This is a genomic window from Streptomyces graminofaciens, from assembly GCF_030294945.1.
Classification (GTDB): Bacteria; Actinomycetota; Actinomycetes; order Streptomycetales; family Streptomycetaceae; genus Streptomyces; species Streptomyces graminofaciens.
Genome location: NZ_AP018448.1, coordinates 5,515,974 through 5,572,743, shown reverse-complemented (window position 1 = coordinate 5,572,743; position 56,770 = coordinate 5,515,974). Strand labels below are relative to the sequence as shown.

General features: G+C 70.1%; 55 protein-coding genes and 1 tRNA gene (2 of these 56 only partly in view). 41 read left to right on the top strand and 15 right to left on the bottom strand.

Annotated elements, in window-relative coordinates; translation table 11 throughout:
* From SGFS_RS23855 to SGFS_RS23845, 3 genes are all read left to right on the top strand, one after another.
* A protein-coding gene (locus SGFS_RS23855) for a HelD family protein (RefSeq protein ID WP_286253193.1) crosses the window boundary here: on the top strand, positions 1-890 show its end. The gene continues 1,408 nt to the left of window position 1, outside the view; the window shows 890 of its 2,298 coding nt (coding positions 1,409-2,298); the start codon falls outside the window, past its left edge; its stop codon occupies positions 888-890.
* A 377-nt stretch (positions 891-1,267) separates the two neighbouring features.
* Positions 1,268-2,680 carry an NAD-dependent malic enzyme gene (locus SGFS_RS23850; protein WP_286253191.1) on the top strand — a complete coding sequence of 471 codons (1,413 nt, stop codon included), beginning with the start codon at positions 1,268-1,270 and terminating at the stop codon, positions 2,678-2,680.
* A gap of 309 nt (positions 2,681-2,989) precedes the next feature.
* Positions 2,990-3,271: an HU family DNA-binding protein gene (locus SGFS_RS23845; RefSeq protein WP_286253190.1), complete on the top strand. Its 282-nt coding sequence runs from the start codon at positions 2,990-2,992 to the stop codon at positions 3,269-3,271.
* Between the two features lie 202 nt (positions 3,272-3,473).
* On the opposite strand, the gene murA is transcribed toward SGFS_RS23845, so the two are convergent.
* Positions 3,474-4,820, bottom strand: a complete 1,347-nt coding sequence (gene murA, locus SGFS_RS23840) for a UDP-N-acetylglucosamine 1-carboxyvinyltransferase (RefSeq protein WP_286253189.1) — start codon at positions 4,818-4,820, stop codon at positions 3,474-3,476.
* 310 nt (positions 4,821-5,130) lie between these two features.
* On the opposite strand from murA, the gene SGFS_RS23835 reads away from it, so the two are divergent.
* The 10 genes from SGFS_RS23835 (at position 5,131) to SGFS_RS23790 (ending at position 17,137) form a co-directional block, all read left to right on the top strand.
* Positions 5,131-5,703, top strand: a complete 573-nt coding sequence (locus SGFS_RS23835) for a YqgE/AlgH family protein (RefSeq protein WP_286253188.1) — start codon at positions 5,131-5,133, stop codon at positions 5,701-5,703.
* A 29-nt stretch (positions 5,704-5,732) separates the two neighbouring features.
* On the top strand, positions 5,733-6,020 hold the full coding sequence (locus SGFS_RS23830; RefSeq protein ID WP_286253187.1) for a DUF3039 domain-containing protein: 288 nt from the start codon (positions 5,733-5,735) through the stop codon (positions 6,018-6,020).
* 349 nt (positions 6,021-6,369) lie between these two features.
* Complete coding sequence (locus SGFS_RS23825; protein WP_286253186.1) at positions 6,370-7,671, top strand: extracellular solute-binding protein; 1,302 nt, start codon at positions 6,370-6,372, stop codon at positions 7,669-7,671.
* A 4-nt stretch (positions 7,672-7,675) separates the two neighbouring features.
* Positions 7,676-8,635 carry a carbohydrate ABC transporter permease gene (locus tag SGFS_RS23820; RefSeq protein ID WP_286253185.1) on the top strand — a complete coding sequence of 320 codons (960 nt, stop codon included), beginning with the start codon at positions 7,676-7,678 and terminating at the stop codon, positions 8,633-8,635.
* A 107-nt stretch (positions 8,636-8,742) separates the two neighbouring features.
* Entirely contained in the window at positions 8,743-9,549 is an 807-nt protein-coding gene (locus SGFS_RS23815; protein WP_286253183.1) for a carbohydrate ABC transporter permease, read from the top strand.
* A 1-nt stretch (position 9,550) separates the two neighbouring features.
* The gene (locus SGFS_RS23810) at positions 9,551-11,203 is read left to right on the top strand and encodes a beta-N-acetylhexosaminidase (protein ID WP_286253182.1); all 1,653 of its coding nucleotides are present in this window, start codon (positions 9,551-9,553) and stop codon (positions 11,201-11,203) included.
* 279 nt (positions 11,204-11,482) lie between these two features.
* Positions 11,483-12,376, top strand: a complete 894-nt coding sequence (locus SGFS_RS23805) for an FAD binding domain-containing protein (protein WP_286253181.1) — start codon at positions 11,483-11,485, stop codon at positions 12,374-12,376.
* Positions 12,373-14,097 (top strand): 2Fe-2S iron-sulfur cluster-binding protein, encoded by a 1,725-nt coding sequence (locus SGFS_RS23800; protein ID WP_286253180.1) that lies wholly within the window; start codon positions 12,373-12,375, stop codon positions 14,095-14,097. The genes SGFS_RS23805 and SGFS_RS23800 overlap by 4 nt, the downstream gene beginning before the upstream one ends.
* Positions 14,094-16,409, top strand: coding sequence for a xanthine dehydrogenase family protein molybdopterin-binding subunit (locus SGFS_RS23795; RefSeq protein ID WP_286253179.1), 2,316 nt, complete (start codon positions 14,094-14,096; stop codon positions 16,407-16,409). The genes SGFS_RS23800 and SGFS_RS23795 overlap by 4 nt, the downstream gene beginning before the upstream one ends.
* A 164-nt stretch (positions 16,410-16,573) precedes the next feature.
* Positions 16,574-17,137, top strand: coding sequence for an SUKH-4 family immunity protein (locus tag SGFS_RS23790; RefSeq protein WP_286253177.1), 564 nt, complete (start codon positions 16,574-16,576; stop codon positions 17,135-17,137).
* Positions 17,138-17,388: 251 nt separating this feature from the next.
* Here SGFS_RS23790 and SGFS_RS23785 read toward each other — a convergent pair whose 3' ends face one another.
* Both SGFS_RS23785 and SGFS_RS23780 read right to left on the bottom strand, forming a co-directional pair.
* The gene (locus tag SGFS_RS23785) at positions 17,389-17,949 is read right to left on the bottom strand and encodes a GNAT family N-acetyltransferase (protein WP_286253176.1); all 561 of its coding nucleotides are present in this window, start codon (positions 17,947-17,949) and stop codon (positions 17,389-17,391) included.
* Positions 17,950-17,989: 40 nt separating this feature from the next.
* Positions 17,990-18,748 carry a GntR family transcriptional regulator gene (locus SGFS_RS23780; RefSeq protein ID WP_286253174.1) on the bottom strand — a complete coding sequence of 253 codons (759 nt, stop codon included), beginning with the start codon at positions 18,746-18,748 and terminating at the stop codon, positions 17,990-17,992.
* Positions 18,749-19,199: 451 nt separating this feature from the next.
* Between SGFS_RS23780 and SGFS_RS23775 the strand changes: the two genes are divergently transcribed.
* The 13 genes from SGFS_RS23775 to SGFS_RS23715 all read left to right on the top strand — a co-directional run bounded on the left by SGFS_RS23775 (position 19,200) and on the right by SGFS_RS23715 (position 29,272).
* Positions 19,200-19,466: a DUF6284 family protein gene (locus tag SGFS_RS23775; RefSeq protein ID WP_286253171.1), complete on the top strand. Its 267-nt coding sequence runs from the start codon at positions 19,200-19,202 to the stop codon at positions 19,464-19,466.
* Positions 19,463-19,912, top strand: a complete 450-nt coding sequence (locus tag SGFS_RS23770; RefSeq protein ID WP_286253170.1) for a Pycsar system effector family protein — start codon at positions 19,463-19,465, stop codon at positions 19,910-19,912. Before SGFS_RS23775 ends, SGFS_RS23770 begins: the two co-directional genes overlap by 4 nt.
* Before the next feature lie 56 nt (positions 19,913-19,968).
* Positions 19,969-21,021: a conjugal transfer protein gene (locus SGFS_RS23765; RefSeq protein ID WP_434028210.1), complete on the top strand. Its 1,053-nt coding sequence runs from the start codon at positions 19,969-19,971 to the stop codon at positions 21,019-21,021.
* Positions 21,021-21,407: an RRQRL motif-containing zinc-binding protein gene (locus SGFS_RS23760; RefSeq protein ID WP_286253167.1), complete on the top strand. Its 387-nt coding sequence runs from the start codon at positions 21,021-21,023 to the stop codon at positions 21,405-21,407. The genes SGFS_RS23765 and SGFS_RS23760 overlap by 1 nt, the downstream gene beginning before the upstream one ends.
* A gap of 2 nt (positions 21,408-21,409) precedes the next feature.
* Positions 21,410-21,727 (top strand): hypothetical protein, encoded by a 318-nt coding sequence (locus SGFS_RS23755; RefSeq protein ID WP_286253165.1) that lies wholly within the window; start codon positions 21,410-21,412, stop codon positions 21,725-21,727.
* Between the two features lie 101 nt (positions 21,728-21,828).
* Positions 21,829-23,946 carry an FtsK/SpoIIIE domain-containing protein gene (locus SGFS_RS23750; RefSeq protein WP_286253162.1) on the top strand — a complete coding sequence of 706 codons (2,118 nt, stop codon included), beginning with the start codon at positions 21,829-21,831 and terminating at the stop codon, positions 23,944-23,946.
* A 205-nt stretch (positions 23,947-24,151) separates the two neighbouring features.
* Entirely contained in the window at positions 24,152-24,463 is a 312-nt protein-coding gene (locus tag SGFS_RS23745) for a hypothetical protein (protein ID WP_286253161.1), read from the top strand.
* A gap of 90 nt (positions 24,464-24,553) precedes the next feature.
* Positions 24,554-25,465, top strand: a complete 912-nt coding sequence (locus tag SGFS_RS23740; protein WP_286253159.1) for a bifunctional DNA primase/polymerase — start codon at positions 24,554-24,556, stop codon at positions 25,463-25,465.
* Positions 25,462-25,818 carry a hypothetical protein gene (locus SGFS_RS23735; protein ID WP_286253157.1) on the top strand — a complete coding sequence of 119 codons (357 nt, stop codon included), beginning with the start codon at positions 25,462-25,464 and terminating at the stop codon, positions 25,816-25,818. Before SGFS_RS23740 ends, SGFS_RS23735 begins: the two co-directional genes overlap by 4 nt.
* Positions 25,815-26,918, top strand: coding sequence for a DUF3631 domain-containing protein (locus tag SGFS_RS23730; protein WP_286253156.1), 1,104 nt, complete (start codon positions 25,815-25,817; stop codon positions 26,916-26,918). Before SGFS_RS23735 ends, SGFS_RS23730 begins: the two co-directional genes overlap by 4 nt.
* Positions 26,919-27,161: 243 nt before the next feature.
* Positions 27,162-27,410 (top strand): helix-turn-helix domain-containing protein, encoded by a 249-nt coding sequence (locus SGFS_RS23725; RefSeq protein WP_286253154.1) that lies wholly within the window; start codon positions 27,162-27,164, stop codon positions 27,408-27,410.
* Between the two features lie 9 nt (positions 27,411-27,419).
* Entirely contained in the window at positions 27,420-28,700 is a 1,281-nt protein-coding gene (locus tag SGFS_RS23720; RefSeq protein ID WP_286253152.1) for a tyrosine-type recombinase/integrase, read from the top strand.
* A gap of 71 nt (positions 28,701-28,771) precedes the next feature.
* Positions 28,772-29,272 (top strand): hypothetical protein, encoded by a 501-nt coding sequence (locus SGFS_RS23715; protein WP_286253150.1) that lies wholly within the window; start codon positions 28,772-28,774, stop codon positions 29,270-29,272.
* 130 nt (positions 29,273-29,402) lie between these two features.
* On the opposite strand, the gene SGFS_RS23710 is transcribed toward SGFS_RS23715, so the two are convergent.
* A tRNA-Cys gene (locus SGFS_RS23710) sits at positions 29,403-29,474 on the bottom strand.
* A gap of 266 nt (positions 29,475-29,740) precedes the next feature.
* Here SGFS_RS23710 and SGFS_RS23705 point away from each other — a divergent pair.
* The 5 genes from SGFS_RS23705 (at position 29,741) to SGFS_RS23685 (ending at position 35,730) form a co-directional block, all read left to right on the top strand.
* Entirely contained in the window at positions 29,741-31,210 is a 1,470-nt protein-coding gene (locus SGFS_RS23705) for an MFS transporter (protein WP_286253148.1), read from the top strand.
* A gap of 47 nt (positions 31,211-31,257) precedes the next feature.
* Entirely contained in the window at positions 31,258-31,623 is a 366-nt protein-coding gene (locus SGFS_RS23700) for a hypothetical protein (protein WP_286253146.1), read from the top strand.
* A gap of 144 nt (positions 31,624-31,767) precedes the next feature.
* The gene (locus SGFS_RS23695; protein ID WP_286253145.1) at positions 31,768-33,567 is read left to right on the top strand and encodes a DEAD/DEAH box helicase; all 1,800 of its coding nucleotides are present in this window, start codon (positions 31,768-31,770) and stop codon (positions 33,565-33,567) included.
* Between the two features lie 433 nt (positions 33,568-34,000).
* Positions 34,001-34,642, top strand: coding sequence for an IclR family transcriptional regulator (locus SGFS_RS23690; protein WP_286253143.1), 642 nt, complete (start codon positions 34,001-34,003; stop codon positions 34,640-34,642).
* A gap of 287 nt (positions 34,643-34,929) precedes the next feature.
* Positions 34,930-35,730 (top strand): S16 family serine protease, encoded by an 801-nt coding sequence (locus tag SGFS_RS23685; RefSeq protein WP_286253141.1) that lies wholly within the window; start codon positions 34,930-34,932, stop codon positions 35,728-35,730.
* On the opposite strand, the gene SGFS_RS23680 is transcribed toward SGFS_RS23685, so the two are convergent.
* The 7 genes from SGFS_RS23680 to SGFS_RS23650 form a co-directional block, all read right to left on the bottom strand.
* The gene (locus tag SGFS_RS23680; protein WP_286253139.1) at positions 35,727-35,936 is read right to left on the bottom strand and encodes a hypothetical protein; all 210 of its coding nucleotides are present in this window, start codon (positions 35,934-35,936) and stop codon (positions 35,727-35,729) included. The genes SGFS_RS23685 and SGFS_RS23680 overlap by 4 nt on opposite strands.
* 69 nt (positions 35,937-36,005) lie before the next feature.
* Entirely contained in the window at positions 36,006-36,611 is a 606-nt protein-coding gene (locus SGFS_RS23675) for an ArsR/SmtB family transcription factor (RefSeq protein ID WP_286253138.1), read from the bottom strand.
* A gap of 81 nt (positions 36,612-36,692) precedes the next feature.
* Entirely contained in the window at positions 36,693-37,580 is an 888-nt protein-coding gene (locus SGFS_RS23670) for a glycine betaine ABC transporter substrate-binding protein (protein ID WP_286260031.1), read from the bottom strand.
* 86 nt (positions 37,581-37,666) lie between these two features.
* A complete protein-coding gene (locus SGFS_RS23665) occupies positions 37,667-38,455 on the bottom strand; it encodes an ABC transporter permease (protein ID WP_286260030.1) in 789 nt (262 codons plus the stop codon).
* Between the two features lie 161 nt (positions 38,456-38,616).
* Complete coding sequence (locus SGFS_RS23660) at positions 38,617-39,849, bottom strand: ABC transporter ATP-binding protein (RefSeq protein WP_286253137.1); 1,233 nt, start codon at positions 39,847-39,849, stop codon at positions 38,617-38,619.
* Between the two features lie 82 nt (positions 39,850-39,931).
* Positions 39,932-40,579 (bottom strand): ABC transporter permease, encoded by a 648-nt coding sequence (locus tag SGFS_RS23655; protein ID WP_286253136.1) that lies wholly within the window; start codon positions 40,577-40,579, stop codon positions 39,932-39,934.
* Between the two features lie 27 nt (positions 40,580-40,606).
* A complete protein-coding gene (locus SGFS_RS23650) occupies positions 40,607-41,086 on the bottom strand; it encodes an Lrp/AsnC family transcriptional regulator (protein WP_286253133.1) in 480 nt (159 codons plus the stop codon).
* Positions 41,087-41,209: 123 nt separating this feature from the next.
* Between SGFS_RS23650 and hppD the strand changes: the two genes are divergently transcribed.
* Together hppD and SGFS_RS23640 are read left to right on the top strand one after the other, a co-directional pair.
* Complete coding sequence (hppD, locus tag SGFS_RS23645) at positions 41,210-42,355, top strand: 4-hydroxyphenylpyruvate dioxygenase (RefSeq protein ID WP_286253132.1); 1,146 nt, start codon at positions 41,210-41,212, stop codon at positions 42,353-42,355.
* A gap of 219 nt (positions 42,356-42,574) precedes the next feature.
* Entirely contained in the window at positions 42,575-43,981 is a 1,407-nt protein-coding gene (locus tag SGFS_RS23640; protein WP_286253131.1) for an FAD-binding oxidoreductase, read from the top strand.
* Positions 43,982-44,000: 19 nt separating this feature from the next.
* Here SGFS_RS23640 and SGFS_RS23635 read toward each other — a convergent pair whose 3' ends face one another.
* Positions 44,001-44,477 carry an SsgA family sporulation/cell division regulator gene (locus SGFS_RS23635; RefSeq protein WP_286253129.1) on the bottom strand — a complete coding sequence of 159 codons (477 nt, stop codon included), beginning with the start codon at positions 44,475-44,477 and terminating at the stop codon, positions 44,001-44,003.
* 333 nt (positions 44,478-44,810) lie between these two features.
* Between SGFS_RS23635 and SGFS_RS23630 the strand changes: the two genes are divergently transcribed.
* On the top strand, positions 44,811-46,508 hold the full coding sequence (locus SGFS_RS23630) for an RDD family protein (RefSeq protein WP_286253128.1): 1,698 nt from the start codon (positions 44,811-44,813) through the stop codon (positions 46,506-46,508).
* A gap of 191 nt (positions 46,509-46,699) precedes the next feature.
* Positions 46,700-47,368: an RDD family protein gene (locus tag SGFS_RS23625; protein WP_286253126.1), complete on the top strand. Its 669-nt coding sequence runs from the start codon at positions 46,700-46,702 to the stop codon at positions 47,366-47,368.
* A 105-nt stretch (positions 47,369-47,473) separates the two neighbouring features.
* Here the strand turns inward: SGFS_RS23625 and SGFS_RS23620 are convergent, their stop codons facing one another.
* Complete coding sequence (locus SGFS_RS23620) at positions 47,474-47,764, bottom strand: hypothetical protein (RefSeq protein WP_286253124.1); 291 nt, start codon at positions 47,762-47,764, stop codon at positions 47,474-47,476.
* Between the two features lie 455 nt (positions 47,765-48,219).
* Between SGFS_RS23620 and SGFS_RS23615 the strand changes: the two genes are divergently transcribed.
* Both SGFS_RS23615 and SGFS_RS23610 read left to right on the top strand, forming a co-directional pair.
* Entirely contained in the window at positions 48,220-50,574 is a 2,355-nt protein-coding gene (locus SGFS_RS23615; RefSeq protein ID WP_286253123.1) for an immune inhibitor A domain-containing protein, read from the top strand.
* Positions 50,575-50,697: 123 nt separating this feature from the next.
* The gene (locus SGFS_RS23610) at positions 50,698-51,102 is read left to right on the top strand and encodes a hypothetical protein (RefSeq protein WP_286253121.1); all 405 of its coding nucleotides are present in this window, start codon (positions 50,698-50,700) and stop codon (positions 51,100-51,102) included.
* Positions 51,103-51,301: 199 nt separating this feature from the next.
* Here the strand turns inward: SGFS_RS23610 and SGFS_RS23605 are convergent, their stop codons facing one another.
* Together SGFS_RS23605 and SGFS_RS23600 are read right to left on the bottom strand one after the other, a co-directional pair.
* Positions 51,302-51,889, bottom strand: coding sequence for a nicotinamidase (locus tag SGFS_RS23605; RefSeq protein WP_286253119.1), 588 nt, complete (start codon positions 51,887-51,889; stop codon positions 51,302-51,304).
* A gap of 262 nt (positions 51,890-52,151) precedes the next feature.
* Entirely contained in the window at positions 52,152-53,480 is a 1,329-nt protein-coding gene (locus SGFS_RS23600; protein WP_286253117.1) for a nicotinate phosphoribosyltransferase, read from the bottom strand.
* 75 nt (positions 53,481-53,555) lie between these two features.
* Between SGFS_RS23600 and clpS the strand changes: the two genes are divergently transcribed.
* The 4 genes from clpS to SGFS_RS23580 form a co-directional block, all read left to right on the top strand.
* Entirely contained in the window at positions 53,556-53,873 is a 318-nt protein-coding gene (clpS, locus tag SGFS_RS23595) for an ATP-dependent Clp protease adapter ClpS (protein ID WP_286253116.1), read from the top strand.
* A gap of 11 nt (positions 53,874-53,884) precedes the next feature.
* Positions 53,885-54,487: a DUF2017 domain-containing protein gene (locus tag SGFS_RS23590; RefSeq protein WP_286253115.1), complete on the top strand. Its 603-nt coding sequence runs from the start codon at positions 53,885-53,887 to the stop codon at positions 54,485-54,487.
* Between the two features lie 506 nt (positions 54,488-54,993).
* A complete protein-coding gene (locus SGFS_RS23585) occupies positions 54,994-56,439 on the top strand; it encodes an amino acid permease (RefSeq protein WP_286253114.1) in 1,446 nt (481 codons plus the stop codon).
* A 76-nt stretch (positions 56,440-56,515) separates the two neighbouring features.
* A protein-coding gene (locus SGFS_RS23580) for a M67 family metallopeptidase (protein ID WP_286253113.1) crosses the window boundary here: on the top strand, positions 56,516-56,770 show its 5' portion. It continues 168 nt past the right edge of the window; only the first 255 of its 423 coding nucleotides appear in the window; its start codon is at positions 56,516-56,518; the stop codon falls past the right edge of the window.

The following is a 56,770-nucleotide window of genomic DNA, read 5'->3' as shown; positions in this document are numbered from 1 at the left end:
GCGAGGTCCGCCGCGTCGCCCGCGCCCTGAAGCGGGACGGCCTCTCGGTCCACGACATCGCCATGCTCGACGAACTCCAGGCCATCCTCGGCCTGCCGGCCCGCCCCCGGAAGAAGCGCGATCTGGACCCGCTGGACCAGCTCACGGGCCTGGAGGAGCTCATGCCCGTACGCGAGGAGACCCGGCGCGAGCGCGCCGAGCGGCTGGCCGAGGAACGGACCGAGTACGCGCACGTCATCGTCGACGAGGCGCAGGACCTGACCCCGATGCAGTGGCGCATGGTCGGCCGCCGCGGCCGGCACGCCACCTGGACGGTCGTGGGGGACCCGGCGCAGTCGTCCTGGTCGGACCCCGACGAGGCGGCCGAGGCCCGCGACGAGGCCCTCGGCACCCGTCCCCGCCGCCGCTTCACCCTCACGGTCAACTACCGCAACCCCGCCGAGATCGCCGAACTGGCGGCCAAGGTGCTCGCGCTCGCCATGCCCGGTTCGGAGTCCCCGTCCGCCGTCCGCTCCACGGGCGTCGAACCCCGCTTCGTGCCCGCCGCCCGCGAGTCCCTGTCCCGCACGGTCAGATCGGAGGCCGCCCGCCTCCTGGACCTCGTCGACGGCACGGTCGGTGTCGTCGTCGCCATGAACCGCCGCGAGGAGGCCGCCCGCTGGCTCGCCGGCCTCGGCGACCGCGTCGTCGCCCTCGGCAGCCTGGAGGCCAAGGGCCTGGAGTACGACGCCACGGTGGTCGTCTCCCCGGCGGAGATCGCGGACGAGTCCCCGGCCGGTCTGCGCGTGCTGTACGTGGCGCTGACGCGGGCGACCCAGCAGCTGACGGTCGTGTCGGGGGAGCGGGACGAGCCCGACGCGTCGGGCGTCCCGGACCTGCTGCGGGACTGATTCGGTACTCGGTCGGCGACGGGCCCGCACCCGCGAATGCCCCACCCGCCCCCCGAGTTCTTTCGCGCAAGTCGAAACAGATCCCGTACGGGAATGGCCTTATGGGATCTGTTTGTTAGCCTTGCTGTGGCACCGGCTCGATCCAAGCCCCCGGGCCCAACCTTCGTCGCTACGAGCGACCACTTGCCGCGAGGCGAGCATGGCGGGTCGGTGCCACTGAACGTAGAAGAGGTCCACGTCATCTGTGACGTGGACCTCTTTTCGTTGAGAACAAAACGTTCGCAATCCCCTGCGGCTACCGCCTACTCGGCGGTAGGTGCGACGATCGGACGGCAAAACGCAGCAACGGCAGTAGCTGAAAGCAGAGGAAGTCGGCCATGGCAACGGCGCCCAGCGTCTCCTACTCGATGACGGTCCGGCTGGAGGTGCCCGCGAGCGGAACCGCGGTCTCTCAGCTCACCGGAGCCGTCGAGTCCCACGGAGGCTCGGTGACCGGCCTCGACGTGACCGCATCCGGCCACGAGAAGCTCCGCATCGACGTCACCATCGCCGCCACCTCCACCGCGCACGCCGACGAGATCGTCGAGCAGCTGCGCCACATCGAGGGCGTGACGCTCGGCAAGGTCTCCGACCGTACGTTCCTGATGCACCTCGGCGGCAAGATCGAGATGGCGTCCAAGCACCCCATCCGCAACCGTGACGACCTCTCGATGATCTACACGCCGGGTGTGGCCCGCGTCTGTATGGCGATCGCCGAGAACCCCGAGGACGCCCGCCGCCTCACCATCAAGCGCAACTCCGTTGCGGTCGTGACGGACGGCTCCGCCGTGCTGGGCCTCGGCAACATCGGCCCCAAGGCCGCGCTGCCCGTCATGGAGGGCAAGGCGGCCCTCTTCAAGCGTTTCGCCGGCATCGACGCCTGGCCGCTCTGCCTGGACACCCAGGACACCGACGCCATCGTCGAGATCGTCAAGGCGATCGCCCCCGGCTTCGCGGGCATCAACCTCGAGGACATCTCCGCGCCCCGCTGTTTCGAGATCGAGGCCCGCCTGCGCGAGGCCCTCGACATCCCCGTCTTCCACGACGACCAGCACGGCACCGCGATCGTCGTCCTCGCCGCCCTCACGAACGCCCTGCGCGTCGCGAACAAGGGGATCGGCGACATCCGCGTCGTCATGTCCGGCGCGGGCGCGGCCGGTACGGCCATCCTGAAGCTGCTCATCGCCGCGGGCGTGAAGAACGCCGTCGTCGCCGACATCCACGGTGTCGTGCACGCCGACCGTGCCGACCTGGTCGACGCCGCCGCCGACTCGCCGCTGCGCTGGATCGCCGACAACACCAACCCCGAGGGCCTCACGGGCACGCTCAAGGAGGCCGTGCGCGACGCCGACGTGTTCATCGGTGTCTCGGCCCCGAACGTCATCGACGGCGACGACGTGGCCGCCATGGCCGACAACGCCATCGTGTTCGCGCTCGCGAACCCGGACCCCGAGGTCGACCCCGCGGTCGCCCGTCAGACGGCGGCCGTCGTGGCCACCGGCCGCTCCGACTTCCCGAACCAGATCAACAACGTGCTGGTCTTCCCGGGTGTCTTCCGCGGTCTGCTCGACGCCCAGTCCCGCACGGTCAACACGGACATGATGCTCGCGGCCGCGAAGGCCCTCGCGGATGTCGTCACCGAGGACGAGCTGAACCCGAACTACATCATCCCGAGCGTCTTCAACGACAAGGTCGCGGGAGCCGTCGCCGGGGCGGTGCGCGAGGCCGCGAAGGCGGCGACCTCGGCCTGAGCCGCGCTGTGACGATGGCCACGGCCCCGCGCGCCCGGCGCGTCGCGGGGCCGCGGGCCTTGCACGGCCCTTTAGTGTGGCGGCCAGGCTCAGGCCTGCCGGGCCTGCGGCCCGCTCGCCCGCGTAGGACGCGTCGCCGTGGGCGTGGTGGGCGCTTTCCGTGTGACTCCCAAGGGTGTTCGTGTGACTCCCAGGGGTGCCGGATTGGCTTTCCCGCCGCAGGTGAGTGCAGGATGCGTCCCTGGGCGCGAGGGTCTGACGACGGACCCGGGTCCGCCTCAACGGCAAGAAGAACACGGGAGTAAGAACATGAACCGCAGTGAGCTGGTGGCCGCGCTGGCCGACCGCGCCGAGGTGACCCGCAAGGACGCCGACGCCGTGCTGGCCGCGTTCGCCGAGGTCGTCGGCGACATCGTCGCCAAGGGCGACGAGAAGGTCACCATCCCCGGTTTCCTGACCTTCGAGCGCACCCACCGTGCCGCTCGCACCGCGCGCAACCCGCAGACCGGCGACCCGATCCAGATCCCGGCCGGCTTCAGCGTCAAGGTCTCGGCCGGTTCCAAGCTGAAGGAAGCGGCCAAGGGCAAGTAGACCTTGCCATCTACACCTCACAGGACGGTGTAGCGCGCCGCAGGACGGCCGATGGGGCGGCACCTGGAGGATCTCTCCGGGTGCCGCCCCATCGTGGTTGCACTTACGAATCGCGCCCGTCGTGCCACGCCCGGGACCGGCCTGGAACGCCGGCGGGGCTGGTGGTCACCAGCCCCGCCGAAACGGTTCGCCTGGCGGGCCGCTAGGCCAGGGCCTTGCCCGGCAGCTCGACCTTCGCCCCCAGCGTGACGAGCTTCTCCATGAAGTTCTCGTAGCCGCGGTTGATGAGGTCGATGCCGTGGACGCGGGACGTGCCCTGCGCGGCCAGGGCCGCGATCAGGTACGAGAAGCCGCCGCGGAGGTCGGGGATGACCAGGTCGGCGCCCTGGAGCTGCGTGGGACCCGACACGACCGCGGAGTGCAGGAAGTTGCGCTGGCCGAAGCGGCAGTCCGAGCCGCCGAGGCACTCGCGGTAGAGCTGGATGTGGGCGCCCATCTGGTTCAGCGCCGAGGTGAAGCCCAGCCGGGACTCGTAGACCGTCTCGTGGACGATGGAGAGGCCGGTCGCCTGTGTCAGGGCCACCACCAGGGGCTGCTGCCAGTCGGTCTGGAAGCCGGGGTGGACGTCCGTCTCCAGGGCGATCGACTTCAGCCGGCCGCCGGGGTGCCAGAAGCGGATGCCCTCGTCGTCGATCTCGAAGGCGCCGCCGACCTTCCGGAACGTGTTCAGGAACGTCATCATCGAGCGCTGCTGGGCGCCGCGGACGTAGATGTCGCCCTCGGTCGCCAGCGCCGCGGAAGCCCAGGAGGCGGCCTCCAGACGGTCCGGGAGCGCCTTGTGGTTGTAGCCGCCGAGCGAGTCCACACCGGTGATGCGGATCGTGCGGTCGGTGTCCATCGCGATGATGGCGCCCATCTTCTGCAGCACGCAGATGAGATCTTCGATCTCCGGCTCGATCGCCGCGTTGGCGAGCTCCGTGACGCCCTCCGCGAGGACGGCGGTCAGCAGTACCTGCTCCGTCGCGCCCACGGACGGGTACGGCAGCTGGATCTTCGTACCCCGCAGCCGCCGAGGCGCCTCCAGGTACTGCCCGTCCTCCCGCTTCTCGATCTTCGCGCCGAACTGCCGCAGCACCTCGAAGTGGAAGTCGATCGGCCGGCCGCCGATGTCACAGCCGCCGAGACCGGGGATGAAGGCGTGGCCGAGCCGGTGCAGCAGCGGACCGCAGAACAGGATCGGGATGCGCGACGAACCCGCGTGGGCGTCGATGTCGGCGACGTTCGCGCTCTCCACGTTCGTCGGGTCCATCACCAGCTCACCCGGCTCGTCACCCGGGCGGACGGTGACGCCATGCAGCTGCAGCAGTCCCCGTACGACCCGCACGTCGCGGATGTCGGGAACATTGCGCAGCCGGCTCGGACCGCTGCCGAGCAGCGCGGCGACCATGGCCTTGGGTACGAGGTTCTTCGCACCGCGGACACGGATCTCGCCACTGAGCGGGGTGCCGCCGTGTACAAGCAGTACGTCGTCAGAGCCGTTGACGGTCATGAATCTCGCGTTCCGTGGAGGTGGGCAGGGAGCGTTTCGGCGTCGACGGACCACCGGCGGACCGTTGTTACGGGGCCGATGCGGCGCGAGCCGAAGAGCTAGCGTAAACGCCGCCTACCCCCCTTAAGTAAGCCCAAGGGCCTCACAGGTGGGTCATGAGTCGGACACAACACGAACCGTTCACCGTCGGGCACGTGGGGTCACCGAAATGCCCGTACACCCGGGGCGGGCCCCGCCGCCGTGAGCTGCATTCGAGCGGCTGACGGCATTGCCTCCCCGTAGCCGGGCAAGATGCGGGATCATGTCTGGCATGACCGAGGTGTCCTCGCTCACAGGGCGGCTGCTCGTGGCCACGCCCGCCCTGGCGGACCCGAATTTCGACCGCGCTGTGGTGCTCCTCCTCGACCACGACGAGAAGGGCTCGCTCGGGGTGGTCCTCAACCGTCCGACCGCGGTGGTCGTCGGCGACATCCTGGAGGACTGGGCGCAACTGGCCGGCGAACCGGGGGTCGTCTTCCAGGGCGGCCCGGTGTCGCTGGACTCCGCGCTGGGTCTGGCGGTGATCCCCGGGGGCGGCCCGGTGGACCGGGCCCCGCTCGGCTGGCGCCGCGTCCACGGCGCGATCGGCCTGGTGGATCTGGAGGCCCCGCCGGAACTGCTGGCCTCGGCGCTCGGCTCCTTGCGCATCTTCGCAGGGTACGCGGGCTGGGGGCCGGGCCAGTTGGAGGACGAGCTGGTGGAGGGGGCCTGGTACGTCGTTGAATCGGAGCCCGGGGACGTCTCCTTCCTGAGTCCCGAACGGCTGTGGCGCTCGGTGCTGCGCCGCCAGCGCAGCGAGCTGGCGATGGTGGCCACGTACCCCGACGACCCTTCGCTCAACTGATGTCTGTGACCTTCAGTACCCTTGGCGCTATGAGCACTCTTGAGCCCGAGCGCGGGACTGGTACGGGGACCCTCGTTGAGCCGACACCGCAGGTGTCGCACGGCGACGGTGACCATGAGCGCTTCGCCCACTATGTCCAGAAGGACAAGATCATGGCGAGCGCCCTGGACGGGACGCCCGTCGTGGCCCTGTGCGGCAAGGTGTGGGTCCCGGGCCGCGACCCGAAGAAGTACCCCGTGTGCCCCATGTGCAAGGAGATCTTCGAGTCCCTCGGTGCCGGCGGGGACCAGGGCGGCAAGGGCGACGGCAAGAAGTAACCGCCGGCTTCTGCCAGGGCCGCGGCACCCGAGGGCGGGTGCCGCGGTCTTGTCGTGCGCGTTTGAAAGCCGAGGGCATTTGGCCCCGTGCTTTCGAGGCCCGCAGGGACCGTTGCTTTCAGCGACGCGGGGGGCTGGGTGACAAGCCCCTACCGGGCCGCAGCGGACAAACCGGCCCGGCCCTCCCCAACCCCCGTTGCACAGAACGCGCCCCACGGTCACAAGGTGGTTGAGACCTCTTGTGGGCATGTTCATGTACTCCCTAGCCTCCGGTGTGTTGTGCAGAGCAAAACACGCGTTGCACAGAATGCAACGCGCTCGCCGCTCCCCCCACCGGAGGCCGCCCCCCATGAAGCTCGCCGCCCGATTCGCCGCCCCCACCGCGGTCCTCGCCCTCGCGGCCCTGACCGCCTGCGCCCCACAGACCTCCGACAACTCCTCCTCCACCAAGGACGACAAGACCGGCACCCTCCGCGTCTGGCTCTTCCAGGAGGTGAGCAACAAGCCCAAGGAGAAGGTCGTCGACAAGGTCGTCGCGGCCTTCGAGAAGGCCCACGACGGAGCCGAAGTCAAGATCGAGTACATCCCCGTCGAGACCCGCGCCCAGCGCATCAAGGCCGCCTTCAACGACCCGAAGAGCGCCCCGGACCTCATCGAGTTCGGCAACACGGACACCGCCGGCTACGTCAAGGACGGCGGACTCGCCGACCTCACCGCCGACTTCCCCAGGTGGTCCGACTCCAAGGACTCCGACCCGACCGCCAGAACCTCCGTGACCGTCGGCGGCAAGATCTACGGGGCCCCCTTCTTCGTGGGCGTCCGCGCCCTGTACTACCGCACCGACGTCTTCAGGGAACTCGGCCTCGAAGTTCCGAAGACCCAGGCCGAACTGATCGCGACCGCCAAGAAGATCCGCGCCGCGAAGCCCGACCTCTACGGCCTCGCCGTCGGCGGCGCCTACACCTACGGCGCGATGCCGTTCATCTGGGCGAACGGCGGCGAGATAGCCGTGGGCAAGGGCGGCTCGTACGCGGCGACCATCGACAGCGCGGCCGCCCAGAAGGGCATCAAGGCCTACGCCTCGCTCTTCGGCGACGACAACTGCCCGGCCGCCAAGTGCGCGGGCATGGGCGGCAACGACACGGTCACCGCGTTCGCCTCCGGCAAGGCGGGCATGGCGATCGGCGGCGACTTCAGCCACGCGGCCGTGGAGGCAGGCAAGGTGAAGGGCAAGTACGCCGTCGTACCGCTGCCGGGCGTCGAGTCCGGCTCGGTGGCCCCGGCGTTCGCGGGCGGCAACAACATCGGCGTACTGAAGAGCACCACGCACCGCACCCTCGCCGTCGACCTGGCCGAGCGCCTGACGTCGAAGAAGACCCAGGGCGAGCTGTTCGACGCGATGGGCTTCCTGCCGACGTACACCGACGTACGGACGCGGGCGGCGAAGAAGGAGCCGTTCGTCGAGCCGTTCGTGAAGACCCTCGCGTCCGGGACGAAGTTCGTGCCCGTCTCGCCCGCCTGGGCGCAGATCGACGCCTCGCTCGTGCTGCCGACGATGTTCCAGGAGGTCGTCAGCGGAAAGAAGGACGTGGCCGAGGCGTCGAAGGACGCGGCGAAGAAGATGAACGACGCGTTCTCCTCCGTGGGCTGAACCGATGGCCGCGCAAGAGACCGCCGAGCCGGCGGTCGCCGGGCGGGCCGGGGCCCAGGTCACCAGGAAGCCCCCGGCCCGCGCCCGGCAGCGCGGGGACCGGACCCCCTGGCTCTATCTCGCCCCCGCCCTCGTCGTCCTCGGCGGACTGCTCGTCTACCCGATCTACCAACTCGGCCTGATCTCGCTCTTCCGCTACACCCAGGCCCAGGTCAGCGGCGGCGAACCGACCACCTTCCGGGGGCTCGGGAACTACGCCGAACTGTTCGGGGACCCCGAGTTCTGGCAGGTGCTGCTGGCCACGGTCGTCTTCGCCGCGGCCTGTGTCGTGTCCACCCTGGCCGTCGGCTGCGCCCTCGCGGTGCTCCTGACGCGCGTACGGGCGCTGCCCCGCCTCGCGCTGATGCTCGCCGCGCTCGGCGCCTGGGCCACCCCGGCGATCACCGGCTCGACGGTCTGGCTGTTCCTCTTCGACCCCGACTTCGGCCCGGTCAACCGGGTCCTGGGCCTCGGCGACCATTCCTGGACGTACGGCCGCTACAGCGCCTTCTTCCTCGTACTGCTCGAAGTGGTGTGGTGCTCCTTCCCGTTCGTGATGGTCACGGTGTACGCGGGCATCCGGGCCGTACCGGAGGAGGTGCTGGAGGCGGCGGCGCTGGACGGCGCCTCGCAGTGGCGGATCTGGCGGTCGGTGCTCGCGCCGATGCTCCGGCCGATCCTCGTCGTCGTCACCATCCAGTCGGTCATCTGGGACTTCAAGGTCTTCACCCAGATCTATGTGATGACGAACGGGGGCGGTATCGCCGGACAGAACCTCGTGCTGAACGTGTACGCCTACCAGAAGGCGTTCGCGTCCTCCGAGTACAGCCTCGGCTCGGCGATCGGCGTGGTGATGCTGCTGATTCTGCTGGTGATCACCCTGGTATATCTGCGGCTGCTGCGCCGCCGGGGGGAGGAGCTGTGAGTTCCGTGCGCGATTCTGTAGGTGAATCCGTACGTGGGTCCGTACGTGGGTCCGTCCGTGAATCCGTACGTAGGTCGGTACGTGGCTTCCTACGGCGTCCATGGCGGGTGGCCGCCGAGGGGTCGGCGCTGCTGATCGCCGTCGTCGTCGCGTTCCCCCTCTACTGGATGGTGCTGAGCGCCTTCAAACCGGCCGGGGAGATCGAGTCCGGCGAGCCCCGGCCGTGGACCCTGGCACCTTCCCTGGAATCCTTCCGGCGCGTCTTCGAACAGCGGGAATTCGGCCGCTACTTCCTCAACAGCCTCGTCGTCGCGGGCTCCGTCGTGATCGCCTCCGCGCTGATCGCGTTTCTCGCGGCGACGGCCGTGACACGATTCCGCTTCCGTTTCCGGACCACCCTGCTGATCATGTTCCTGGTCGCTCAGATGGTGCCCGTGGAGGCCCTCACCATCCCCCTGTTCTTCCTCATGCGGGACTTCGGCCAACTCAACACCCTGGGCGCCCTGATCCTGCCCCACATCGCCTTCTCGCTGCCCTTCGCGATCTGGATGCTGAGGGGCTTTGTGAAGGCCGTTCCGGAGGCGCTGGAGGAGGCGGCGTACCTCGACGGGGCGAGCCGCTCCCGATTCCTCTGGCAGATCCTTTTCCCCCTTGTCCTCCCGGGCCTGGTGGCCACCAGCGTCTTCTCCTTCATCTCGGCCTGGAACGACTTCCTGTTCGCCAAGTCGTTCATCATCAGCGACACCTCCCAGTCGACCCTCCCGATGGCCCTGCTGGTCTTCTACAAGCCCGAGGAGCCGGACTGGGGCGGGGTGATGGCGGCGTCCACGGTGATGACGATTCCGGTACTGATCTTCTTCGTACTCGTACAGCGACGGCTGGTCTCCGGACTGGGCGGAGCGGTGAAGGACTGACATGGCCGATCCGACGGACCTGATTCCGGCACCCCGATACGCGCGCGGCTACGGACGCCACCTCGAACTCGGACCCCACACCCGCCTGGCCGTGGGCGAGGGCGCCGAGCGCACGGAACGGTGGCTGCGCGCCACGCTCGGCGCGGCGACCGGGCTGCCGCTGCCGCCGGGGGAGGGCGACGACGACGGTGTGATCCGCCTGTACATCCACCGGATGGTCACCAAGGACCTCGGCGAGGAGGGCTACCGCCTGGCGGTCACGCCGTCGGGCGTGCACGTCGTCGGCGGCGGCCCCACCGGTCTCTTCTGGGGTGCCCAGACGCTACGGCAACTGCTCGGCCCGGACGCATTCCGGCGAGCCCCGCTGCCCGGCCGGCAATGGCGGCTGCCGCAGATCCACATCCAGGACTCTCCCCGTTTCCGCTGGCGCGGCCTCATGCTCGACGTGGCCCGTCACTTCCTCCCCAAAGACCAGATCCTGCGCCACCTCGATCTGATGGCGGCACACAAACTCAATGTCTTCCACTTCCACTTGACGGACGACCAGGGCTGGCGCGTCGAGATCGAGCGTCACCCGCGACTCACCGAGGTCGGCTCCTGGCGGGCCCGTACGAAATTCGGCCATCGCGCTTCCCCTCTCTGGGAGGAGAAGCCGCACGGCGGCCACTACACGCGCGACGACATCCGCGAGATCGTCGCGTACGCCGCCGAGCGGCATATCTCCGTCGTCCCCGAGATCGACATCCCGGGACACAGCCAGGCCGCCATCGCCGCGTATCCGGAACTGGGCAACACCGACGTCATCGACACGACCTCCCTCACCGTCTGGGACACCTGGGGCATCTCCAAAAACGTACTCGCACCCACTGACAACACCCTGCGCTTCTACGAGGGGGTGTTCGAGGAAGTCCTCGACCTCTTCCCCGCGGACGCGGGCCCGTTCTCGGAGTTCGTGCACATCGGCGGCGACGAGTGCGCCAAGGACCAGTGGAAACAGTCGCCCACCGCGCAGGCGCGCATCCGGGAACTGGGACTCGCCGACGAGGACGGGCTGCAGTCGTGGTTCGTCCGGCACTTCGACAACTGGCTGACATCGCGCGGGCGTCGCCTGATCGGATGGGACGAGATCCTGGAGGGCGGCCTCGCGCCGGGCGCCGCCGTCTCGTCCTGGCGGGGCTACGCGGGCGGCGTCACCGCCGCCCGCGCGGGCCACGACGTGGTCATGTGCCCCGAGCAGCAGGTGTACCTGGACCACCGTCAGCACGACGGCCCCGACGAACCGGTGCCCATCGGCTACGTACGCACCCTTGAGGATGTCTTCCGCTTCGAGCCGGTTCCACCGGAGTTGACGCCCGAGGAGGCCCGGCATGTGCTGGGCGCGCAGGCCAACGTGTGGACCGAGGCGATGGAGGACCCCGCGCGCGTGGACTACCAGGCGTATCCGCGCCTCGCGGCCTTCGCCGAGGTCGCCTGGAGCGCCCTGCCCGCCCCCGCCGAGCGGGACTTCGCGGACTTCGAGCGCCGGATGGCCTCGCACCACCGGCGACTTGACGCCCTGGGGGTCGCTTATCGGCCGCCCACGGGGCCGCGTCCGTGGCAGCGGCGACCCGGAGTGCTCGGACGCCCGATCGAGGGGGCGCCGCCGAACGTGTGAGGCGGAGGCAGGCCCGTGAGCTCCGCCGCGCCTGCCTCGCGAGCGCGCCGCGACAGCGGAACAACACGCACAAGTGCCCCTGATAAGTAGCAATTCGCGCTCATGGGTGATGTCACGCCAAAACGGACAACCCTCGGGGTGGGGTCGCGAATGCCTCCTGGCGGACCCCCGCGTTCGGGCCTCGCGAGAATGTGCCAGAGTTGCCACGTCCGCCCTGTCAGCACGTACCGTACGGCAGCACAGGCGGACCAGGTGGGGCAGCGGGAAGGGGCAGCCGGTTTGACCACGCACGCACCGCAGGCGGCGCAGGCCGTGACCCTGCCCGGCTCGCTCGACGAGGCAGTGGCGGCCCTCGCCGCCATGCCCTGGGCGGTTCCGGTGGCGGGTGGCACGGACCTCATGGCCGCGGTCAACTCCGGGCAGCTCAGGCCCGCCGCGCTGGTCGGCCTGGGCAAGATCAGCGAGATCCGCGGCTGGCAGTACCAGGACGGGCACGCGCTGCTCGGCGCCGGCCTCACCCACGCGCGCATGGGCCGCCCCGACTTCGCGGCCCTCATCCCGGCGCTCGCCGCCGCCGCCCGCGCCGCCGGACCCCCGCAGATCCGCAACGCGGGCACCCTGGGCGGCAACATCGCGACGGCCGCCCCCACGGGAGACGCGCTTCCCGTGCTGGCCGCCCTGGAGGCGACGTTGATCATCGCGGGCACGGGCGGGGCCCGCCGCGAGATCCCCGTCTCCCACCTGCTGGCCGGCATGGAGATGCTCCGCCCCGGCGAACTCATCGGCTTCGTGCGCGTGCCCCTGCTGCACGCCCCCCAGGTCTTCCTGAAGGCCACCGGACGCACCGGCCCGGGCCGCGCGCTCGCCTCCGTGGCACTCGTCCTCGACCCCGCCCGGCGCGGGGTGCGGTGCGCCGTCGGAGCCATAGCGCCGATGCCGCTCAGGCCCCTGGACGCCGAGGCGTGGGTCGGCGGACTGATCGACTGGGACGGCGAGCGCACGCTCGTCCCCGAGGCCCTGCAGGCCTTCGGCGAGTACGTCGCCGCCGCCTGCATCCCCGACCCGGCCCCCGAGGTCGACGGCACCACGCCACCGCTTCCGCCCGCCGTACTGCACCTGCGGCGCACCGTCGCCGCGCTGGCCCGACGAGCACTGGGGAGGGCACTGTCGTGACCGACGACCAGCACGGAGAGGGCACCCCGCACCAGGGCGGCCAGGGCGGTTGGGAACGGCTGCCCCAGGGTGACTACGACGACGGCGCCACCACCTTCGTACAGCTCCCCGAAGGGGGCATCGACGCGCTTCTGGCGTCCGCCGACAGCCCCCTCGCCGCACCCGGGCACGGCTATGTGCCGCCGCCCATAACGGCCGCCCCCGGCGCCGGGACCGACCCGTCCGGCACGGGCAACTGGGCCATGCCGGCCGAGGGCACGCAGTGGCACGACCCGAACGCCGGGCAGCCGCAGCCCGCCACCCAGCACGGGTTCACGTACAACCCGGGGTCGACCGGACAGTGGACCTTCGAGGAGCCCGGCCCGGATGCCGCCGCTCCCGGTCATGACGTGACCGGCGAGTGGTCGATTCCGGTCGCCGGCGGCGATCTTCCGGACGAGTCCGGTGAGTTCAGCACGTCGGCGCTGGTCGAGCAGTGGGGCGGCACCCCGCCCGCCACGCTCCCCGGCGGCGCCTCCGCGCCCTGGGCGACGGAGCCGCCGACCGCGCCGGAGAGGGTGGCGGAGACGGCGATCGGCACGGCGTGGACCGCGCCGCCGCCCCCGCCCGAGGAGCGCGCCGCCGAAACGGCTGCGGACTCCTCTGAGGAGCCCTCGGACGCTTCCGGCGACACCTTCACCGACCCGGCCCCCGAGGCCGCCACAGAGGCCCCTGGGGCCGCTGAGGAGGCCACGGGGACGGCAGGCGAGCCCGCCGAGCCGGATGAGGCCGCCGAGGCCGGGCCCGACACGGACGCCGCTCCGGCCGAGGAGCCCGCCCCGCCGCCGCACGACGACCACCCCCTCGCCTCGTACGTCCTGCGCGTCAACGGCACCGACCGGCCCGTCACCGACGCCTGGATCGGCGAGTCGCTGCTCTACGTGCTGCGCGAGCGGCTCGGTCTCGCGGGCGCCAAGGACGGCTGCTCGCAGGGCGAGTGCGGCGCGTGCAACGTGCAGGTCGACGGCCGTCTCGTGGCCTCCTGCCTGTCGCCCGCCGTCACCGCCGCCGGCAGCGAGGTGCGCACCGTCGAGGGCCTCGCCGCCGACGGGCAGCCCTCGGACGTACAGCGAGCCCTCGCCAAGTGCGGCGCCGTGCAGTGCGGTTTCTGCGTGCCCGGCATGGCGATGACCGTGCACGACCTGCTGGAGGGCAACCCCGCCCCCACCGAACTGGAGACCCGCCAGGCCCTGTGCGGCAACCTGTGCCGCTGCTCGGGCTACCGGGGCGTCCTGGACGCCGTGCGCGAGGTCGTCGCCGAACGCGAGGCGCACGCGGCCGCCGAGACCCAGGCCGCCGCGACCGAACCCGACGAGGCCCGCATCCCGCACCAGGCGGGGCCCGGCGCGGGCGGCGTCAACCCGGCGGCGTACGAACAGCAGAACTCCCCGGGGACGCCACCAGGGGCGCACGATCCGTCGGCGTACGGCCCCGACCAGTCGTACGGCGGCCAGGGCCTGTCGTTCCCGGGCCAGGACGATTCGTACGGCGGCCAGGGGCAGAACTTCGCCGGCGGGGACGACGCCTACGGCGCCGGTCAGGGTGACACCTACGGCGGTCAAGGACAGTCCTTCGGCGGTCAGGGAGACACGTACGGCGGTCAAGGCGACACCTATGGCGGTCAGGGTCAGTCCTTCGGCGGTCAGGATCTGTCGTTCGGCCAGGACGGAGGCCAGGCGTGAGCAACGAAGCCGCCACCGCGACCCCGGTTGGCACCGGGGAGACCGCGCCCGCCCCGGAGCAGCTGCCGCACGGCCTCGGCGTGTCGCTGCCGTCCGCGGACGCCCGCGCCAAGGCGGAGGGCACCTTCCCGTACGCGGCCGACCTGTGGGCCGAGGGCCTGCTGTGGGCCGCCGTGCTGCGCTCACCGCACCCCCACGCGCGCATCGTGTCCATCGACACGTCCCACGCGCGTGAGATGCCCGGCGTACGGGCGGTCGTCACCCACGAGGACGTCCCGGGCGTGTCCCTGCACGGCCGCGGCAAGGCCGACCGCCCCGTGTTCGCCTCCGAGGTCGTACGCCACCACGGCGAGCCCATCGCGGCCGTCGCCGCCGACCACCCGGACACCGCGCGGATGGCCGCCGCCGCCGTCATCGTCGAGTACGAGGTACTCGACCCGGTGACCGACCCCGAGCAGGCCTTCGAGGCCGACCACCTGCACCCCGACGGCAACCTGATCCGGCACATCCCGCTGCGCCACGGCGACCCCGACGCGGTCGGCGAGATCGTGGTCGAGGGCCTGTACCGCATCGGCCGCCAGGACCCCGCCCCCATCGGCGCCGAGGCCGGTCTCGCCGTGCCCCGCCCCGACGGCGGTGTCGAGCTGTATGTGGCCTCCACCGACCCGCACACCGACCGCGACGCGGCCGCCGCCTGCTACGGCCTGGTGCCCGACCGCGTCAAGATCGTCGTCACCGGTGTACCCGGCGCCACAGCCGACCGCGAGGACCAGGGCTTCCAGCTCCCGCTCGGCCTGCTCGCGCTGAAGACCGGCTGCCCGGTGAAGCTGACGGCGACCCGCGAGGAATCCTTCCTGGGCCACGCGCACCGCCACCCGACCCTGCTGCGCTACCGCCACCACGCGGACGCCGAGGGCAGGCTGGTCAAGGTCGAGGCACAGATCCTGCTCGACGCGGGCGCGTACGCGGACACGTCCTCGGAGGCGCTGGCGGCGGCGGTGTCGTTCGCCTGCGGCCCGTACGTGGTTCCGAACGCCTTCATCGAGGGCTGGGCCGTACGCACCAACAACCCGCCCTCCGGCCATGTGCGCGGCGAGGGCGCCATGCAGGTGTGCGCCGCCTACGAGGCGCAGATGGACAAGCTGGCGAAGAAACTGGGCGTCGACCCGGCGGACCTGCGTATGCGCAATGTGCTGGCCACCGGTGACGTGCTGCCGACGGGCCAGACGGTGACCTGCCCGGCCCCGGTCGCCGAACTGCTGCAGGCGGTCCAGGAGTTCCCGCTCCCGGCGCTCCCCAAGGACGCCCCCGAGGAGGAGTGGCTGCTCCCCGGCGGCCCCGAGGGCGCGGGCGAACCGGGCGCGGTCCGCCGCGGCGTCGGCTACGGCCTCGGCATGGTGCACATGCTCGGCGCCGAGGGCGCGGACGAGGTCTCGACGGCCACCGTGAAGGTCCACGACGGCATCGCCACGGTCCTGTGCGCCGCCGTCGACACCGGGCAGGGCTTCTCCACGCTCGCCCGGCAGATCGTCCAGGAGACCCTCGGTATCGACGAGGTCCACATCGCCCAGGTCGACACCGACCAGCCCCCCGCGGGCCCCGGCTGCCGAGGCCGCCACACATGGGTCTCGGGCGGCGCGGTGGAGCGCGCGGCGAAAATGGTCCGCACGCAGCTCCTCCAGCCGCTGGCCCACAAGTTCGGCATGTCCACCGAGCTGTTGCAGATCACCGACGGCAAGATCACGTCGTACGACGGTGTCCTGTCGACCACGGTCGCGGAGGCGCTGGACGGCAAGGAACTGTGGGCGACGGCCCAGTGCCGCCCGCACCCGACCGAGCCGCTGGACGACGCCGGCCAGGGCGACGCGTTCGTGGGCATGGCCTTCTGCGCGATCCGGGCCGTGGTGGACGTCGACATCGAACTGGGCTCGGTACGGGTCGTGGAACTGGCGGTCGCCCAGGACGTGGGCCGGATCCTGAACCCCGCCCAGCTCACCGCCCGCATCGAGGCGGGCGTCACCCAGGGCGTGGGCGTGGCCCTCACGGAGAACCTCCGCACCCCGCGCGGCCTGATCCGCCACCCCGACCTGACCGGCTACTCCCTGCCCACCGCCCTCGACGCCCCGGACATCCGGATCGTCAAGCTGGTGGAGGAGCGGGACGTCGTGGCCCCCTTCGGCGCGAAGGCGGCCAGCGCGGTGCCGGTGGTCACCTCCCCGGCGGCCATCGCGTCGGCGGTACGGGCGGCGACGGGCCGCCCCGTGAACCGCCTGCCGATCCGCCCGCAGGCGGCAGTGGTGACGGGGGCGTAGGCAGCCCTGAGGTGCGTGTTCGTGGGTAATTCCGGGGCGTTGTCAGTGGGGCGGCGTATGGTTCTTGGCAGTGGGGACGACCGCTGAGCGGTGAGGTGTTCCCCGCTCGGGGGAAGCACGTTGCGCACCAAGTGCCGGGGGAGCCGGGGGGAGCCATGAGCACGATGACGATGGGACCAATGGGCCTGACGGACCTGAACGACCTGAACGACCTGACGGCGCTGACCGGGGGGCCGGTCACCCTGTCGGGGCTGGCGCTGGACCTGCCCGCCCGGCTGCTGGACGAGGAGTTCGGCCAGAGCAAGGTGTGGCGCTTCGAGGACTTCGACTTCCCGGTGACGCTCACGCACGAGCCGACCCGCCGCTTCCTGCGGGACATGGGCCTGCCCGAGGACCACGCCCTGTTCGAGCTCGACACGGACATCCCGCTGCCGACCCTCGCCGAGCACTACGCGCACGAGCGCGCGGGCCGCTTCACCGGCGACCAACTCCCCGCGAGGGCCGCCCACCTGATACGCCTGGGTCACTTCGTCGAGGGCGACAGCCTGGTGGTCGACGGCACGACGGGCGCGATCCTCAACTGGAGCGAGCCCGAGGCCACGCTCTGCCCCCTGAACGCCGACGTCTCCACCCTGGCCTTCTCCCTCTGGCTCCTGCACCGCGAGAAGAGCGAGAAGGCGAACTGGCTGGACCTCCTCCGCACGGAGCCCTGCGACACGGCTTCCTGACCCCGGAACGCGGCGATGGCCGGCCACTGGGAACAGTGGCCGGCCATCAACCGGATCAGAGGCCGTGGCGGGAATTGAACCCACGTGCCTCGCTTTGCAGGTTTGTCCGGGCTGGTCAGGCCGCGATCCGTAGCCGTTCAACCTCGTTCATTCCCGTACGCGCGTTTGTGACGTGAACTGCTGTGAACGACGGCGGACGGGGATGAATGAGACGGAAACTGAGACGGAGCGCCCCACGGCTGACCAGCGCGTTAGCCCCTCTGAAGCGGCACCGCGACGCGCGTGGCCACGTCCTCGTTCTGCTCCTGGTGGAGGCCACCGACGGGCAAGAGGTCGTCGGGCATGGTGACTTCACCCGCCGGGCGCTGTGCGAGCCATCCAGAGCGACGGTGGGACGGAGCTTCGGTGCGGACGTGCTGGAAGCCGAGCCGTTCGTAGTAGGCGTGCAGCCCCATGTTCGTGCGCCACGTGTCGATGCGCACCCAGGTTCGCCCTTCCAGTGCTGCAAGGCGGGACATCCAGTCGATGACTCGTGTGCCCAGATGCCGCCCGGACGCTTCGCGCGCGACTATCAGCTTGTAGAGGTACAGCGCTGTTTCCGGGCGGTCGGAGTCCCTCCAGAAGTCTCGGTCGACGGGGCCCCGGCTCACGGTCGCGAGCACTTCGTCATGCTCGCCGACCACGACCCATGCACGCCCCTCATCTATGCTGGCGCGCCATTTCGCGATGGCCCGCTCACCGGTCTCCGTGTCGCTCCACTGGTCCGTGCCCTTGGTGCGTAGCCACCCTTCGGCCTCAGTTCGGAGAGTCAAGAGGGCAGGTACGTCCTTCGCCGCCGCAGGGCGAAGGTACTCAGTCGGTGCTGACTTCATAGAGGATCTTGTGCCTGTCTCCGGGGAGGATCGTGACCATGCAGCGTAGGGGGCGGCCGTCCGCGTCGTAACCGGTTCGGGTGTGCTCTGCGATCGGTGTTGCCGCAGGGAGAGCAAGTAGCTCGGCCTCCTGTCGAGTTGGCATACGGACTGAAATCTCGTCCCTGTACTTGGCTTGCACAAGCCCTACCGAGGCCAGGATGCCGCCGGGCGCGGAGACGTCGCGAGGCTCCATCAAAGGTGTGCCGGTCACGAGTTCCTGGGGGAAGTACGAGTCGGCGAGAGCGTAGGGCCGGTTGTCTATGTACCGGACGCGCTTGCGGGCCACGGCTAGACCGTCTGGGGGGAGTTCGAGGCACTCGCGCACATGGGTCGGCGGCTCAACGATCGACACAGTGATGTCTTGTCGGGGGGCGTTCCCGTTCTCCGCAATCACGCTGGCCCACTGGTCACCGGCGGTCCGTCCTTCGACCGCAGTGGCGTGGCGGCTCCGACTCTCCAGAGTCGTCCAGTTCCAAACGACAGGCGGATAGTCCTCACGGACGTACTTCCCCTGCCCCTGTCCCGTGACGACTAGGCCTTCCTCAATCAAGAGGCGGACGCCAGCGCGGATGGTCTCGCGGCTGTAGCCGTACTGGCTCATCATCTTCGATTCGCTGGGGAGCGCTTCGCCCCCCACCAGTCGCCCGGACTGAATCTGTTCGCGCAGGTCATAGGCGATTTCTTGAGCCTTCGTCATACCGCGTCGCACCGGCAATGCATCTCCTCTACTCCAACTCCTCCGTACAAGTTAGACCAGAGGGCTTGACTCTCCAAGCCTGACTCGTGCAATCTCTTGCCCAGGCACTCCTCCAGACAAGCTAGACGGGGTGTCACGTACGGCTCTGCTGTACAGGTGCGCCGGAGGAAGGCCCGCAGGGGTCGGTACGAAGGAAGCGCCGATTGGTTGAAAACTCAACAGTGTGATGAGGTCGCCGCCTCCTCCGATAAGGCGGTCGGCGCGGGGTACGGCCCGCGCATCTTCGACCTTTCCGCAGCTCAGTGTCTGCGGCTGGTTGCCTCCGCTGCACGTCTCGTACGTGCAGCGCCGAGGGGAGCCGGAACTTCCGACTTCAACGGCGCGCGGCTCCGGTGCGGGAACACCGGAGCCGCTGTTCGGGCCGTTCCTGTCTGAGAGGAATCACGACCCTATGAGCCCCATCGTCACAGTTCAGGACGCTGTTACGGCGTTCGCCGACTGGATCGAGCCGACGGACACGGAGCTGGACGCGATCGAGCAGGAGATGCCCGCGATCCTCGCGGACGTCGACCTGCTGGACGCGCAGATCATCACCCTCGACCGCACCCCGACCGAACTGGACGCCCGCCGCGTCCGCCGGGCCCGGAACCGGGCGCTCGCCGCCCGCCGGGACCTGGCCAACACGTCCGCCTCGGTGCTGCCGGAGGTGGGAGCGTGAGCACCCTCCACCAGAACTTGACCATCGCGCACGCAGAGGTCAAGGCGGAGATTGCCCGGACTGACAATAAGACCGGTCTGCTGCTGGCGTTCGTCGGCGCGGTGCTGGCCGGTGCGTGGACGGTCGCCAAGGACATGCCGCTGACCCCGGCCGCGTACGCGGTGGGCGGGTTCGGTGTGGCGCTGCTGGTCGTGGCGGCGGGTCTGCTGCTGCGGTCGGTGCGGCCCAACATCAGGGGGCGGCACGGGTTCCCGCTGTGGGCGACGCTCACCGCCGAGGAGATCACGGCCCGCCTGGGCGAGGACCGTCTCAGCGCGGACATCGCGGGCCTGTCCCGCCTCGCCGTCGTGAAGTTCACCGGTCTGCGCCGGGCGGTCGACCTGACCTGCGTGGGCGGTGCCCTGCTCGTCCTCGCTCTTCTGCTCACCGCTGGGGGTGCCCTGTGAGCCAGACTGCGTTGACGAGGGCTCAGACCGGTGTGTTGGCTGCCGCGTTCGTGCCGATGCTGGCCACGGGCGTGATCGGCGGTATCGGCACGTACAGCAACATCGGCCACGCCTACGGCAAGGGCACCGCGCTCGGGGCGCTCGCCGCTGGTGAGGGCGCCACCGCCGTGCTCGCCCTGGTCCTGTTGGGGCTGACCATGCTGGGCCAGTCCTCCCCGCGTGTGGTGCGGCTCGGGCTGTGGGCGCTGCCGACCGCCGCGTCCGCCATGGGCGCGATGGCCGCTCCGGACCCGGGCCGGACCGTCATCTACGCCCTGACCCCGATGGGCATGTCCGTGTCGGCGGAGGGCATGGCGTTCCTCGCCCGCCGCATCGTGGTCCACACCGACGGCCGGGATGCGGAGAACGAGCGGCGTACCGCCGACATCGTGCGGGCGCTCGCCTACCACCGCGCCCGCGCTGCCCACCACCCCAGCGACCGGGTCAAGAAGTGGTCGGAGCGCAAGTCGTGGCGTCTGGCCCGCAGGGTCGGGGTCGGGGATGTGGCACTGGGATCGAGGTTGTTGGACGTCCAGCGCGAGCGTGTCACCGCTGGCGCCGATGCCGCGCTGGGGTCGATGTTCGGCACCACAGACCCCGCACCCGCCCCGATGGTAAATGCGGAGGAATCTACCGAGACCATAAGGAAACGGTCTATGGCTGAGCTGGGGGAATCGACCCCGGCCCCGGCCGTGACGTTGACCCGGCTGTCCGTGCCCGATCCGGTCGCGGTCGACCTGGGCAAGTCGATTCTTCCGCTCAAGCCCGTACCGGCGATCGGCCCCGTGGTGGATCGGGCGCCGGTGGCGCCGATCGAGAAGCGCACGGTGGCGGCCGAGTCGACCCCGGCCCGGCGGGCGACTGGCCGTGTTCCCGAGTTGGCTCGATCGGCACGGCCGAAGCGGACTGCGGCCGATCTGCTGGCTGAGGCACGGCAGGTGACGGCCGACTGGCCGGACGCTCAGATCACGGCTGAGGGCATTCGCCGCGCGGTCCACACATCCCCGGCCAACGCCCGCACACTGCGGGACGCGCTCAAGGCCGAACGGGCCGCTGAGGCGGTGGCCTGATGGTGGCGCACGCCGCGTTCTTCGACCCGACCGGGTCCCGCTACGGCATACCGACCTACCCGTGGAAGTGCGCGCCGGACGGCTATGCCACCCGCCGTGGACTGCGCGCGATGGGTCTGCGTCCGGGTGGTCAGGAGGTGGCGGCGCAGGTCATGCGCGGGCGGCACCGGCGTCCGCCGCTGGTCGCCTACCTCTACCGGATCGACCTCGCCAAGCCGGTGCGGCCGATGACCTCGCGCAAGTGGGGCGCGCTCGCTCTGGCGATGCTCGCCCGCCGCACCTGCCCCAAGTGCCAGGGGACCTACAGCTACTGCCTGCCCACCTCACTCGGCACCTGCGTGCCCTGCGCCTACCCCGACCCGGACGGGTCCGAAGGGAGCCATTGACCATGGGTAACTCTGAGGTACGCCGCCTTGATCGCGAGATCGAGCGGACCGTGAAGAAGCTGGAAGCGGTGCGGCGGGGCGAGTGGTGGCCGCTGACCAGCCGTGAACGCCTCGCGATGACACGCGCGATGGCCCAAGGCGCCCGCAACGTCCACCGGGGCCGCAGCACGACCGGCGCCGAGGACCGCATGGACTCCATCGGTTCCGCCGTCGAGACGCGGCTGAACGCCGAGCTGACGGCCCTGTATGGCGAGCGTCAGCGGCTTATCACTGAGGCCGCCCGCGCCAAGGCCGCCAAGAAGTCGTCCCGCTGGTTCTGACCAGCCGCTACCGGGGTGGCCGCCCCTGCCACGGACACGGCCACCCCGGCATCTCTTCCTCAACTCCCGCCCCCGAAGGGGCAGTCAGGAGAACTTCCAGCATGTCTGAGAACGTCGTCCACCTCCACAAGCCCACCGACCCCCCGGCTGACAGCACGGCGCCCACGGTGCTGACCGTCGTCCCCGACGCCCCGCCGACGCCGCCCGCCCCGCTGTGGGTGCGTTCCGGTCGCGCGGTGAAGTCGGCGGTCACGCATGAGTCGACCAGGGCGACGGCGCGGGCGGTGGCCCGGCACGGCCTCTACACGTTCAACGGCGGGCGGATCGTGGCCCGCCGCACCTGGGACGGCAAGACCGGTTCCCGCTACGAGCGGATGATCCGCGCCGCCGAGGCCGCCGGGAACCTGGAAGCGGCGGAGGAGTGGGAGGAGCGGTTGCAGCGCTTCCGCGCCGCCCGGCACCACCGCCGCATGGACCTGTTGCACTCCCCGGTGGAGGCCGCCAAGGGCGTGGCCGTCGGCGCCGGTATGAGCATCGGTGTGCTGGTCGCGCTCGGGGTCGTGATGGCCATCAACAACGGCGACATCGGCGACGTCATCAGGCCGCTGTCGGCCACCATCGACTTCATCGCCCTGCTGATCCGCATCGTGCAGATCGTGTGGGGCCCGGCGCTCACGATCGGCCCGTTCCTCGCCCTGCTCGGTCTGTGGGCCGTCGGCAGCAAGCAGCAAGCCGCCCCGCAGTGGGCGCTCCCGGCCAACGCCCGGTCGAGCGAGGGCGAGCCGATCACCCCGTCGATCGTGGTCAAGGCCCTGCGGGACCTCGGGGTGCCCGCGCTGCGCAACGCTATCAAGGAGATGGGCGACGCTGGCGCGTCCATGCTGGGGCCGATCCGGATCGCCGGCTGCGGCGTGGAAGTCGACGTCACCCTTCCCTCGGGCGTGTCGACGAACGAAGTCCAGGGCAAGCGGCGCAAGCTCGCCGAGAACCTCACCCGGCACGAACACGAGGTGTTCATCACCATCCCGCAGGCCGCCCGCACGGTGCGGCTGTGGGTCGCCGACTCCGGCGCGCTGGACGAGCCGATCGGCCCCTCCCCGCTGGTCACCGACGACACCATGACCGCCGACTACGCCAAGGGCAAGGCGCCGTGGGGGCAGGACCTGCGCGGGGATGCCGCCGCCCTCAGCCTCTACCAGCGCCACCTGCTCATCACCGGTCTGTCGAACCAGGGCAAGACCGTCGCTCTGCGCGCCCTCGCGCTGTGGGTCGCGCTGGACAGGTCGGTTCAGTTCCTGATCGGCGATCTCAAGGGCGTCGGCGACTGGGCCATGTTCGACGGACTCGCCACCACCCTCATCCAGGGCCCGACGGATGAGCACGTGATTCAGGTGACCGAGATGGTCGAGGGCGCGGTGGACGAGATGAACCGTCGTATCCAGGCCCCGCCCGGCACCACCTTCCCGGCGCTGATCGTGCTGGTCGACGAAGCGCAGATGGCGTTCATGTGCCCGGTCAAGGACGAGGACAAGCGCCCCTACGGCGGCTCCAAGTCCAACTCCCGGTACTTCATGGCCGTCCGCAAGATCCACAACCAGGGCCGTGCCGTGAACGTGCTGATGTGGCAGGGCACCCAGGACCCCACCGACCAGAACCTTCCCAAGCTCGTACGCGAGGGCGCCCACACCCGCGCCTCCCTCGCGCTCGGCACCGAGTCCCAGGCCCGCATGGCACTCGGGGACAAGGCCGTCGACGGCGGCGCCGCCCCCAACATGCTGCGCCCCGGCCTGGACCAGGGAACCCTGGTCGTCGCCTCCTCCGGTATCGACATCCCGGCCGGACAGGCCGCCATCACTGTGCGCACGCACTACATCGACGACGACGCGGCCGAAGCCATCACCGACCGCGCCAAGGCCCTGCGCGACGGCGTCACCACCCTCCACGCCATCGAGCGGGGTGAGGAGCGTGACCCGCTCGCCGACATCGCCGCTGTGGTCGGGGACGCGGCGCGGGTGCGCACGCAGGACGTCCTCAAGCGGCTCGCCGCCCTGAACGCGGATGCCTACGGCAAGTGGTCGTTCATCGACCTCAAGCGCGTCCTCGACGGCACCGGCGCCGAGCCGTACAAGTCCGACGGCGTCATGGTCGTCGGCCGCGACCGCCTCGCCTGCGCCCTCGCCAACCGGCCCGAGGACGGTTCCGCTTCCGCCTCCGGATGACAGGGAAGGGACCTCCGCCGGGCCAGGGATGCAGGGAGAACTCCCTCACCCCCTCCCTGGCCTGCCTCCCTGCCCCTGACCTGCACGAATGATCGTTCAGGGAGTCAGGGAGGCTCGCAGGTCAACGCCCCTGAAACCCCCCTCCAGAGGCCTCCCGACAGGGGGTGCTTCCGCCTCCCTGCACCACTCAGAGAAGGGATTCCGCATGTCGCACCGTGACCCGCCAGGGATCATCGCCCCGCACATACCCGCCGACGACTGGCGCCGCGCCGAAACCACCGGGGCCCCCGTCGTCATCGTCGTCCAGAGCCCCGACCACACCGGCATCCCATGGCGCCGCGTCCTGATCACCTTCGGCGTCGCCGGAGCCGCCGCGTTCGGCACCTGGGGCCTGGTCCTCGCGCTCTGCACCCTCCTCGACGCCACCGCCCACGCCATCACCGTCATCGCCACCACCGCCGGACCCATCGGCGTCGGCGGCATCACCTTCAAGCTCGCCCGCTCCAAGAACACCTAGCTACGCCAAGGGCGGCCCCCCTCACGCCAATGAAGTCGGGGCCGCCCTTGTCCAGCCAGTCACCCATCAAGGAACTGGAGATCTCCCAGCATGACGCAACCGACCGACCCCCGGCGAGTGCTGCTGCGCGCCGCTCTCGACGCGGCCGAGCGCGGGTGGCACGTCTTCCCGCTGCGCCCCGGCACCAAGCGCCCCGCCCTCCACGGCGAGGCCGCATGCCCCCGTACCGGACCCTGCACCGCCGGGCACCGGAAGTGGGAGCAGCGCGCCACCACCGACCCCGAGCTGATCCGCGCGACGTGGGCACGGGCCCCGTACAACGTGGGCATCGCGACCGGCCCGTCCGCTCTGGTCGTCGTCGACCTCGACATGCCCAAAGACAACAGCAGTTCGGACACGCCTGACGGCGCGACAACCTTCGGGGCGCTCTGCGAGCGCGCCGGACACCCAGTCCCCGCCACCTACCGGACGCGGACCGCGAGCGGCGGGGAGCACCTGTACTTCACCACCCCGACCGGGGTGCGGCTGGCCAACACGGCAGGCACCATCGGCAAGTTGGTCGACACTCGCGCATGGGGCGGCTACGTCGTCGCAGCGGGCAGCATCACCCCCGCCGGACCCTACGAGGCCGTAGGCGGCCCTGTGGCGGCCTCACTCCCCGCGTGGCTGCTGAGCATCCTGAAACCCGCCCCCAAGCCCGCACAGACCCCTTCAGGGCCCGTAACGGCGCAATCTCGCCGATATGCGGATGTAGCGCTCGCGAATGAGACGCGGAACGTCACCGGGGCCCAAGTCGGCGAGCGGGCAACGAGGTTGTTCCGTGCGGCGCGCGCCCTGGGACGCTTCGTCGCATGGGGCGACCTCCCCCGACACGTGGTCGAGCAGGCTCTTCAAGGGGCTGGCGAGGCCGTCGGACTCACCGCCGCCGAGTGCCGCTCCACTCTGCGCAGCGCCCTGAACTGGTCCATCGCCCACAACCAGCGCGGACGGAAAGCCGCATGACCACCCGCCGCCATCCCCCCTTGAAGAGCATCACCCCCACCACGACGACCCCGCATGCCGCTGAACCGGCCGCACGCGAGACGGCCGTGGGCGAGCCGAAAGGCGCCGCCCGCAAGGGCGCCCGAACTGCCCTTCGCTCTGACCCGCCGCAGGGCGACGGCCGATACCCCGTCGGATGGCTGCACATCGTCGTGCCGCGCGGCGCGACCCCCACCGCCACTTCCAAGTGCCTGTGCGGGTGGGACCGCAGTGCCGTCGGCTATGGCCGCGTGCTCGCCCTGATCGAGGCCCACGAAGCCCACCGCGACACCTGCCCGCTCCGCACCACCCAGGAAGGAAGGGCCGCCGCATGACCGCCACCATCAACGGGGCCGCACTGCTCGACGGGGTGGAAGCCTTCCACCGCCGCTTCAACGTCTTCCCCCACGAGGCCGCCTACGTCGCCGTGGCGCTGTGGGACGCGCACGCCCACCTCATCGACTGCTTCGACTCCACGCCCCGCATCGCCTTCCTGTCCCCGGAACCCGGCTCCGGGAAGTCACGGGCGCTGGAGATCGTGGAAACCCTCGTACCGCGCCCCATGGTCGCCGTGAACGCGTCCGCCGCCGCCCTCTTCCGGTCGGTATCCGACCCCAACGGGCGGCCCACGATCCTCTTCGACGAGATCGACACCGTCTTCGGCCCGAAGGCAGGCGACAACGAGGAGCTACGCGGGTTCATCAACGCAGGCCACCGCCGCAAGGGCGTCACATACAGGTGCGTCGGCGACCAGCAGACCGTGACCCCCTTCCCCTCCTACACCGCGCTCGCCGTCGCCGGACTCGGCTCCCTGCCCGACACGATCCTGACCCGCTCCGTCATCATCCGCATGCGCCGCCGCGCCCGGAACGAACACGTCGAACCCTTCCGCGCCGGACTGCACGAGCCGGAGGGCAACAAGCTGCGCGACCGCCTCGCAGAGTGGGCCGAACAAGCACGCGGGTTCGTCATGGGAGCGTGGCCGGACATGCCCGAAGGGGTCACCGACCGCCCGGCGGACGTGTGGGAACCCCTCCTCGCCATCGCGGACGTCGTCGGCGGTGAATGGCCGCGCCGTGCACGGGAGGCGTGCGTGGCCCTGGTCAAAGCCTCACAGGCCAACGACAAAGGCAGCCTCGGTATCCGCCTGCTCACCGACCTGCGCGACCACGTCCTCATCGGCATCGACCGCTTGCCCACCGTCGCCATCCTCGACCGGCTCAACGCCCTCGACGACGCCCCGTGGGCCGACCTGGGCGGCCGCCCGCTCGACAACCGGCGCTTGTCCAAGATGCTCGGCGAGTACATGACGGCGGACAACGAGCCCATCGCCTCCCGCAACATCCGAACCAGCGGCGGCGTCCTCAAGGGCTTCTACGCCGACGACCTCACCGACGCGTGGGCCCGCTACTGCCCGCCCCCGCCCCGCCTCTGAGAAGCGCTACATCCGCTACAGCCGCTACGCCCCAGGTCAAAGCACCTGAGGCCGTAGCGGCAAACCCCCGATGTAGCGGCTACGGCCACGCGCCCGCACCGACGCCGTAGCCGCTACATCGCCGCCATCCGCTACACCAAACACCCCCTCTGACCTGCGATGTAGCGGATGTAGCGGATGTAGCGGACTCCTGAGAGGGGGGCGAGAGCCCCCGCCGTCATGCGACGAAGGAGAGTCACCCGCATGGACACGGCCCAACTCGCCGATGCCATCGACCCCACCCTCGTTCTGCTCACCGTCGAAGAGGCCGCCCGCCGCCTCCAGATCGGCCGCACCGTCTGCTACCGGCTCATCCGTGCTGGAGAGCTGGAGTCCATCACCGTCGGCCACCTCCGCAGGGTCCCCGCCGACGCCGTGCCGGAGTTCGTTACCCGCCGCCGCATGAAGCAGCAGCACCCCACCGCCACCATCACCATCGCCCCGGCCGCCTGAGGAGTACACATGGCAGAAGAGAAGAAGCGCACCCGCCAGCCCAACGGCCGATCCTCCATCTACCAGGGCAAGGACGGGAAATGGCACGGCCGCGTCACCGTCGGCACCCGCGACGACGGCAAGCCCGACCGTCGCCACGTCGAGCGCAAGACCCGCGCCGAAGTCGCCGATGCAGTAAGGGAGTTGGAGAAGCAGCGGGACGCCAAGACCGTGCGCAAGCCGGGCAAGCCGTGGACGGTCACGGCGTGGCTGACGCACTGGATCGAGAACGTGGCGCCCCTCGCCGTCAACGACAACACCATGGTCGGGTACGGCGTTGCAGTGCGGAGGCACCTCATCCCCGGCTTGGGCGCCCACCGTCTCGACAAGCTCAACCCGGAGCACATCGAGGTCTTCTACGCCAAGATGCAGGCCAACGGCAGCAAGGCCGCGACCGCTCACCAGGTGCACCGCACCTTCCGGACCGCGCTCAACGAGGCCGTACGGCGCGGCCATCTCGGTAAGAACCCCGTTCAGTTGGCGAAGGCCCCCAAGGTGGGTGACTACGAGGTGGAGCCCTACACCGTGGAGGAGGTAAAGCGGCTGCTGAAGGCCGCCGATCAGAACCGCAACTCCGCACGCTGGGCCGTCGCCCTCGCTCTCGGACTCCGGCAAGGGGAAGTGCTGGGCCTGACGTGGGAGGACGTGGACCTCGATGCCGGGTTCCTGATGGTCCGCCGCAGTCGCCACCGGCCGCAGTACGCGCACGGGTGCCCGGAGCCCTGCGGACGTAAGGCCGGGTACTGCCCGCAGCGGCGGCGCAGCAACCCGGAGACGTCCACCACTAAGTCTCGCGCCGGGCGCCGGGCGGTCGGCCTCCCGGAACAGCTCGTTGACCTGCTACGGGCCCATCGCGAGGCGACGAACGCCGAGCGGGAAGCGGCCGGGAAGAAGTGGGTGGAAGGCGGGTTGGTATTCCCTGACGAGCACGGTCGCAGTCCCTCCCATCGAAGGGACTGGGCGGAGTGGAAGGCTCTGCTGACCGAGGCGAAGATCCGAGACGGCCGTCTGCACGACGCGCGCCACACCGCCGCCACGGTTCTGCTCATCCTCGGTGTTCCCGAGCGCGCCGTCATGGGTCTGATGGGGTGGTCGACGACCGCCATGGCCGCCCGGTATCAACACATGGTCGACGCGGTACGGTCCGACGTGGCGCGGCAGGTCGACGGACTGATCTGGAAGGCCGAGGCGGCCGACCGGCAGGACGGTGACGACGACGGCGCCGCCGGAGCCCTCGTACCGGCCAACTGAGACCCCTTGGGCCCTCCGCTACCGCCAAATTCTGCTGCCACAGAGGGAGCCGGTGTGCCACGATCTTCCACGTGACCAAGGAAGTAGACCCGTCAGACAAAGAGCTTGTGTACTTGCTCGGTTCCATGGTGCGGAACGCCGGGAGCCTGGAGTTCATGCTTCGTTTGCTGGTCGGAGGGCTCAGCGGAAGCGCTCACGGATCTCTGATCGCGGCTGGTGAAGGTGTGTCCCGGTTGATTGACCTGAGCCAAGCTCTTGCCAAGGCGCAGCCAGATATGACCCCGGGCAGGCTGGAGGCGCTTAACGGCATTCTGAGCCGATGCAGAGCAGCTTTTAGCCGCCGTGATCAATACGTTCACGGGCTTTGGACAGTCAGCCATGGCACGCAGGAGTGGAGTACCTGGCGTAGTCGTCGGAATAAGCCGGAGCCGTACAGGCAGCCAGCGCAGGAGCACGATCTTCGTGAGCTTGGCGAGACTATGAGTCAGCTGTACGTCGAGATCTCGGCGTGGCAATGGAAGCCGAAGAGAGAGCAAATCCTTGCCATGGGCCCCCTCGTCGACGAGGAGTGAGTTGTTCTTGCTCCGTCGCTTCCTGAGCGTCCCTCGACGAGGGAACGAGACGGAAAGTGAGACGGACATGCGAAAGGGCGGCGTCCCGGGAGGGGTGCCGCCCTTTCGTTTTGCCTGGTCAAGGCCATAGAGGCCGTGGCGGGAATTGAACCCACGTGCCTCGCTTTGCAGGCGAGTCCCTAAGCCACTCGGGCACACGGCCGGGTCTGGAGCGAGCGGTTGGTGTGCTCGCTCCGAACTCGATGTGTAGACCGTAGGCCGGGGCGGGAGTGGGCTCAAGGGAGACGCGCGGGCTGCAACGGGACTGCCATACGCCGTTCATGAACCGCCGCGCGAAGGGTCGTGCGTGAACGGCCGTGAACGGGGTGTGAACGCGCGTCGGGTGTGACGGTCGTACGACCAAGGTCCCACTCGGTGCGGGACTGCGGACAGGGGTCAATGTCGGATGTGGCCCTTACGCTGACGGGCATGGCCGCCCTCGAACCCCGTGATCCCGCGCTCGCGCACGACACCGATCCCGCCGCTGTCGCCGAGTGCGAGGAGGGTGTGCTCGGGCGGTCCCATCGGGCGCTCAGTGTCGGCATCGTCTCCGTGGTGGTGCTGATCGCGTTCGAGGCGATGGCGGTCGGGACGGCGATGCCGGTCGCGGCCAAGGAGCTGGACGGGGTCTCGGCGTACGCGTTCGCGTTCTCGGCGTACTTCACTACGAGCCTGTTCGGGATGGTGCTGGCCGGGCAGTGGTCGGACCGCAGCGGGCCGCTGGGGGCGTTGACGACGGGCATCGGCGCCTTCGCGGCCGGTCTGCTGCTGTCGGGGACGGCCGGGGCGATGTGGCTGTTCGTCCTCGGGCGGGCCGTGCAGGGGTTCGGCGGCGGGCTGGTGATCGTCGCGTTGTACGTGGTGGTGGGGCGGGCGTATCCGGAGCGGTTGCGGCCGGCGATCATGGCGGCGTTCGCGGCGGGCTGGGTGGTGCCGTCGGTGGTCGGACCGCTCGCGGCGGGAACCGTCACCGAACACCTCGGCTGGCGCTGGGTGTTCGTGGGCATCCCGGTGCTGGTCGTGTTCCCGCTGGCGCTCGCGCTGCCGCAGATACGGCGCCGGGCGTCGGGACCGGTCGAGGGGGTCCCGGTAGCGTCGTTCGACCGGCGGCGCATCCGGCTCGCGCTCGGCATATCGCTCGGCGCGGGGCTGTTGCAGTACGCCGCCCAGGAGCTGCGGTGGTGGTCGCTGGTGCCGGCGGTGGCGGGGGCCGCGCTGCTGGTGCCCGCGGTGCTGGGGCTGCTGCCGCGCGGTACGTACCGGGCGGTGCGCGGGCTGCCGTCCGTGGTGCTGCTGCGCGGGGTGGCGGCGGGGGCGTTCGTCTCCGCCGAGTCGTTCGTGCCGCTGATGCTGGTCACCCAGCGGGGGCTGTCGCCGACGCTCGCCGGGTTCTCGCTCGCGGCCGGTGGCGCGACCTGGGCACTGGGGTCGTGGGTGCAGACGCGGGCACGGGTGGAGCCGTACCGGGAGCGGCTGATGACGTTCGGGATGCTGCTGGTCGCGGCCGCGATCGCGGGGGCGCCGAGTGTGCTGATCGAGGCGGTGCCGGCCTGGACCGTGGCGGTGGCGTGGGGCTTGGGCTGCTTCGGGATGGGCCTGGTGATCTCCTCCACCAGCGTCCTCCTGCTGCACCTGTCCGCCCCGGAGGAGGCCGGTGCCAACTCCGCCGCACTCCAGATCTCCGACGGCCTCTCCAACGCGCTGCTGCTGGCCGCGGGCGGCGCCGCGTTCGCCGCGCTGGGCGGCGGCACGGTCGCCCATACGACCACGACGGCCTCGACGACCGCCGGTTCGCACCCGGCGGCCTTCGCGGCGGTGTTCCTGCCCATGGCGGGGGTGGCGTTGGTGGGGGCGTGGGTGACTACGCGGTTGAGGGCGGGAGAGGGGGGAGCGCGTTGATGGGTGCCGCGTGGTGGAGAGATGGATGCGGGCCCCACGGTCCCGGCATGGCTGAACTGAACCTGTGGTTCACGGACGAAGAGCTCGACGCCCTGCGCGACCGTGCGGAGGCGGAAGGGCGCAGTGTTCGGGACTTGGCGCACGGCGCGGTGACGGCGGCCGTGAGCGAGCGCCGGCGACTGTACGACGAGGCGGCCGAGCATGTGCTGAAGGCCGGCGCCGAGTTGCACCGGAGGCCGTGTGACGTCCTGACGTCCTGTTTCACGCTGCCTGCTTCACGCTGCCCGACCGAGCTGCTGAACCTCGCGAAGCAGCTCAGGGCGGACGACGTGCGCCACTTGGTTCTTCCCGCACATGAACCGGCATCTGTCGGGCTCCGCTTCGACGTGGACCGAGCGTGGTGTGATCTGTGAGGTGAATCCCATCCCGGGGTGAGTCGGTGGCGTACGCGCGTTGACGTGGCTTCGGCGCCGGTAGGGTGGCCCGGTTGTCATACGTCGGCGAGATGTCCTCGCCGCGTCGCCGCCGAGCCGCCCGACCCACCAGACCCGGAGACCGTGACTACCACCGCCGCCTCCTCGACATCGAGCCACCACCTCTCACCCGCCTTCCCCGGCCGTGCCCCATGGGGTACCGCCAGCAAGCTGCGTGCCTGGCAGCAGGGGGCGATGGAGAAGTACGTCCAGGAGCAGCCGCGGGACTTTCTCGCGGTCGCGACCCCGGGCGCCGGGAAGACGACCTTCGCGCTGACGCTCGCGTCGTGGTTGCTGCATCACCATGTCGTGCAGCAGGTCACCGTCGTCGCGCCCACCGAGCATCTGAAGAAGCAGTGGGCCGAGGCCGCCGCACGGATAGGGATCAAGCTGGATCCCGAGTACAGCGCGGGGCCGCTCAGCAAGGAGTACGACGGGGTCGCGATCACGTACGCGGGTGTGGGTGTCCGGCCCATGCTGCATCGAAATCGCGTCGAACAGCGCAAGACTCTGGTCATTCTCGACGAGATCCACCACGCCGGTGACAGCAAGTCCTGGGGTGAGGCCTGTCTTGAGGCGTTCGAGCCCGCCACTCGACGGCTCGCGCTGACCGGTACGCCCTTCCGGTCCGACACCAACCCCATCCCCTTCGTGACGTACGAGGAGGGGACGGACGGGATCCGGCGGTCGTCCGCCGACTACACGTACGGCTACGGCAACGCGCTCGCCGACAACGTAGTGCGGCCCGTCATCTTCCTCTCCTACAGCGGCAACATGCGCTGGCGGACCAAGGCGGGGGACGAGATCGCCGCCCGGCTCGGCGAGCCGATGACCAAGGACGCGGTCAGCCAGGCCTGGCGTACGGCCCTCGATCCGCGCGGCGAGTGGATGCCGAGTGTGCTGCGCGCCGCCGACCAGCGGCTGACCGAGGTCAGGAAGGGCATCCCCGACGCCGGTGCCCTCGTCATCGCCACCGACCAGGACTCGGCTCGCGCGTACGCCAAGCTGATCCGGGAGATCACGGGCACGAGCGCGACGCTGGTGCTGTCGGACGACTCCGGGGCCTCGGACCGTATCGACGAGTTCAGTGGCAGCACCGATCGGTGGATGGTCGCCGTGCGGATGGTGTCCGAGGGTGTCGACGTGCCCCGGCTGGCCGTGGGGGTGTACGCCACCACCATCTCGACTCCCTTGTTCTTCGCCCAGGCCGTCGGACGTTTCGTGCGGTCCCGGCGGCGCGGCGAGACCGCGTCCGTGTTCCTGCCGACCATCCCCGACCTGCTCACCTTCGCCAACGAGATGGAGGTGGAGCGGGACCACGCCCTCGACAAGCCGAAGAAGGAGGGCGAGGAGGACCCGTACGCCGAGGAGGAGAAGCTTCTCCAGGAGGCGGAGAGGGAGCAGGACGAGGACACCGGCGAGCAGGACATGCTGCCGTTCGAGGCGCTGGAGTCCGACGCGGTGTTCGACCGGGTCATGTACAACGGCGCCGAGTTCGGCATGCAGGCCCACCCCGGGAGCGAGGAGGAGCAGGACTACCTCGGGATTCCGGGGCTGCTGGAGCCTGACCAGGTGCAGTTGCTGCTGCAGAAGCGGCAGGCGCGGCAGATCGCGCACAGCCGCAAGAAGCCGGACGCCGAGGCCGATCTCGTGGAGCTGCCGGCCGACCGGCGGCCGGTCGTCACCCACAAGGAGCTGCTTGAGCTGCGTAAACAGCTCAACGGCATGGTCGGCGCGTACTCCCACCAGAGCGGCAAGCCGCACGGTGTCATTCACACCGAGGTGCGGCGCGTGTGCGGCGGACCGCCGAGCGCGGAGGCCACGGCGGGGCAGTTGCGGCAGCGGATCGCCAAGGTGCAGGAGTGGGCGACGCGGATGCAGTGACGTTCGGGGCCGGGGCAGTTGTCATCCTCGGCGTCGTCCTCACCGTCGTCCTTGCCCTCGGGAGCGTGTGGGGGTGCGCGTGGGTGTCCGGAGAGCGCTACGGGCGTGCGCGAGGGCATGTGCGCTGTGTGCGGGTGCCGTGCACGCCGGGCGAGGGGCGCCCGCACATATCGAGACAAAAGGAAGTAGTCCGTACCGGCCAGTGACCGGATTCTGGACGGAGTCTTCCGCTGAGCGAACCGCCTCGTTTACATTCCCGCTACGCATACGCCCCGTGGCAGCGCCGCCGCGGAGCGCAGCCGTGAAGCGACTTCGCCCGGACGGGATCCGGGCCCAGCCAATCGGCGGCCCTCTGTAGCGCGTCGCCGAACGGGACCGGTGACGCATCCGCCGCGACGTGGGCCGCCGCCCTCACCACGAAGGAGTGGGCGTCGTGACCGCGGAGACCTCCCAGACGCTCGACCGGGGACTGCGTGTCCTCAAGCTGCTCGCCGACACCGACCACGGGCTGACCGTCACCGAGTTGTCCAACAAACTCGGGGTGAACCGGACTGTTGTCTACCGCCTGCTCGCCACTCTGGAGCAGCACTCTCTTGTACGCCGTGACCTGGGCGGACGTGCCCGGGTCGGGCTCGGTGTACTCCGCCTCGGCCGCCAGGTGCATCCACTCGTACGCGAGGCCGCGCTGCCCGCGTTGCGGTCGCTGGCTGAGGACATCGGGGCGACCGCCCATCTGACACTCGTCGACGGGAGCGAGGCGCTGGCCGTCGCCGTCGTGGAGCCGACGTGGACGGACTACCACGTGGCCTATCGGGCCGGCTTTCGGCATCCGCTGGACCGGGGGGCCGCCGGACGGGCCATCCTCTCGGCGCGGCAGCCGTCAGCGGCCGACCCCGGGTACACGCTCACGCACGGGGAGTTGGAGGCCGGGGCCAGTGGGGCCGCCGCGCCGCTGCTCGGAGTGACCGGGGTGGAGGGGAGTGTGGGAGTCGTGATGCTGGCGGACGCGATACCGGAGCGGGTGGGGCCGCGGGTGATGGATGCGGCTCGGGAGGTGGCGGACGCGTTGCGGTGAGCGGGGTGGCTGGTAGCTGGGGCTGAGCCTGGGGCTCGGGTTCGGATCTGGGGCTGAGTTCGGGTCCGGGCTTGGGTTCGGGGCTCGGGTCCGGGCTTGGGTTCGGGGTCCGGGGCTTGGGTCCGGGCTTGGGCTTGGCGCAGTAGTGCCCGGTGGCTTCGGCTGGGCGGGGGTGGGACTCGCTCACCGGCGCCTGCCCGGTGTCGCACGGGAGTGGCCGGTCTCTTTGGGACGGGTGCCGCCCCGGCGGCACGACCGCCCGCAGCCACGTTCGTTAGATTGACTCCGTGCTCTCTCGTCTCTCCAGTCTTTCGCGTCCCGTTGCCGTGGGTGTGTGTGCTCTGCCTGTCGCGGCGCTGCTTGCCACGGCGGTGTTCGCGCCGTTGCCGTTTTCCGTGGCGCAGCCGGGGATGACGGCGAATGTGCTGGGCGAGAACAAGGGCGACCCGGTGATCACGATCAGTGGCGCGAAGCCCCGGACGACGACCGGGCAGCTGCGGATGACGACGATCGAGGCGACCGGCCCGGACGCGCGCGTCGGCCTCGGTGATGTGATCGACGCCTGGTTCCGCGAGGATCAGGCGGTGATGCCGCGCGACTCGGTCTACCCGACCGGCGACACCGTCGAGGAGATCCAGAAGCACAACGAGGCCGCCATGAAGGAGTCCCAGGACACCGCGACCGAGGCGGCCCTCGGCTACCTCGGCGAGGACTCCGGTGACATCAAGGTCACCCTCCGCCTCGCCGACGTCGGCGGCCCCAGCGCCGGTCTGCTCTTCTCACTCGGCATCGTCGACAAGCTCGACGGCGACGGCAGCGGCGGTGACCTCACCGGCGGCCGTGTCATCGCCGGTACGGGGACCATCGACGACGCCGGCAACGTTGGTGCCGTGGGTGGCGTCCCCCTCAAGACCCAGGCCGCCCGCCGCGACGGCGCCACCGTCTTCCTCGTACCGAGGGCGGAGTGCGCCGACGCCGAGGCAGAACTCCCCAAGGGCCTGCGCCTCATCCCGGTGACGACCCTGAAGGGCGCGGTGAACGCCCTGGTGGCCCTGGAATCGGGCAAGGGCAAGGTCCCCAGCTGTTAGGGAGCGGGCGCGACCCTGGGTGCGCCGGCCAGTCGCAGTCCGACGGTCACCAGAGCCCAGCCGACGCTGACGCGCAGGCCGTGCGGCCGCCGGGCTCCGGCGACGACGGGCCCACGTGCTTCGGCGGCCAGGCGGTGGGCGTCCGCCTCGGCGCGGAGTTCGGCGGCGTGGGCGTGGTGCTGGGCTAGATAGGTCTCGGGAAGCATCGGAGTGGCCCCTTTCGGTCCGCGTCTGGTCGGTGTTCGGTCCGGTTTCGGTCCGTTTTCGGCTCGTGCTCAGTCCGTGCGGATGGGGAAGGTGTGCGTGTGGACGCGTACCTGCTCGGCCTCCGGGTCGTCGGCCGTGGCGCGCGTGCGGTACTCCTCGATGAGCGCGTGGACCTTCTCGGTCAGCTCACCGGCGAGCGCGGGCGTCAGCCGGAGCGTGAAGTCGCTGAGGTCGGAGTGGGTCACCCACTCGACCGGCCATTCCCGCATCGTGCCGAGCCAGGTGGAGAGTTCCTGGGTGTGGTTGTTCGCGATCGAGTGCACCAGGATGTCGACGGCACCGCGTACCTCAGGATTCGGGTCCTTGTAGAGGTCGACGTCGATGCGCGTGCCCTCATGCGCGGCCTTCCACCACCGCTCCCGCCCCTTCCCGCGCTCCGGATCGTCCTCGACGAAGCCGTACGCGGCGAGCTGGCGCAGGTGGTAGCTGGTCGCGCCGCTGGACTCGCCCAACTTCTCCGCCAGCTGTGACGCGGTGGCCGGGCCACCCTGGCGGAGGGCGCCGAGCAGCCGCATCCGGAGAGGGTGCGCGAGGCCGCGCAGGGAGCGGGTGTCCAGTGAGCGGACGCTGAGCGGTTCGGGTACGCGCTCGGGTTTGGGTTGGGGTTCCGGCATGCGTCCAAAGGTATCTATGCAAAGAAGCATTTGCAAGGCTTTCTTTGTAACTGGGCCTGTCTCGCTCAACGAGCCCCCACCTCACCCCACCTCCACGAACCCCTCCGTCACCATCCACTCCAGCGCCACCCGATGCGGATCCTCCCCGTCCACGTCCACCTTCGCGTTCAGTCCCCGAGCCACGTCGTTGTTCAGCTTCTTCGTGAGGGGGACGAGTACGTCGGCGATCTGTGGCCATTGCCTCAAGGTCCGGGAGTTGATCTCGGGGGCCGCGTTGTAGTTGGGGAAGAACTTGCGGTCGTCCTCCATCACGGCCAGCCCCATCGACGCGATGCGCCCGTCGGTCGTGAAGACCTCCCCGTACGCGCAGCTGCCCTTGGCCGCCTGGGCGTAGATGATCCCGGTGTCCATCTGGGTGATGTTCCCGGTGGGCAGGTTCATGCCGTACGCCTCCTGCATGCCCGGGAGCCCGTCGGCGCGGTTGGCGAACTCGTTCTCCACGCAGAGGGTGACGGCCTTGGGGGAGTTCGCCGACAGCAGGGACACGTCGGAGAGGGTCCTCGTGCCGTACTTCCGGGAGTTGGTCCGGTTCATGGCCAGGGCGTAGGTGTTGTTGAGGGTGGAGGGCGGCAGCCAGGTCAGGCCGTTCCTCAGGTCCGCGTCCCGTACCGCCTCCCACTGGCGCCGAGGGTCCGCGATGGGTGTGCTGTTCCCCTGGTACGTGATCCAGGCGGTGCCCGTGTACTCGTACATGGCGTCCGCGTCACCGCTTCTGACCGCCTCCCGGGCGCCGAAGGAACCCTGGATACCCGTGCGGTCGAGCACCTCCGCGCCCGCCGCCTGGAAGGCGATGCCCATCATCGCGCCGAGGATCAGGTTCTCGGTGAAGTCCTTGGAGGTCACGGTCAGCTCGGCGCCGGCCAGCGGCCTGCCCCGGCCGATCGAGCCCGGTCGTACGTCGTCCGTCATGGGGGAGCCGCTGGTCAGCCCACAGCCCGGCACGAGCAGAACCGCCGGAAGAACCGCCAACACCGTCAGCAGCCATCCGCGTCGCCTCACGTCTCCGCCTCCAACCCCCGAGGCCGCAGCAGCAGCTCCGCCAGTGAGGCGAGCCAGTCGACCAGCAGGGCCAGGGCGACCGTCAGGAGCGAGCCCAGGACCAGGACCGGCATGCGCTGGTTGGTGATCCCGGTCGTGATCAGGACGCCCAGGCCGCCGCCCCCGCCGAAGGTGGCGAGCGTCGCCGTACCCACGTTCAGGACCAGCGCGGTGCGTACGCCCGCGAGGATCAGCGGTACGGCCAGGGGGAGCTCCACCCTGGTCAGCACGCCCGCCGGGGACATGCCGATGCCCCGGGCGGCCTCCAGCAGGGTCGGGTCGTTGGCCTTCAGGCCCGCCATCGTGTTCGACAGCACCGGCAGCACGGCGTACGCGACGATGCCGATCAGCGCCGCCGTTCTGCCGATGCCCAGCCAGATCACCAGCAGGGCGAGCAGGCCGATCGCCGGGGTCGCCTGACCGGCGTTGGCGATCGTCATCACCACCGGGGTGGCCCGGCGGAACGCCGGGCGGGTCAGCAGGACGCCCAGCGGGATCGCGATGACCAGCACGAGGGCGGTGGAGATCACGGTCAGCTCGATGTGCTGCCACAGGGCCTGCCACACCTGCCCGTTCGACAGCGCGTTCTCGGAGATCGCGTCCAGCTCGGCCTGCCGGAACCAGAGCCAGGTGCTGAGGAGGACGACGATCAGGACGGTCGGCAGGAGGGTCAGCTTCTGCCAGGTCAGCCTGGGGAAGGGGGATGCGCAGGCGGTCTTTTCCGGTACGGCCGGTACGGCCCGCATCTCCTCAGGCGTACCCGGTACGGCACCGGTCCCGCCCGGCGTACCCGGTACGGCACCGGTCCCGCCCGGCGTACCCGGCACGGCACCGGTCCCGCCCGGCGCGCCGGGTACGGCACCGGTCTCGTCCGGCGCCGGAACCGTCGCGTCCACCTCGGAGGCGGTCACCCCTCCCGCCCTCTCCGACGCTCGGCCTCCAGCACCCCGTGGACCGAGCTCAGCAGCGTCTGGATGTCCACGACGCCCACGTACTCGCCGTGCCGCCCGGTGACCGCCACTCGCCCCCGCCCCGTGCGGTCGGTCAGTACGGCCTCCAGGGCGTCCCGGAGCGTGGCGTCCCTGGTCACCGTGGTGTGCACCGGAGTCCCGGCCCGCGCCGGTGAACCCGTCGCCCGCATCAGATCCCCGCGCCGCAGCCACCGGTACGGACGCCCGCGCCGGTCGAGCAGCAGCACCTCGTTCGCACCGGACGCCCCGCCGGCACCGCTCGACCGCAGCCGGTTGAACACCTGCTGCAGCGGATCGTCCATTCTCGCCGTCGGGCAGTGGGTGACCCCCACATCCCGTACGCGCGTCAGGTTGAGCCGCTTCAGCGCGGAGCCCGCGCCCACGAACCCGGACACGAAGTCGTCGGCCGGGGCGGTGAGGATCGCCTCCGGGGTGTCGAACTGCGCGATACGCGACCGCTCCCGCAGTACGGCGATGCGGTCGCCCAGCTTCACCGCCTCGTCGAAGTCGTGCGTGACGAACACGATCGTCTTGCGCAGCTCGTGCTGGAGCCGGATCAGCTCGTCCTGGAGGTGCTCCCGGGTGATCGGGTCCACCGCCCCGAACGGCTCGTCCATCAGCAGCACGGGCGGATCGGCGGCGAGCGCCCGCGCCACGCCCACCCGCTGCAGCTGACCACCGGAGAGTCGGCGCGGATACCGGTCGTGGAACTCGCCCGGGTCGAGCCCCACGAGGTCGAGCATCTCCTCCACCCGGGCCCTGACCCGGGACGCGGACCAGCCGATCATCTTCGGCACCAGCGCGATGTTCTGGGCGACGGTCATGTGCGGGAACAGCCCGGACGACTGGATCGCGTAACCCACCTTGCGCCGCAGCTTCACCGGATCGATGCCGGTCACGTCCTCACCGTTGATCCGGATGGACCCACCGGACGGCTCGATCAACCTGTTGATCATCTTGAGCGTCGTCGACTTGCCACACCCGGACGGCCCGACGAACACGACGGTCTCGCCGGCCTTGATCTCCATGGTGACGCCGTCGACGGAGGGGTGATCGCTGCCTGGATACCGCTTGGTGAGGTCGACCAACTCGATGGCCGCCCCCGTCGCCGCTGTTGCACCCGTAGCACCCGTAGCACCCGTAGCACCCGTAGTACCTGTAGAGCTCATAGCACCTGTAGCACCCGTAGAGCTCATAGCACCTGTAGCACCCGTAGCGCCTGTGGTACCCAAAGCGCCCGTAGTGCCGCTCTCACCCACGGATCCCCCTGGAGATCGTCAGCCGCCCCACGAGCACGTACCCGGCGTCGAACAGCAGTGCCAGAACGACGATCCCCAGCGTGCCCGCGAGGACCTGGTTGAGCGCGTTCGCACTGCCCAGAGAGGCGATGCCCCGGAAGATCTCGTTGCCGAGGCCGGGCCCGGAGGCGTACGCGGCGACGGCCGCGATGCCCATCAGCATCTGCGTGGAGACCCGGATGCCGGTGAGGATCGCCGGCCAGGCGAGCGGCAGCTCGACCCGCAGCAGCCGCGCGAGCCGGGACATCCCGATGCCCTTCGCCGCGTCGACCAGCGCCGGGTCGACCCCGCGCAGGCCCACGACCGCGTTCCGTACGACCGGCAGCAGCCCGTACAGGGTCAGCGCGATCACCGTCGGCGCCACGCCCAGCCCCACCAGCGGGATCAGCAGGCCGATCACGGCGAGGGACGGGACGGTGAGGATCGCCGAGGTCGTGGTGGTCGCGAGGCCCGCCGCCCATTCCCTGCGGTGGGCGACCACCCCGATCAGCACGCCGAGGACGGTCGCCAGGAGCGTGCACTGGAAGACGGCACTGGCGTGCTGGTACGCGTCGAACAGCAACCGCTCGCGGTAGCTGCCCAGGTACTCCCAGAAGCTCACACGCCCTCACCACCCACGCAGGCCGCCCTAGGTTCTGTCCTGGTCCTCGGCCGCCTGCTCCACCAGCGGGATGATCCGCAGCGGAACGGGGTTCTCCATCACGATCGCCGTGGCGGCCCGGACGATGCCATCAAAACCGACAACCCGGTCGATCACCCGCTGAAGATCGGCGTTGGAGCGGGCCACCAGCCGGCACAGCATGTCGCCGCTGCCGGTCGTCGTGTGCAGCTCCAGCACCTCCGGCACACCCGCCAAGTGCGCCCGTACGTCGGCCCCTTGCCCCTGTCTGATCTGCAGTGTCGCGAACGCCGTCACCGGGTAGCCGAGCGCGGCGGGATCCACCTGCGGCCCGAACCCGCGGATCACTCCATTCGACTGAAGCCGGTCGAGCCGCGCCTGCACGGTGCCGCGCGCGACCCCCAGCCGCCGGGACATCTCCAGCACCCCGATCCGCGGCTCCCGCGCCAGCAGCAGGATCAGCCGCCCGTCCAGATGATCGATCGCCACGAGACCTCCCGAGGTGGTCACCCTGTACAGAACACCCGCCGACACCGGCGTTCAGCTGAGCAGATTGTCCACTCGCAGAGCAAACTATTGCGCACCTTGCGGAAACGGAGGGAGCCTGCGCGCATGACGCAGACCACGCACCACGTCCCCGACACCGCACGGCAGGCAGACCCCTTCCCGGTCAAGGGAATGGACGCTGTCGTCTTCGCGGTGGGCAACGCCAAGCAGGCGGCCCACTACTACTCCACGGCCTTCGGCATGCGGCTGGTCGCCTACTCCGGACCGGAGACGGGCAGCCGGGAGACCGCGAGCTATGTCCTGGAGAACGGCTCGGCCCGCTTCGTCCTCACCTCGGTGGTCAAACCGTCCACCACCTGGGGCCACTTCCTCGCCACGCATGTCGCCGAACACGGCGACGGCGTGATCGACCTGGCCATCGAGGTGCCGGACGCGCGCCGGGCGTACGCCTACGCGCTGGAGCACGGGGCTCGCTCCGTCTCCGAGCCCTACGAGCTGAAGGACGAGCACGGCACGGTCGTCCTGGCCGCGATCGCCACCTACGGCACCACCCGCCACACCCTGGTCGAACGCCGCGGCTACTCCGGCCCCTACCTCCCCGGCTTCGTACGGGCCGACCCCGTCGTCGAACCGCCCGCCGAGCGCACCTTCCAGGCCATCGACCACTGCGTCGGCAACGTCGAGCTGGGCCGGATGAACGAGTGGGTGGGCTTCTACAACCGGGTCATGGGTTTCACGAACATGAAGGAGTTCGTGGGCGACGACATCGCCACCGAGTACAGCGCCCTGATGTCGAAGGTCGTGGCGGACGGGACCCTGAAGGTCAAGTTCCCCATCAACGAGCCCGCCGTCGCCAAGAAGAAGTCCCAGATCGACGAGTATCTGGAGTTCTACGGCGGCGCGGGCGTCCAGCACATCGCCCTCAACACCAACGACATCGTCCGCACGGTACGGACGATGCGGGCGGCCGGGGTCCAGTTCCTCGACACGCCCGACTCGTACTACGACACCCTGGGGGAGTGGGTCGGCGACACCCGCGTCCCCGTCGAGACCCTCCGCGAACTGAAGATCCTCGCCGACCGGGACGAGGACGGCTACCTCCTCCAGATCTTCACCAAGCCGGTCCAGGACCGTCCGACGGTCTTCTTCGAGATCATCGAGCGCCACGGCTCGATGGGCTTCGGAAAGGGCAACTTCAAAGCCCTGTTCGAGGCGATCGAAAGGGAACAGGAGAAGCGGGGCAATCTCTGAGGGGGTTCGCCCCGAGTTCGTCAGCCGCGGGCCGGTGTGTGTTGGGGGGCTGGTCGCTCAGTTCCCCGCGCCCCGGCCCCTAGAAGAACGGCTCCCGTGAGCCCGAGAAGCACGGGGCGCAGCCAGTGCTTCTCAGGGGTGCGTCGTCACGACGACCGCATCCGGGCACCGGACCGCATCCGTCGCCGGGTTCACAGCGATGGCCGCGAGTGCGAACCTGTGATCATGAGCCGTATCCAAGCACCGAGCGACGAGACGACCGGCAACCTGGTCGACCGGCTCCTCGCCGGCCTGCCGTCGGAGGCCGTCCTCACCGACCCGGACGTCACGGTCTCCTACGCCAACGACATGGCGAGCTTCTGCGAGGCGGGCACCCCGGCGGTCGTGGTCCTGCCCCGGACCGTCGAACAGGTCCAGCACGTCATGCGCACCGCCACCGAGCTGCGCGTCCCGGTCGTCCCGCAGGGCGCCCGCACCGGCCTGTCCGGCGGCGCCAACGCCTCCGAGGGCTGCGTCGTGCTGTCCCTCACCAAGATGGACCGGATTCTCGAGATCAACCCCGTCGACCGGATCGCCGTGGTCGAGCCGGGCGTCATCAACGCCACCCTCTCCCGCGCGGTCAACGAACACGGCCTCTACTACCCTCCCGACCCCTCCAGCTGGGAGATGTGCACGATCGGCGGCAACATCGGCACGGCCTCCGGCGGGCTGTGCTGTGTGAAGTACGGGGTGACCGCCGAGTACGTCCTCGGACTCGACGTCGTCCTCGCCGACGGGCGCCTGATGTCCACCGGGAGGCGGACCGCCAAGGGCGTCGCCGGGTACGACCTCACCCGGCTCTTCGTCGGCTCGGAGGGCTCGCTCGGCATCGTCGTACGGGCGGTGCTGGCGTTGCGGCCGCAGCCGCCGCAGCAGCTCGTGCTCGCCGCGGAGTTCGCGTCGGCCGCGGCGGCCTGTGACGCGGTGTGCCGGATCATGGCCGGCGGACACGTCCCCTCGCTCCTCGAACTGATGGACCGTACGACGGTGAAGGCCGTCAACGACCTGGCCCACATGGGGCTGCCGGAGACCACCGAGGCCCTGCTGCTCGCCGCCTTCGACACCCCGGACCCGGCCGCCGACCTCGCCGCGGTCGGGGCGCTGTGCGAGGCCGCGGGCGCCACCCAGGTCGTACCGGCGGACGACGCGGCGGAGTCCGAACTGCTCCTCCAGGCCCGGCGGTTGTCGCTCACCGCGCTGGAGGCGGTGGCGGGTACGACGATGATCGACGACGTGTGCGTGCCCCGCTCCAGGCTCGGTGAGCTGCTGGAGGGCGTCGAGCGGGTCGCCGAGAAATACCGGCTGACCATCGGGGTCGTCGCGCACGCCGGCGACGGCAACACGCACCCCACCGTCTGCTTCGACGCGGCGGACCCCGACGAGTCGCGGCGCGCCCGCGAGTCCTTCGACGAAATCATGGCCCTCGGGCTGGAACTCGGCGGGACGATCACCGGCGAGCACGGCGTGGGCGTGCTGAAGAAGGAATGGCTGGCGCGCGAGATCGGGCCGGTGGGCATGGAGATGCAGCGGGCGGTGAAGTCTGTCTTCGACCCGCTGGGCATCCTCAACCCGGGCAAGCTCTTCTGACCCACCGGGCCCCCGGCCGTCACTCACCGTCCTTCGACTCGTCCGACGGCCACGGGTCCCGCAGGTACAGGTCGTCGGACGGGGTCGGGGCGAGCAGCGCGGCCAGGCCGTCGTCGATCCGGAGCCGCTCGACCTCGGAACCCGGCGGGACCACCCGCAGGGTGCGCTCCAGCCACGCCGACACCTGGGCGGCCGGCGCCTCAAGGAGGGCGTCCCCGTCCGGCGAACTGAGCGCCATCAGCACGACACTGCGGCCCGACACCTTCGTCGGCCACACCCGCACGTCCCCGTGCCCGCACGGCCGGAACACCCCCTCGACCAGCAGTTCGCGTGCGAACGTCCAGTGCACGGGCCGGTCGGAGTTGATGTGGAAGGTGATGTGGACGGCGTACGGGTCGTCGCTGCGGTAGCCGAGCTTGGCCGGCACGGCGATGCTGTGCTCCGGCGACAGGACCAGCTTGAGCTCCAGCTCGCGCTCCACGACGGTCTGCTGCATGGCGTGACTTCCTCTCCGGTACGGGGCCTCCTGGGCGGGCCCGTACGAGTGAGAGCGGAGTGGGTCCCGGATCATTACGCGGGTTCGCAGAACTTTTTTCGACGAGTTCACCCACTGAGATCACCGATGCGTTCGCCGAGGGGTTCACGGCCCGCTCCCCGTAGCAGATCCGTGCGCGAATGGGGCAGGTCCGGCGGCAGCGGTCATGGGACTTGCCGTCGTCTGGTAGATGTGGTTGACCCCCAGGGGGTGGTTCGAAAGTCCCGCACAGCACCCTCGCGGGACTTTCGAACCACCCCCTATCCACCTCCGAACAGATACGGGACGACGGACATGAGCGCCCCAACTCCGGCCCCCGGTGACGACAGGCCCCGCGAAGGGTATTACCCGGATCCGTCCATTCCTGGATATGTCCGGTACTGGAACGGCGCCTCCTGGGTGCCGGGCACCAGCCGTCCGGCGCCCTCGGACGGCGAACCGCTCGCCCCGCCGCAGGGCGGCTCCGCCGTGGAGGAGACGGGCCCGCACTTCTTCGACGAGGACCCCGAGCCCGGCAGCGGCCGCTCCGCCTCCTCCGACGCCCTGCACGGCAACCGCCCCGAGCCCGCCTCCGCCTGGGGCGCCGACCGCTCCCGCCAGACCGGCTTCGGCGGCGACAAGGACCGCCGGGTCTCCTGGGGCGCCCCGACGGGCCCCGACCCCCGGGTCCCGCGCACGCCCGCCCCGGGCGAGGACCCCGCCCGAGCGGCGGGCACGGCCGACGGTGAGGCCCGATTCGAGGGCCCGTTCGGCGGCGCACCCGGTGTGCCCGGCGCCGACGGCCGGTTCGGGGGTACGGCCAGCACGGACGGTACGGCGACGATCCCGCCGGCGGACGGGGACGACGACCCCGGCGCCCCGCAGGGCACGGTGGTCTTCCGCCGCCCGAACACCTCCGCGCGCCCCCGGGCGGCCGAGGGCGCGGAGCCGTCGCAGCCCGAGGGCACCATGACGTTCCGTACGCCCTCCCCGCGCACGGGGCAGCAGGGCGGGGGCGCGGGCACGCCCGCCGGAGTCTTCGGCGCCCCGCTGACCAACGCCCAGGCCGCCGCCCAGCAGGCCCTGGGACTGACCCAGCAGCGGTCCTCCTCCCCGGTGGCGGGGCCGACCGCGACCCCCACGCCCCCGACGGCACCCTCGGGCCCGCAGAGCACCCCTCTCCAGAGCCCGCAGCCGGCCCCGGGGGCTTCGGCCTCGTCGGCCCCTACCCCCGCCGCCCCGCCCCAGCGGCAGCCGCAGGTACCCCCGCCGGCGCAGCCGCAGCCGCAGCCCGGGGGTTCCTTCGCCCAGCGACCCCCGCAGCCGGCACAGCCCACACCGGCCGTGCCCCCGCAGACCACCACCCCCTCCACACCTTCCGCGCTCCCGATGCACGGCGGGCCCGGTGGTGGACAGCCCTCCTGGGCCCAGCAGGTGCACCGGCTCGCCGGTGGTGAGGACGATCAGCCGGTCGCGCCCTGGAAGCCGGTGGTGGAGGACCCGTTCCAGGCGGTGGTCCGGCGGCAGGCGGAGGCCCGGCCCGCGGGGCTCGGCAAGCGGCTGGCCGCCCGGCTGGTGGACAGCCTCGTCGTCGGCGCGGTCACGGCCGCGGCGGCGGTGCCGTTCGGCACGAAGGCGCTCGACCACATCAACGACAAGATCGACGCGGCCAAGCTCTCCGGCGAACAGGTCACGGTCTGGCTGGTCGACGGCACGACCTCGGTCTACCTGGGCATCGTCCTGGGCGTCCTGTTCCTCGTCAGCGCCTTCTACGAGGTACTGCCCACCGCCAAGTGGGGCCGTACGCTCGGCAAGAAGCTCTTCGGCCTGGAGGTCCGTGACATCGAGGGCCACGAACCCCCGACGTTCGGCCGCTCCCTGCGCCGCTGGCTCGTCCACACGGTCTCCGGCCTGCTCGGCATCGGTGTCGTCGGCATCCTGTGGTGCCTGTGGGACAGGCCCTGGCGCCAGTGCTGGCACGACAAGGCGGCGCACACGTTCGTGGCGGGGTAGAGGAGGGGAGGGCCCGTAGTACCTCGGGGGTAGGGGAGGGCCCCGTAGAACCCCGGGGGCAGGGGAGAGCCCGTAGAACCCCGGGGGTATGGGAAGTCCCGTCCATACTCCTTCCCCCTTCCTCCTTCCCCCTTCGCCCGTACGGCCCCGTGCCGGATGCGATGCCGAAGGGTTCGCGGTCGACTCGGGCCATGAGCAGCGAACCGCCCCCCTATGGCTCCGGCCCGTCCCCGGACGACGACCCGTTCAGGAAGCAGCCCCCGCCGGACCAGGGCGGCGGCGGCTCTCCGTACGACACCCCGCAGCAGCAGCCGCCGTACGGCGGCCCGCAGCCACCCCCGTCCTACGGCGGTGGCCCTTACGGGAGTGACCCCTACGGCGGCGGCCAGTACCCCAACGACCCGCTCTCGGGCATGCCTCCGCTGGCCGACAGCGGCAAGCGGGTGCTCGCGCGGATCATCGACATGCTCATCGTGGGTGTCGTGGTGCTGCTGCTGGCCTGGGCCTTCCGGTTCAGCCAGTACACGGTCGACTCGGACGACTGGGAGTTCGGCAAGTCCTTCGCGCAGGAGGCGCTCGCGGCGATCCTCTACATCGCGTACGACACCGTCCTCAGCGTGCGGAACGGCCAGACCGTCGGCAAGCAGCTGCTGAAGCTGCGGGTGGCGAACCTCAATGACGGCTCCACGCCCAACGTCCAGACCGCGCTGACCCGCGCGGCCGTGCTCTGGCTGCCCTTCGCCTTCTGCTGTGCCTGTGTCTGGACCGCGATCGCCGGCGGCTGGAGTTTCTTCGACAAGCCGTACAAGCAGGGCCTTCACGACAAGGCGGCTAAAACGGTGGTGGTCAGCACCGGTTGACGCGAACGTGAGGCGGACCACGCCAAGAACCGCCCGGCACGACAACGGCGGGTCCGTGACTCACGGACCCGCCGAAGCGTTTCAGCGACTGTTCGTTCCGCTGTCTCAGGAAGCCGTCGTCTCGTGCACCGGCTCCCGGACCGCCTCCGGCCTCGGGACCGGGATGACCGGGGCGGGGGCGGGCGCCCTGGGCGCGACCGGGCGGGCGGCGGTGCTCGACACGGTCTTCGGCAGCGGCACCGTCATCGCGACGAGCAGGCCGAGGGCGAGGGCGGAAAGGGCGATCACCGCGATACCCATGCCCGAACTCGTCTGTGACAGCAGCAGCATGGCGAGGGTGGACAAGATCACGGTGCAGGAGCCGTAGGCGAGCTGTGCGGTCGTCGGACGAGGCATGGCAATCGTGTCCTCGGGTGGGGACCTCCCCGTGCCTCTCACGATGCGGGGAGGTTACGGATACGAATCAAAGGTGAAGCAGTGCCGTCGGCTTGGCTTTGGCCGACTTCCGGCGCTCCGCCAATCGACTCTATTCGCCAGGGTGCCCGAGCGGAACGACAGGTAAGCGTGACCTGACCCACGGCACGGGGAGCACGGGGGGCGCACGGAGTCATGAGGTCCACGAAGTGGACGGGGGCGCGCGCCGGTTGAGGTGACTTCATAACGTCCGGATAACGAACGGTGCGTGACTGTAGACGCGTTAGTGCACTTGACCTGCTCAAGTCAAGATCTGTCTTTTATCTCGAAACTCCTGTCGAATGTCGTCACTTGACTACACGCGTATACCGCGCGCGGACTTCCTCCACGACCAGGACATCCCTTCCGCGCGAGACGGGCGCGGGGGAGGACCTCAAGTGACCAGTAGACCCTGGACGTTCAGAGCGGCCGCGATCGGCGTCGCACTCGCCACGGCCGCGGCGACCGCCTCGACCTTCGCGGTGGCGCAGGCGGACGAAGCCGCGCCTGCGGCGTCCGTGGACCGGCACGACCCGGCGGACCACGCCGAGCACGCCGAACACGACCTCGACGGCCCCCTGAGCAAGACGCAGGAGGCCCAGCGCGAGGAAGCCCTGAAGCAGGTCATATCCGGCGACGCCACGGTCAAGAACCGTAACGGCTCGCAGGTCGTGAAGCTGAAGAGCAAGAAGGGCACGAGCAAGTACGTCGAGCTCGGCCGGGAGAAGACCGACAAGATCTTCACGATCCTCGTCGAGTTCGGCAACCAGGTCGACTCCCGCTACGGCGGCACGGCCGGCCCGCTGCACAACAAGATAGCCAAGCCGAACCGCAAGAAGGACAACAGCACCGCCTGGAAGGCGGACTACAACAAGAAGCACTACCAGGACCTGTACTTCGGGACCGGCAAGACCACCGAGTCCATGAAGAAGTACTACGAGAAGCAGTCCTCGGGCCGCTACTCGATCGCGGGCACGGTCTCCGACTGGGTCAAGGTCCCCTACAACGAGGCCCGTTACGGTTCCAACAAGTGCGACCCCGACAACTGCGCGTGGTACGCGGTCGCCGACGGCGTCACCGCGTGGGTCGCCGACCAGAAGGCCAAGGGCAAGACCGACGCCCAGATCAAGGCGCAGCTGTCCGGGTACGACCAGTGGGACCGCTACGACTTCGACGGCGACGGCAACTTCAACGAGGCCGACGGCTACATCGACCACTTCCAGATCGTGCACGCCGGTGAGGACGAGTCCGCGGGCGGCGGCGCGCAGGGCGAGGACGCCATCTGGGCCCACCGCTGGTACGCCTTCGGCACCGACGCCGGCGCCACCGGCCCGGCCAACAACAAGCTGGGCGGCGCCCAGATCGGCGACTCCGGCATCTGGGTCGGCGACTACACCATCCAGCCGGAGAACGGCGGCCTCGGTGTCTTCGCCCACGAGTACGGCCACGACCTCGGTCTGCCGGACCACTACGACACCTCCGGCACCGGCGCCGAGAACTCCACCGGTTTCTGGACGCTGATGTCGTCCGGTTCCTGGCTCGGCACCGGCAAGAACGAGATCGGTGACCTGCCCGGCGACATGACCGCCTGGGACAAGCTGCAGCTCGGCTGGCTGAACTACGACGTGGCGAAGGCCGCGAAGAAGTCGAAGCACAAGCTGGGTGTCGCCGAGTACAACACCAAGGACAAGCAGGCCCTCGTGGTCGAGCTGCCGAAGAAGGCGGTGACCACCGAGATCGTGCAGCCGTCGCAGGGTGCCACGCAGTGGTGGAGCGGCAGCGGCAACAACCTCAAGAACACGCTGTCCCGTTCGGTGGACCTCACCGGCAAGTCCGCCGCGTCCCTGACGCTCGACGGCTGGTGGGACATCGAGCGCGACTTCGACTACCTCTACACCGAGGTGTCGACGGACGGCGGCGCCAACTGGACGGCGCTGGACGGCACCGCGGACGGCACGGCGATCACCCGTGACGGCAGCGACAAGCCGGCCCTGACCGGTTCGGTCGAGGCGTACCAGAAGCTGGTCTTCCCGCTCGACGCCTACGCGGGCAAGAAGATCGACCTGCGCTTCCGCTACCAGACCGACGGCGGCCTCGCCCTCAAGGGCTTCGCGGCCGACCAGATCGCGGTCACCGCGGACGGCTCGACCGTCTTCGCCGACAACGCCGAGACCGCGGACGCCGCCTGGACGGCGACCGGCTTCAGCCGCAAGGGCGCGAACTACTCCTCGGACTACGAGCAGTACTACATCGCCGAGAACCGCCAGTACGTCTCGTACGACAAGACCCTCAAGGTCGGCCCGTACAACTTCGGCTTCTCGACGACGCGTCCGGACTGGGTGGAGCACTACGCCTACCAGAACGGCCTGTTGATCTGGAAGTGGGACACCTCCCAGAAGGACAACAACACCAGCCAGCACCCCGGTGTCGGTCTGGTCCTTCCGGTCGACTCCCACTCGACGCCGCTGAAGTGGTCCGACGGCACGCTGATGCGCAGCCGGATCCAGTCGTACGACTCGCCGTTCAGCCTGTACGGCACGGACGGGATCACGCTGCACAACGCGGACGTCAAGACGAAGATCAAGGCGAAGAAGGGTGTGTCCACGTTCAACGACCACACCCACACGTACTACAGCAAGAAGACCCCGACCGCCGGTGTCAAGATCACTGACACCAACACCAAGATCGCGATCCTCAAGGAGGCCAAGGACGGCTCCACGATCACGATCGAGGTCGGCCGCGCGGTGAAGTAAACCGCATTTCCGCAGGTCAGACACCATCCGGCCGCGACCCCCTTGGCGGGTCGCGGCCGGACGTGTTTAGGTGCGTGCTGTGGATTTCTTATTGACACCGACGCACACGGGGGAGTGACCGACATGGCTGCAGGAGGTTTCTGCAGACTGCCCGACGGCAATGTCGTCGTGGCTCTGAACCTGCCCGGAACCACGGCACCGGGCTCCACGGAGAGGCCCGCTCCCAGCATCGCGAGGCCGGTCCCGCGCGCCGCCGACGGGCCGCCACCGGCCGACGACGGCACGGTCCGCGTCCTCGTCCTGGCCGCGAACCGGGCCCGGGCCCTGACCCGCCTGCGCAACCTCGGCATGCGGGCGATCTACCTCCGCGGCAACGCGGCCCCACCGACCCCGGACGAGATCACGGCGGTCCTCCACCACCCCGACGGCCTGATATGGCGTACGTCACCACCGTGCCGGGCGACCACGACGACGGAGCTCTGGCACCCGATCAGGGCGCTGCTGAGGAGGCCGACGACACGGGTGTGACCGGCCCGCGGCTCAGCGGCCGTCGGCCAGGGCCCTAGGGCCCTTCTGACGGATCTCCGCGGCGTCGCGACGCCCGGCACGCACTCTCGCCGCACCAGACGAAAGCCCAGGTACGTCCAGTACGAGGCCTTCCGCCCGGCACGCCGAGAGCACGCACCGAACGCCGCTCCTTCTCCCACGGAGATCCATCAGAAGGGCCCTAGACGACCGGCTTCCCGGACAGCTCCACCCCCGCCTTCCGCAGCTGCTCCAGCGCCCGCTCGGTGCTCTCCTCCGCCACCCCGGCCGTCAGATCCAGCAGGACCTGGGTGCGGAAGCCGTTCTTCGCGGCGTCCAGGGCGGTGGCGCGTACACAGTGGTCCGTGGCGATGCCGACCACGTCGACCTCGTCGATCTCGCGGGCGCGCAGCCAGTCCGCGAGGGTGACGCCGTTCTCGTCGGCGCCCTCGAAGCCGCTGTACGCGGCGGCGTACGCCCCCTTGTCGAAGACGGCGTCCACCGCACCGGAGGCGATCGCGGGGGCGAAGTTCGGGTGGAAGCCCACGCCCTCCGTGCCGGCGACGCAGTGCGCGGGCCAGGAGTGGGCGTAGTCGGGGTTGTCGGAGAAGTGGCCGCCAGGGGCGATGTGGTGGTCGCGGGTGGCCACCACGTGCTGGTAGCCGGGGCCGGCCGCCTGGCCGATCAGCTCGGTGATGGCGGCGGCCACATCGGAACCCCCGGCCACCGCGAGGCTGCCACCCTCGCAGAAGTCGTTCTGCACATCTACGACGATCAAGGCGCGGCGCATGGTGTCGGTGTCCTTCGACTGGGTCGACTATGGGGTCGGTCGGTGATGAGGGGCGCGGTCCCGCCGGACTGAACTGAATTGCGAACTTCCGAGCCTAGAGACTTCCGGCGCCGCGCGGGAGGGGGCATCCGGCGGCCGTCCGGTGCGCGGACCGGGGCACGGGCCGGACGCGCGGAGGTGAACGGCCCGCACGCGGGCCCGTACGCCCCACACCACCCCCAGAGTGACCCCCACGCGCCCTTGCGGCATCTCACCAAGGCTGTCAGACGTATTCCGTCGGAATGACGGCCTCTCCCCGCGACAGTTGCGTCGCCGAGAGGGGCAGATTGGCGCGTGCGGCCACATGCCGGTCGCGTACGACGTCCAGGGGCTCCCGGGACAGGACCTGACCGTCCTTGATCAGTCGCACCAGCAGCTGCCGCTCGCGAAGCTCGTCCGGGACGGGTCCCGTGCCGATCACCTCGGCCTCCGCCACCCCGTGCTCGTCCAGCCGCCGGGCCGCCCACTTGCGGCCCCCCACGGACGTCTTCCCGCCGCTGGACTTCTTCGCCACCGGGGCCAGCGCGGCCGTGGAGTCGGCCGACTCCGCGCGGGCCACCAGCTTGTAGACCATCGAGCACGTGGGGTGGCCCGAGCCCGTCACCAGCTGCGTACCCACCCCGTACGCGTCCACCGGCGCCGCGGCCAGCGACGCGATGGCGTACTCGTCGAGGTCCGAGGTCACGATGATCCGGGTGGCGTGCGCCCCCAGCTCGTCCAGCTGCTGCCGCACCCGGTGGGCCACCAGGAGCAGGTCCCCGGAGTCGATCCGCACCGCGCCCAGCTCGGGCCCGGCGATCTCCACGGCCGTCCGTACGGCCTCGGCGACGTCGTACGTGTCCACGAGCAGCGTGGTGTTCCGGCCCAGCGAGTCCACCTGGGCGGTGAAGGCGTCCCGCTCGCGGTCGTGCAGCAACGTGAACGCGTGGGCGCTCGTGCCGACCGTCGGGATGCCGTAGCGGAAGCCCGCCGCCAGGTCCGAGGTGGAGGTGAAGCCGCCGACGTACGCGGCGCGCGAGGCGGCCACGGCGGCCAGCTCGTGTGTGCGCCGGGCGCCCATCTCGATCAGGGGGCGCTCACCGGCGGCGCTCGACATCCGGGAGGCCGCCGCCGCGATCGCCGAGTCGTGGTTGAGGATGGAGAGGATCACGGTCTCCAGGAGCACGCACTCCGCGAACGTCCCCTCGACCCGCATGATCGGCGAGCCCGGGAAGTACACCTCGCCCTCCTGGTAGCCCCACACGTCACCGCTGAAGCGGTAGCCGGCCAGCCAGTCGAGGGTCTCGGCGTTCACGATGCCGCGTTCGCGCAGGAAGCCGAGGACGGCCGGGTCGAAGCGGAAGTTCTCCACCGCGTCCAGCACCCGTCCGGTCCCGGCCACCACGCCGTACCGGCGCCCCTCGGGCAGCCGCCGTGTGAAGACCTCGAACACCGAGCGCCGCTCGGCGGTCCCGGCCTTCAGGGCGGCCTGCAGCATGGTGAGTTCGTAGTGGTCCGTGAAGAGCGAGGTCGAGGGCACGTCCACCGGCAAACCAAGGTCCGCTGTGTTCATGACGAAGGATCGTACTCCCATCTCGTCAATCTGACGATTTCCAGCGATTCGTATGTCTGAGGCTGTGGTGGCAGCATGGGCCGTGTGACGGCAGCCGCACCCATCGAGATCGAGAAGACCGAGTCGGCGGAGGAGACCTTCGCCGTACCCGAACCCGACGTCCCCTGGGTGACGATCGTCCACAACGACCCGGTCAATCTGATGAGCTATGTGACCTACGTCTTTCAGTCGTACTTCGGATATACGAAGGACAAGGCCACCAAGCTCATGCTCGACGTGCACCACAAGGGTCGTGCGGTCGTCTCCAGCGGGTCCCGCGAGGAGATGGAACGCGACGTCCAGGCCATGCACGGCTACGGCCTGTGGGCCACCCTCCAGCAGGACCGGAAGTAACGACCTACCTGATGCCAGGACACTTCGAAAGCCTCCCCGACGGCGGCGCCGCCGTCGCGCTCGACGAGGTCGAGATCTCCATCATCCGCTCGCTGGCGGTCCAGCTCCTGGAGCTGATCGGCCCGGGCCCGGGTGGGGACGCCTCGGACGACCCGCTCGCCGAGCTGTTCGCCGAAGGGCCCAGTGAGCCTCCCAAGGACCCGGTCCTGCGCCGGCTGTTCCCGGACGCCTACGGCGACCCCGAGGGCACCCCGCCGCCCGAGGAGGCCGAGGAGCAGCGGGCGTACTCGTCGGAGTTCCGCCGCTTCACCGAGAACGACCTGCGCGCCGGCAAGCGGGACAACGCCCTCGCGGTGGTCCGCTCCCTGGACACGCTGTCCGCCATGGGGGAGGGCGGGGCCGTGCTGAAGCTGTCGGCCGACGAGTCCCGGCAGTGGCTCGGCTCCCTCAACGATTTGCGTCTGGCCATCGGCTCCCGGCTCGACGTCGTCGACGAGGAGGACACCGACCTCCTCTACCGGCTCCCGGACGAGGACCCGCGCAAGCCGATGGTGATGGCGTACCTCTGGCTGGGCGGACTCCAGGAATCGCTCGTCACGACGCTGCTGCCGTAGGGACGCTGCTGCCGTAGGGCGTGTCGCGAAAATCCCGCCTGTCCCGTGACACCCGGCACGCCGAGAGCTCGTCCCAGCCCCGCCCGTGTAACGGAACTCAGAGTTCCGTCCCGGCCCCCTCCGGGTTCGCTTCGCGTTCGCTCAGGGGGCACTCAGATCCGGATAACGATCCCGTCACCACAGCGGCGAGGGATGCCCCCTTAAGGGTGTCCTTTGTCCGCTTCTTCCTGTGCCGTGCGCCACAACCGTGCGCCCGCAGAGCAAATCGATCAACGTTGCGCCCGTGATAGATCTTCACCGCCGCCCGACGGACACCACCCTTGTCCGCCGGGTGCGCCATGAGTGCCGACAACCGTCGGCCAGGCATAGAGCGAACTCGGGGAAGTTCAGGCACGCGCCCGCCCTTCCCCGAGCCCGCTCCGCTCCATCACATCCGGGGGGATCGGAACCCGATCCGGAGCCGCGATACGGCTCGGGTCGGCACGGCGTGGAGAAAGGCGCACAACATGACCTCCGCTCAGGTCAGTAGCAACGGCGAAGAAGCCGTGCGCGGCGACGCACCCGAAGAGGGCTACGAGCGCGGGCTCGGCAGCCGCCAGGTCCAGATGATCGCGATCGGCGGCGCCATCGGCGTCGGCCTCTTCCTCAACGCCGGGGCGAACATCGCCAAGGCGGGACCGAGCCTCATCCTGATGTACGCCGTCGCCGGCGTCATCATCTTCTTCATCATGCGGGCCCTCGGTGAGCTGCTGCTCTACCGCCCCGTCTCGGGCTCCTTCGCGGAGTACTCCCGCGAGTTCATCGGCCCGTTCTTCGGCTATTTCACCGGCTGGACGTACTGGCTGCTGTGGGTCGTCACCGGCATGGCGGAGCTGACCGCCGCCGCGATCTACATCAACTACTGGTTCCCGGCGGTCCCGCAGTGGGTGACGGCCCTGGTCTTCCTGGTCATCCTGTTCGTGGCCAACCTGATCTCGGTGAAGCTGTTCGGCGAGATCGAGTTCTGGTTCTCGATGATCAAGGTCACCGCCCTGATCGGCATGATCGTGATCGGCCTCGGCGTCCTCACCTTCGGCTTCAGCGCCGCCGGTGACACCGCCTCCGTCACCAACCTCTGGGCCTTCGACGGCTTCTTCCCCAAGGGCATCGGCTCGTCCCTGATGACCCTTCAGGGCGTGATGTTCGCGTACCTCGCCGTCGAGCTGGTCGGCGTCACGGCCGGCGAGTCCGAGAACCCGGAGAAGACCCTCCCCAAGGCGATCAACACCCTGCCCTGGCGTATCGGCCTGTTCTACGTGGGTGCCCTCACCGTCATCCTGTGCGTGGTCAAGTGGACCGAGTTCGCGCCCGGCGTCAGCCCCTTCGTGAAGGCCTTCGCGATGATCGGCATCCCGGCGGGCGCCGGCATCGTCAACTTCGTCGTGCTGACGGCGGCCCTGTCCTCCTGCAACTCGGGCATGTACTCCACGGGCCGCATGCTGCGCACCCTGGCCGACAGCGGCGAGGCCCCCAAGGTCTTCAACAAGCTGTCCGTCACCAAGACGCCCGCGTTCGCGATCACGGTCTCCGTGCTCTTCATGGGCATCGGCGTGATCCTGAACTACATCGTCCCGGACAAGGCCTTCGAGTACGTCGTCTCCGTCGCCACCGGCGCCGGCATCTGGACCTGGCTGATGATCCTGTTCAGCCACGTCCGCTACCGCCGCGCGGTCGACGCCGGCCGACTGCCCGCCTCCTCCTTCCCGGCACCGGGCGGCGCGACGGGCAGCTGGATCGCCATCGTCTTCCTGCTCTTCGTCACCGGCCTCATCGCCTACGACCACGAGGCCCGCGTCAGCCTCTATGTGATGGCCGGCTGGGCTGCCGCCCTCGGCGTCGGCTGGGTCGTGCTCAAGGCGCGCAACCCGCAGGTCGCCGAGCGCCGCGAGCCGGAGCTCGACAAGGTCGGCTGAGACCTTCTGCCCGGCATGTGGGCTGTTCCGTACCACCCCCCGGTACGGAACAGCCCTTCTGCTTATCCTGGCCAGCATGCTGACCATCACCCAGGCCCTCGTCGACCAGATCGTCGCGCACGCGCGCAAGGACCACCCCGACGAGGCGTGCGGCGTCGTCGCGGGCCCGGCGGGCTCGGACCGCCCCGAGCGCTTCCTCCCCATGCTGAACGCGGCCATGTCGCCCACGTTCTACGAGTTCGACTCGGGTGACCTGCTCAAGCTGTACCGCGAGATGGACGACCGCGACGAGGAACCGGTCGTCATCTACCACTCCCACACGGCCACCGAG

Bases quoted from the DNA above. Each gene is read 5' to 3' on its own strand.
- SGFS_RS23775 (WP_286253171.1), top strand. From the start codon at position 19,200: ATGAGCCCCATCGTCACAGTTCAGGACGCTGTTACGGCGTTCGCCGAC.
- SGFS_RS23730 (WP_286253156.1), top strand. From the start codon at position 25,815: ATGACCGCCACCATCAACGGGGCCGCACTGCTCGACGGGGTGGAAGCC.
- SGFS_RS23830 (WP_286253187.1), top strand. From the start codon at position 5,733: ATGAGCACTCTTGAGCCCGAGCGCGGGACTGGTACGGGGACCCTCGTT.
- SGFS_RS23810 (WP_286253182.1), top strand. From the start codon at position 9,551: ATGGCCGATCCGACGGACCTGATTCCGGCACCCCGATACGCGCGCGGC.
- SGFS_RS23660 (WP_286253137.1), bottom strand. From the start codon at position 39,849: ATGAGCTCTACAGGTACTACGGGTGCTACGGGTGCTACGGGTGCTACG.
- SGFS_RS23765 (WP_434028210.1), top strand. From the start codon at position 19,969: ATGCTGGCCACGGGCGTGATCGGCGGTATCGGCACGTACAGCAACATC.
- SGFS_RS23675 (WP_286253138.1), bottom strand. From the start codon at position 36,611: ATGCCGGAACCCCAACCCAAACCCGAGCGCGTACCCGAACCGCTCAGC.
- SGFS_RS23820 (WP_286253185.1), top strand. From the start codon at position 7,676: ATGGCCGCGCAAGAGACCGCCGAGCCGGCGGTCGCCGGGCGGGCCGGG.
- hppD (WP_286253132.1), top strand. From the start codon at position 41,210: ATGACGCAGACCACGCACCACGTCCCCGACACCGCACGGCAGGCAGAC.
- SGFS_RS23745 (WP_286253161.1), top strand. From the start codon at position 24,152: ATGTCGCACCGTGACCCGCCAGGGATCATCGCCCCGCACATACCCGCC.
- SGFS_RS23610 (WP_286253121.1), top strand. From the start codon at position 50,698: ATGGCTGCAGGAGGTTTCTGCAGACTGCCCGACGGCAATGTCGTCGTG.
- SGFS_RS23755 (WP_286253165.1), top strand. From the start codon at position 21,410: ATGGGTAACTCTGAGGTACGCCGCCTTGATCGCGAGATCGAGCGGACC.
- SGFS_RS23780 (WP_286253174.1), bottom strand. From the start codon at position 18,748: ATGACGAAGGCTCAAGAAATCGCCTATGACCTGCGCGAACAGATTCAG.
- SGFS_RS23735 (WP_286253157.1), top strand. From the start codon at position 25,462: ATGACCACCCGCCGCCATCCCCCCTTGAAGAGCATCACCCCCACCACG.
- clpS (WP_286253116.1), top strand. From the start codon at position 53,556: ATGGGCCGTGTGACGGCAGCCGCACCCATCGAGATCGAGAAGACCGAG.
- SGFS_RS23670 (WP_286260031.1), bottom strand. From the start codon at position 37,580: ATGACGGACGACGTACGACCGGGCTCGATCGGCCGGGGCAGGCCGCTG.
- SGFS_RS23590 (WP_286253115.1), top strand. From the start codon at position 53,885: ATGCCAGGACACTTCGAAAGCCTCCCCGACGGCGGCGCCGCCGTCGCG.
- SGFS_RS23750 (WP_286253162.1), top strand. From the start codon at position 21,829: ATGTCTGAGAACGTCGTCCACCTCCACAAGCCCACCGACCCCCCGGCT.
- SGFS_RS23790 (WP_286253177.1), top strand. From the start codon at position 16,574: ATGACGATGGGACCAATGGGCCTGACGGACCTGAACGACCTGAACGAC.
- SGFS_RS23630 (WP_286253128.1), top strand. From the start codon at position 44,811: ATGAGCGCCCCAACTCCGGCCCCCGGTGACGACAGGCCCCGCGAAGGG.
- SGFS_RS23605 (WP_286253119.1), bottom strand. From the start codon at position 51,889: ATGCGCCGCGCCTTGATCGTCGTAGATGTGCAGAACGACTTCTGCGAG.
- SGFS_RS23680 (WP_286253139.1), bottom strand. From the start codon at position 35,936: ATGCTTCCCGAGACCTATCTAGCCCAGCACCACGCCCACGCCGCCGAA.
- SGFS_RS23625 (WP_286253126.1), top strand. From the start codon at position 46,700: ATGAGCAGCGAACCGCCCCCCTATGGCTCCGGCCCGTCCCCGGACGAC.
- SGFS_RS23740 (WP_286253159.1), top strand. From the start codon at position 24,554: ATGACGCAACCGACCGACCCCCGGCGAGTGCTGCTGCGCGCCGCTCTC.
- murA (WP_286253189.1), bottom strand. From the start codon at position 4,820: ATGACCGTCAACGGCTCTGACGACGTACTGCTTGTACACGGCGGCACC.
- SGFS_RS23845 (WP_286253190.1), top strand. From the start codon at position 2,990: ATGAACCGCAGTGAGCTGGTGGCCGCGCTGGCCGACCGCGCCGAGGTG.
- SGFS_RS23825 (WP_286253186.1), top strand. From the start codon at position 6,370: ATGAAGCTCGCCGCCCGATTCGCCGCCCCCACCGCGGTCCTCGCCCTC.
- SGFS_RS23600 (WP_286253117.1), bottom strand. From the start codon at position 53,480: ATGAACACAGCGGACCTTGGTTTGCCGGTGGACGTGCCCTCGACCTCG.
- SGFS_RS23665 (WP_286260030.1), bottom strand. From the start codon at position 38,455: ATGCGGGCCGTACCGGCCGTACCGGAAAAGACCGCCTGCGCATCCCCC.
- SGFS_RS23725 (WP_286253154.1), top strand. From the start codon at position 27,162: ATGGACACGGCCCAACTCGCCGATGCCATCGACCCCACCCTCGTTCTG.
- SGFS_RS23635 (WP_286253129.1), bottom strand. From the start codon at position 44,477: ATGCAGCAGACCGTCGTGGAGCGCGAGCTGGAGCTCAAGCTGGTCCTG.
- SGFS_RS23720 (WP_286253152.1), top strand. From the start codon at position 27,420: ATGGCAGAAGAGAAGAAGCGCACCCGCCAGCCCAACGGCCGATCCTCC.
- SGFS_RS23620 (WP_286253124.1), bottom strand. From the start codon at position 47,764: ATGCCTCGTCCGACGACCGCACAGCTCGCCTACGGCTCCTGCACCGTG.
- SGFS_RS23835 (WP_286253188.1), top strand. From the start codon at position 5,131: ATGACCGAGGTGTCCTCGCTCACAGGGCGGCTGCTCGTGGCCACGCCC.
- SGFS_RS23760 (WP_286253167.1), top strand. From the start codon at position 21,021: ATGGTGGCGCACGCCGCGTTCTTCGACCCGACCGGGTCCCGCTACGGC.
- SGFS_RS23585 (WP_286253114.1), top strand. From the start codon at position 54,994: ATGACCTCCGCTCAGGTCAGTAGCAACGGCGAAGAAGCCGTGCGCGGC.
- SGFS_RS23850 (WP_286253191.1), top strand. From the start codon at position 1,268: ATGGCAACGGCGCCCAGCGTCTCCTACTCGATGACGGTCCGGCTGGAG.
- SGFS_RS23700 (WP_286253146.1), top strand. From the start codon at position 31,258: ATGGCTGAACTGAACCTGTGGTTCACGGACGAAGAGCTCGACGCCCTG.
- SGFS_RS23705 (WP_286253148.1), top strand. From the start codon at position 29,741: ATGGCCGCCCTCGAACCCCGTGATCCCGCGCTCGCGCACGACACCGAT.